The sequence below is a fragment of the Tsukamurella asaccharolytica genome (genome assembly GCF_007858435.1).
In the GTDB taxonomy this organism is placed as follows: Bacteria; Actinomycetota; Actinomycetes; order Mycobacteriales; family Mycobacteriaceae; genus Tsukamurella; species Tsukamurella asaccharolytica.
This window is the reverse complement of record NZ_VIGW01000001.1, coordinates 169,575-225,623: the sequence shown is the minus strand read 5'-3', so window position 1 is coordinate 225,623 and position 56,049 is coordinate 169,575. Positions and strand designations below refer to the sequence as shown.

The 56,049-nt window shown below is 71.5% G+C and carries 52 protein-coding genes, 2 pseudogenes and 2 riboswitches (2 of these 56 running past the window's edge); of the genes and pseudogenes, 25 read left to right on the top strand and 29 right to left on the bottom strand.

The annotated features are described in order from the left end of the window. Positions 1–195 (bottom strand): annotated as a pseudogene (locus FK529_RS01065) (nucleoside deaminase); it reaches 296 nt to the left of the window's first position. Positions 196–261: 66 nt separating this feature from the next. Between FK529_RS01065 and FK529_RS01060 the strand changes: the two are divergent. Continuing rightward, a complete protein-coding gene (locus FK529_RS01060; protein WP_146558755.1) occupies positions 262–1,086 on the top strand; it encodes a MerR family transcriptional regulator in 825 nt (274 codons plus the stop codon). 1 nt (position 1,087) lies between these two features. After that, positions 1,088–1,450, top strand: coding sequence for a VOC family protein (locus tag FK529_RS01055; protein WP_146558753.1), 363 nt, complete (start codon positions 1,088–1,090; stop codon positions 1,448–1,450). Positions 1,451–1,460: 10 nt separating this feature from the next. Here FK529_RS01055 and FK529_RS01050 read toward each other — a convergent pair whose 3' ends face one another. Next, positions 1,461–3,329, bottom strand: coding sequence for an ABC transporter ATP-binding protein (locus tag FK529_RS01050; RefSeq protein WP_146558751.1), 1,869 nt, complete (start codon positions 3,327–3,329; stop codon positions 1,461–1,463). A gap of 276 nt (positions 3,330–3,605) precedes the next feature. On the opposite strand from FK529_RS01050, the gene FK529_RS01045 reads away from it, so the two are divergent. The 5 genes from FK529_RS01045 to FK529_RS01025 are packed head-to-tail and all read left to right on the top strand — an operon-like array spanning position 3,606 to position 10,440. Beyond that, complete coding sequence (locus tag FK529_RS01045; RefSeq protein ID WP_146558749.1) at positions 3,606–4,526, top strand: SpoIID/LytB domain-containing protein; 921 nt, start codon at positions 3,606–3,608, stop codon at positions 4,524–4,526. A gap of 50 nt (positions 4,527–4,576) precedes the next feature. After that, positions 4,577–5,587 carry a glucose-6-phosphate dehydrogenase (coenzyme-F420) gene (fgd, locus tag FK529_RS01040; protein ID WP_146558747.1) on the top strand — a complete coding sequence of 337 codons (1,011 nt, stop codon included), beginning with the start codon at positions 4,577–4,579 and terminating at the stop codon, positions 5,585–5,587. A 22-nt stretch (positions 5,588–5,609) separates the two neighbouring features. After that, positions 5,610–7,721 carry a phosphate acetyltransferase gene (gene pta, locus FK529_RS01035; protein WP_146558745.1) on the top strand — a complete coding sequence of 704 codons (2,112 nt, stop codon included), beginning with the start codon at positions 5,610–5,612 and terminating at the stop codon, positions 7,719–7,721. Further along, positions 7,718–8,884: an acetate kinase gene (locus FK529_RS01030; RefSeq protein WP_146558743.1), complete on the top strand. Its 1,167-nt coding sequence runs from the start codon at positions 7,718–7,720 to the stop codon at positions 8,882–8,884. Before pta ends, FK529_RS01030 begins: the two co-directional genes overlap by 4 nt. Beyond that, on the top strand, positions 8,884–10,440 hold the full coding sequence (locus tag FK529_RS01025) for an adenylate/guanylate cyclase domain-containing protein (protein WP_146558740.1): 1,557 nt from the start codon (positions 8,884–8,886) through the stop codon (positions 10,438–10,440). Before FK529_RS01030 ends, FK529_RS01025 begins: the two co-directional genes overlap by 1 nt. 22 nt (positions 10,441–10,462) lie before the next feature. Here FK529_RS01025 and FK529_RS01020 read toward each other — a convergent pair whose 3' ends face one another. Then, positions 10,463–11,386, bottom strand: a complete 924-nt coding sequence (locus FK529_RS01020; protein ID WP_146558738.1) for an ABC transporter substrate-binding protein — start codon at positions 11,384–11,386, stop codon at positions 10,463–10,465. A 43-nt stretch (positions 11,387–11,429) separates the two neighbouring features. Here FK529_RS01020 and FK529_RS01015 point away from each other — a divergent pair, with 43 nt between their 5' ends. Genes FK529_RS01015 through FK529_RS01005 form a run of 3 tightly spaced genes read left to right on the top strand, consistent with a single transcriptional unit; the run spans position 11,430 to position 14,475 of the window. After that, entirely contained in the window at positions 11,430–12,533 is a 1,104-nt protein-coding gene (locus tag FK529_RS01015; RefSeq protein WP_205124342.1) for a FecCD family ABC transporter permease, read from the top strand. Continuing rightward, positions 12,530–13,621 carry a FecCD family ABC transporter permease gene (locus FK529_RS01010; protein ID WP_146558734.1) on the top strand — a complete coding sequence of 364 codons (1,092 nt, stop codon included), beginning with the start codon at positions 12,530–12,532 and terminating at the stop codon, positions 13,619–13,621. The genes FK529_RS01015 and FK529_RS01010 overlap by 4 nt, the downstream gene beginning before the upstream one ends. Next, on the top strand, positions 13,618–14,475 hold the full coding sequence (locus tag FK529_RS01005; RefSeq protein ID WP_231702863.1) for an ABC transporter ATP-binding protein: 858 nt from the start codon (positions 13,618–13,620) through the stop codon (positions 14,473–14,475). The genes FK529_RS01010 and FK529_RS01005 overlap by 4 nt, the downstream gene beginning before the upstream one ends. Before the next feature lie 142 nt (positions 14,476–14,617). Here FK529_RS01005 and FK529_RS01000 read toward each other — a convergent pair whose 3' ends face one another. From FK529_RS01000 to FK529_RS00990, 3 genes are read right to left on the bottom strand one after another with little or no spacing between them, the layout of a single operon-like run. Then, a complete protein-coding gene (locus tag FK529_RS01000) occupies positions 14,618–16,960 on the bottom strand; it encodes a serine/threonine-protein kinase (protein WP_146558732.1) in 2,343 nt (780 codons plus the stop codon). A 6-nt stretch (positions 16,961–16,966) separates the two neighbouring features. Further along, complete coding sequence (locus FK529_RS00995; RefSeq protein WP_146558730.1) at positions 16,967–17,947, bottom strand: glutamate ABC transporter substrate-binding protein; 981 nt, start codon at positions 17,945–17,947, stop codon at positions 16,967–16,969. Then, positions 17,944–19,281 (bottom strand): GlnX family signal transduction membrane protein, encoded by a 1,338-nt coding sequence (locus tag FK529_RS00990; protein ID WP_146558728.1) that lies wholly within the window; start codon positions 19,279–19,281, stop codon positions 17,944–17,946. Before FK529_RS00990 ends, FK529_RS00995 begins: the two co-directional genes overlap by 4 nt. A gap of 152 nt (positions 19,282–19,433) precedes the next feature. Between FK529_RS00990 and FK529_RS00985 the strand changes: the two genes are divergently transcribed. Continuing rightward, positions 19,434–19,904, top strand: coding sequence for an NUDIX hydrolase (locus tag FK529_RS00985; protein WP_146558726.1), 471 nt, complete (start codon positions 19,434–19,436; stop codon positions 19,902–19,904). A gap of 165 nt (positions 19,905–20,069) precedes the next feature. Here the strand turns inward: FK529_RS00985 and thiE are convergent, their stop codons facing one another. Then, complete coding sequence (thiE, locus tag FK529_RS00980; protein WP_146558724.1) at positions 20,070–20,735, bottom strand: thiamine phosphate synthase; 666 nt, start codon at positions 20,733–20,735, stop codon at positions 20,070–20,072. A gap of 33 nt (positions 20,736–20,768) precedes the next feature. Next, positions 20,769–20,881: riboswitch (TPP riboswitch) on the top strand. Here thiE and thiO point away from each other — a divergent pair. From thiO to FK529_RS00960, 4 genes are all read left to right on the top strand, one after another. Then, positions 20,878–21,915: a glycine oxidase ThiO gene (thiO, locus tag FK529_RS00975; protein ID WP_146558722.1), complete on the top strand. Its 1,038-nt coding sequence runs from the start codon at positions 20,878–20,880 to the stop codon at positions 21,913–21,915. Its footprint overlaps the riboswitch before it by 4 nt. Beyond that, positions 21,906–22,103, top strand: a complete 198-nt coding sequence (gene thiS, locus FK529_RS00970) for a sulfur carrier protein ThiS (RefSeq protein ID WP_146558720.1) — start codon at positions 21,906–21,908, stop codon at positions 22,101–22,103. The genes thiO and thiS overlap by 10 nt, the downstream gene beginning before the upstream one ends. Beyond that, entirely contained in the window at positions 22,096–22,896 is an 801-nt protein-coding gene (locus FK529_RS00965; protein ID WP_146558718.1) for a thiazole synthase, read from the top strand. Before thiS ends, FK529_RS00965 begins: the two co-directional genes overlap by 8 nt. 121 nt (positions 22,897–23,017) lie before the next feature. Continuing rightward, a complete protein-coding gene (locus tag FK529_RS00960; RefSeq protein WP_146558716.1) occupies positions 23,018–24,370 on the top strand; it encodes a TetR/AcrR family transcriptional regulator in 1,353 nt (450 codons plus the stop codon). Between the two features lie 4 nt (positions 24,371–24,374). Here FK529_RS00960 and FK529_RS00955 read toward each other — a convergent pair whose 3' ends face one another. From FK529_RS00955 to FK529_RS00940, 4 genes are all read right to left on the bottom strand, one after another. Further along, a complete protein-coding gene (locus FK529_RS00955; protein WP_146559487.1) occupies positions 24,375–25,721 on the bottom strand; it encodes an MFS transporter in 1,347 nt (448 codons plus the stop codon). A gap of 164 nt (positions 25,722–25,885) precedes the next feature. Further along, positions 25,886–26,731: a LuxR C-terminal-related transcriptional regulator gene (locus tag FK529_RS00950; protein WP_146558714.1), complete on the bottom strand. Its 846-nt coding sequence runs from the start codon at positions 26,729–26,731 to the stop codon at positions 25,886–25,888. Between the two features lie 82 nt (positions 26,732–26,813). Continuing rightward, entirely contained in the window at positions 26,814–27,716 is a 903-nt protein-coding gene (locus FK529_RS00945) for a serine hydrolase (RefSeq protein ID WP_146558712.1), read from the bottom strand. Next, positions 27,694–29,220, bottom strand: a complete 1,527-nt coding sequence (locus FK529_RS00940) for a serine/threonine-protein kinase (RefSeq protein WP_146558710.1) — start codon at positions 29,218–29,220, stop codon at positions 27,694–27,696. The genes FK529_RS00945 and FK529_RS00940 overlap by 23 nt, the downstream gene beginning before the upstream one ends. Positions 29,221–29,310: 90 nt before the next feature. Between FK529_RS00940 and FK529_RS00935 the strand changes: the two genes are divergently transcribed. The 3 genes from FK529_RS00935 (at position 29,311) to FK529_RS00925 (ending at position 32,291) form a co-directional block, all read left to right on the top strand. After that, positions 29,311–30,249 (top strand): ABC transporter ATP-binding protein, encoded by a 939-nt coding sequence (locus FK529_RS00935; protein ID WP_146558708.1) that lies wholly within the window; start codon positions 29,311–29,313, stop codon positions 30,247–30,249. Next, positions 30,246–31,004 (top strand): hypothetical protein, encoded by a 759-nt coding sequence (locus FK529_RS00930; protein WP_146558706.1) that lies wholly within the window; start codon positions 30,246–30,248, stop codon positions 31,002–31,004. The genes FK529_RS00935 and FK529_RS00930 overlap by 4 nt, the downstream gene beginning before the upstream one ends. Before the next feature lie 105 nt (positions 31,005–31,109). Next, positions 31,110–32,291: an AbrB family transcriptional regulator gene (locus FK529_RS00925; RefSeq protein ID WP_231702862.1), complete on the top strand. Its 1,182-nt coding sequence runs from the start codon at positions 31,110–31,112 to the stop codon at positions 32,289–32,291. Here FK529_RS00925 and thiD (FK529_RS00920) read toward each other — a convergent pair. The 3 genes from thiD (FK529_RS00920) to thiC form a co-directional block, all read right to left on the bottom strand. Beyond that, positions 32,257–33,099, bottom strand: a complete 843-nt coding sequence (gene thiD, locus FK529_RS00920; RefSeq protein ID WP_146558692.1) for a bifunctional hydroxymethylpyrimidine kinase/phosphomethylpyrimidine kinase — start codon at positions 33,097–33,099, stop codon at positions 32,257–32,259. The genes FK529_RS00925 and thiD (FK529_RS00920) overlap by 35 nt on opposite strands. Positions 33,100–33,190: 91 nt before the next feature. Then, complete coding sequence (gene thiD / locus FK529_RS00915; RefSeq protein ID WP_146558689.1) at positions 33,191–34,084, bottom strand: bifunctional hydroxymethylpyrimidine kinase/phosphomethylpyrimidine kinase; 894 nt, start codon at positions 34,082–34,084, stop codon at positions 33,191–33,193. Continuing rightward, on the bottom strand, positions 34,081–35,769 hold the full coding sequence (thiC, locus tag FK529_RS00910) for a phosphomethylpyrimidine synthase ThiC (protein WP_146558687.1): 1,689 nt from the start codon (positions 35,767–35,769) through the stop codon (positions 34,081–34,083). The genes thiD (FK529_RS00915) and thiC overlap by 4 nt, the downstream gene beginning before the upstream one ends. After that, positions 35,765–35,877: riboswitch (TPP riboswitch) on the bottom strand. It overlaps the preceding gene by 5 nt. Before the next feature lie 213 nt (positions 35,878–36,090). On the opposite strand from thiC, the gene FK529_RS00905 reads away from it, so the two are divergent. Continuing rightward, positions 36,091–36,432 (top strand): GNAT family N-acetyltransferase, encoded by a 342-nt coding sequence (locus tag FK529_RS00905; RefSeq protein ID WP_146558685.1) that lies wholly within the window; start codon positions 36,091–36,093, stop codon positions 36,430–36,432. A 73-nt stretch (positions 36,433–36,505) separates the two neighbouring features. Here FK529_RS00905 and FK529_RS00900 read toward each other — a convergent pair whose 3' ends face one another. The 3 genes and pseudogenes from FK529_RS00900 to FK529_RS00895 form a co-directional block, all read right to left on the bottom strand. After that, positions 36,506–36,994, bottom strand: a complete 489-nt coding sequence (locus tag FK529_RS00900; RefSeq protein WP_146558683.1) for a GNAT family N-acetyltransferase — start codon at positions 36,992–36,994, stop codon at positions 36,506–36,508. A 55-nt stretch (positions 36,995–37,049) separates the two neighbouring features. Next, positions 37,050–37,394: pseudogene (locus FK529_RS21065) on the bottom strand (GNAT family N-acetyltransferase, cg3035/Rv0428c family); the annotation flags it as partial. Position 37,395: 1 nt separating this feature from the next. After that, a complete protein-coding gene (locus FK529_RS00895) occupies positions 37,396–37,986 on the bottom strand; it encodes a peptide deformylase (protein WP_146558680.1) in 591 nt (196 codons plus the stop codon). A 170-nt stretch (positions 37,987–38,156) separates the two neighbouring features. On the opposite strand from FK529_RS00895, the gene napA reads away from it, so the two are divergent. From napA to FK529_RS00875, 4 genes are all read left to right on the top strand, one after another. Further along, complete coding sequence (gene napA, locus FK529_RS00890) at positions 38,157–38,483, top strand: nucleoid-associated protein NapA (RefSeq protein WP_146558678.1); 327 nt, start codon at positions 38,157–38,159, stop codon at positions 38,481–38,483. A 19-nt stretch (positions 38,484–38,502) separates the two neighbouring features. Next, positions 38,503–38,970 carry a LytR C-terminal domain-containing protein gene (locus FK529_RS00885; RefSeq protein ID WP_146558676.1) on the top strand — a complete coding sequence of 156 codons (468 nt, stop codon included), beginning with the start codon at positions 38,503–38,505 and terminating at the stop codon, positions 38,968–38,970. Between the two features lie 118 nt (positions 38,971–39,088). After that, positions 39,089–39,823, top strand: coding sequence for a superoxide dismutase[Cu-Zn] (sodC, locus tag FK529_RS00880; protein ID WP_146558674.1), 735 nt, complete (start codon positions 39,089–39,091; stop codon positions 39,821–39,823). A gap of 2 nt (positions 39,824–39,825) precedes the next feature. Then, on the top strand, positions 39,826–40,962 hold the full coding sequence (locus FK529_RS00875; protein WP_146559484.1) for a glutamate--cysteine ligase: 1,137 nt from the start codon (positions 39,826–39,828) through the stop codon (positions 40,960–40,962). A gap of 36 nt (positions 40,963–40,998) precedes the next feature. On the opposite strand, the gene mnhG is transcribed toward FK529_RS00875, so the two are convergent. The 6 genes from mnhG to FK529_RS00845 are packed head-to-tail and all read right to left on the bottom strand — an operon-like array spanning position 40,999 to position 47,523. Then, a complete protein-coding gene (gene mnhG / locus FK529_RS00870) occupies positions 40,999–41,331 on the bottom strand; it encodes a monovalent cation/H(+) antiporter subunit G (protein WP_146558672.1) in 333 nt (110 codons plus the stop codon). Next, complete coding sequence (locus FK529_RS00865) at positions 41,328–41,651, bottom strand: monovalent cation/H+ antiporter complex subunit F (protein ID WP_146558670.1); 324 nt, start codon at positions 41,649–41,651, stop codon at positions 41,328–41,330. The genes mnhG and FK529_RS00865 overlap by 4 nt, the downstream gene beginning before the upstream one ends. Continuing rightward, entirely contained in the window at positions 41,648–42,340 is a 693-nt protein-coding gene (locus FK529_RS00860) for a Na+/H+ antiporter subunit E (RefSeq protein ID WP_146558668.1), read from the bottom strand. Before FK529_RS00860 ends, FK529_RS00865 begins: the two co-directional genes overlap by 4 nt. Then, complete coding sequence (locus FK529_RS00855) at positions 42,333–44,060, bottom strand: Na+/H+ antiporter subunit D (RefSeq protein WP_146558666.1); 1,728 nt, start codon at positions 44,058–44,060, stop codon at positions 42,333–42,335. The genes FK529_RS00860 and FK529_RS00855 overlap by 8 nt, the downstream gene beginning before the upstream one ends. Beyond that, positions 44,057–44,638, bottom strand: a complete 582-nt coding sequence (locus FK529_RS00850; RefSeq protein ID WP_146558664.1) for a Na(+)/H(+) antiporter subunit C — start codon at positions 44,636–44,638, stop codon at positions 44,057–44,059. Before FK529_RS00850 ends, FK529_RS00855 begins: the two co-directional genes overlap by 4 nt. Further along, positions 44,635–47,523 carry a Na+/H+ antiporter subunit A gene (locus FK529_RS00845; RefSeq protein ID WP_146559483.1) on the bottom strand — a complete coding sequence of 963 codons (2,889 nt, stop codon included), beginning with the start codon at positions 47,521–47,523 and terminating at the stop codon, positions 44,635–44,637. Before FK529_RS00845 ends, FK529_RS00850 begins: the two co-directional genes overlap by 4 nt. Before the next feature lie 72 nt (positions 47,524–47,595). Between FK529_RS00845 and FK529_RS00840 the strand changes: the two genes are divergently transcribed. Then, entirely contained in the window at positions 47,596–48,054 is a 459-nt protein-coding gene (locus FK529_RS00840) for a hypothetical protein (RefSeq protein ID WP_146558662.1), read from the top strand. Here the strand turns inward: FK529_RS00840 and FK529_RS00835 are convergent. From FK529_RS00835 to FK529_RS00810, 6 genes are all read right to left on the bottom strand, one after another. Beyond that, on the bottom strand, positions 48,051–50,267 hold the full coding sequence (locus FK529_RS00835) for an AAA family ATPase (RefSeq protein ID WP_146558660.1): 2,217 nt from the start codon (positions 50,265–50,267) through the stop codon (positions 48,051–48,053). The two genes, FK529_RS00840 and FK529_RS00835, sit on opposite strands and share 4 nt — an antisense overlap. Before the next feature lie 74 nt (positions 50,268–50,341). Continuing rightward, entirely contained in the window at positions 50,342–51,196 is an 855-nt protein-coding gene (locus tag FK529_RS00830; protein WP_146559481.1) for a CDP-alcohol phosphatidyltransferase family protein, read from the bottom strand. A 38-nt stretch (positions 51,197–51,234) separates the two neighbouring features. Continuing rightward, positions 51,235–51,957 carry a phosphatidylserine decarboxylase gene (locus tag FK529_RS00825; RefSeq protein WP_146558658.1) on the bottom strand — a complete coding sequence of 241 codons (723 nt, stop codon included), beginning with the start codon at positions 51,955–51,957 and terminating at the stop codon, positions 51,235–51,237. Between the two features lie 55 nt (positions 51,958–52,012). Continuing rightward, a complete protein-coding gene (locus FK529_RS00820; RefSeq protein ID WP_146558656.1) occupies positions 52,013–52,324 on the bottom strand; it encodes a GlsB/YeaQ/YmgE family stress response membrane protein in 312 nt (103 codons plus the stop codon). Positions 52,325–52,336: 12 nt separating this feature from the next. Further along, on the bottom strand, positions 52,337–53,545 hold the full coding sequence (gene moeA, locus FK529_RS00815; protein ID WP_146558654.1) for a molybdopterin molybdotransferase MoeA: 1,209 nt from the start codon (positions 53,543–53,545) through the stop codon (positions 52,337–52,339). Next, the gene (locus tag FK529_RS00810) at positions 53,545–54,924 is read right to left on the bottom strand and encodes a M20/M25/M40 family metallo-hydrolase (RefSeq protein WP_146558652.1); all 1,380 of its coding nucleotides are present in this window, start codon (positions 54,922–54,924) and stop codon (positions 53,545–53,547) included. The genes moeA and FK529_RS00810 overlap by 1 nt, the downstream gene beginning before the upstream one ends. 127 nt (positions 54,925–55,051) lie before the next feature. Here FK529_RS00810 and FK529_RS00805 point away from each other — a divergent pair, with 127 nt between their 5' ends. Continuing rightward, positions 55,052–56,049, top strand: partial view of a DUF7373 family lipoprotein gene (locus tag FK529_RS00805; RefSeq protein ID WP_146558650.1) — the 5' portion only. Its footprint extends 133 nt past the window's final position; only the first 998 of its 1,131 coding nucleotides appear in the window; the start codon lies at positions 55,052–55,054; the stop codon falls past the right edge of the window.

Below are 56,049 nucleotides of genomic sequence, written 5' to 3'. Positions count from 1 at the left end.
AGCGGGCGAGCTCGAACTCGGGGTGCCGCGTTGCATCGCCCCCCGAGACCCGGTTGCGGTCCTCGAACACGATGGCGTCCTCGTGGACGAGCAGCGAGCCGAAGGGCTCGTCGGCGGCGTCAGGGCCTCGCGTGCGAGGTCGACGCAGCGGCGCAGGTACGGCAGATCGGAGGCGGTGGGGGTGGAGACGGTCATCACTCGACCGTAGCCCGCCGCGCCGGACTTGACCCTCCCCTCGGGGGGAGACCGCATACTCGACCCGTGACCGCACCGGGACTGATGTCGATCGGGATGTTCTCGCGCGCAACCCTGCTCTCCGTCAAGCAGCTGCGCCGCTACCACGAGCAGGGCGTCCTGGTGCCCGCCGCGATCGATCCCGCGACGGGGTACCGGCACTACGACGCGGCGCAGGTGCATGACGCCGCGGTGCTCACCCGGCTGCGCGACCTCGACCTGCCGCTGGCCGCCGTCGCTCGCGTGCTCGAGGCCCGCGACCCCGACGTGACCCGCGATATCCTCGCCGAGCACGAGGCGACGCTCCGCGAGCGCCGCGCCGGCCTTGAACGGGCCATCGTCGCGCTGCAGGATGTGACCGCCCCTGTCGCGCACACCCCCACCCACCTGCGCGAATTCGATCCGATCGACGTCCTGGAGATCGCCGGGACGGTCGAGCGCGCCGAACTCGCCGCGTTCCTCGACGCCGCCTACGCGGAGCTCGAGGCATGCGCGGCCGCCTCGGGCTTGACCGTGACCGGGCCCTCGCTCGCCGAGTACCCGTCGCAGGTGGCCGATGTCGAGCGGGTGGCCGCGCTGATCCCCGTCTCCGGCCCCGGCGCTGTCACTGGGCGGGTGCGCAACCGTCGGCTGGGCCGAGCCGTGTGCGCCGTCGCCGTGCACCACGGCTCGTACGAGCGGTTCGACGAGACCTACGGCCAGCTCGGCGCCTGGGTGGCCCGCAACGCGACCGATGCTCGCGGCGCGATCATCGAGCGCTATCTCGTGGACCCCTGCGCCGCCGCGAACCCCGCGGACCTGCGCACCGAGATCTGGTGGCCCGTCCAGGCCACCGCGACGAAGGAGAACTGACATGGCCCTCACACTGCAGATGATCAACCTCGACTGCGCCGACGTCGCCGGGCAGGCGAGCTTCTGGTCGAAGGCCCTCGGCGTCCCCGTCGACGACAACGACGGCAATGCCTTCATGCGCACCATCGGCTACGCGGATCCCGCGCTGCCGCGGATGATGTTCCTCGCGGTGCCCGAGGGGAAAACCGGGAAGAACCGCATGCACCTGGATCTGGTCGCGGACGATCGCGCGGCGGAGGTCGCCCGGCTGGCGGCCCTCGGCGCGACGACGGTGCGCGAGCACGACGAGTGGGGCATCCGGTGGACCGTGCTGCAGGACCCCGAGGGCAACGAGTTCTGCGTCGCCGAGGCCGCGGGGCACTGATCGGGGTGGATCAGGCGGCCTGGCCCGCGAACTGGGTGCGGTAGAGCTCGGCGTAGCGCCCGCTGCGCGCGAGCAGGGCCTCGTGCGTTCCGCGCTCGACGATGCGGCCCGCCTCCAGCACCAGTATCTGGTCCGCTGCGCGGATCGTCGACAGGCGGTGCGCGATCACCAGCGAGGTGCGGTCCGCCAGAGCCTCGCCCAGCGCGGCCTGTACCGCCGCCTCCGACGTCGAGTCCAGGTGGGCCGTCGCCTCGTCGAGGATGACCACAGAGGGTTGCGCGAGCAGCAGCCGCGCGATCGTGAGCCGCTGGCGTTCGCCGCCGGACAGCCGGTAGCCGCGCTCGCCGACCACCGTGTCCAGGCCGTCCGGTAGCTGCGCGACGAGGTCCTCGAGGCGGGCGCGGCGTAGCGCGTCGTGGATCTCGTCCTCGGTCGCGTCCGGGTTCGCGAGCAGCAGGTTCGCGCGGATGCTGTCGTGGAAGAGGTGACCGTCCTGCGTCACCAGGCCGACGGCGGAGTGCAGGCTCCGGGCGGTGATCTCGCGCAGGTCCACGCCGTTCAGGGTGATCGCGCCGGCGTCGGGGTCGTAGAGGCGGGTCGCGAGCTGCGCGATCGTCGACTTGCCTGCGCCGGAGCTGCCGACCAGCGCGACCATCGAGCCGGGCGCCGCAGTGAAGTCGATCCCGTGCAGCACCGTCTCGCCGCCGCGGGTGTCGAGCTGGGCGACCTCCTCCAGCGAGGCCAGGGAGACCTTCTCCGCCGAGGGGTACGCGAAGTCGACGCCGTCGAACCGCAGCTCCGTGGGGCCCTTGTCGATATCGCGCGCGTCCGGCGCATCGCGCACCATCGGCTCGAGGTCCAGCACCTCGAAGACCCGCTCGAAGGAGACCAGCGCCGTCATGACCTCGACGCGCGCATTCGCGAGCGCGGTGAGCGGCACGTACAGCCGCGTGAGCAGCAGCGCGAGGGCGACGACGGCGCCGGCCTGCAGGTCGCCTCGGATCGCGTAGAAGCCGCCGAGGCCGTAGACCAGGGCCAGCGCGAGCGAGCTCACCAGCGTCAGCATCGTCACGAAGGTCATCCGCCACATCGCCGTGCTCACGCCGATGTCGCGGACCGCCGCGGCGCGGGACGCGAAGGCGTGCGATTCGAGTTCGGGCCGGCCGTACAGCTTGACCAGGGTGGCGCCCGGCGCCGAGAAGCGCTCGGTCATCTGGTCGCTCATCGATGCGTTGTGCCGGGCGGCGCGGCGCGACATCCCGGCGATCCGCCGGCCCATGCTGCGCGACGGGATGATGAAGACCGGCAGCAGCACCAGCGCGAGCAGCGTGATCTGCCAGGAGATGCTGAGCATGACGCCGAGAGTCAGCGCGAGCGTCACGACGTTGGTCACGACCCCGGCGAGGGTGTCGGAGAAGGCGCGCTGCGCGCCGAGTACGTCGTTGTTGAGCCGGCTCACCAGCGCGCCCGTGCGGGTGCGGGTGAAGAAGGCCACCGGCATCGTCTGGACGTGGTCGAAGACCGCGGTGCGCAGCTGGTAGATGAGGCCCTCGCCGATGCGGGAGGAGAACCAGCGGGAGAGCAGGTCGACCCCGGCACCGAGGACGGCGATCGCCGCGATGAGGAGCGCGAGTTCGACGACAGCGCTCGTGGGACCGCCGCCGACGATCCGGTCGACCACCCTGCCCGCAAGGAGCGGCGTGGCGACCGCGAGCAATGCGGAGAAGACGGAGAGGGTGAGGAAGACGATGAGCCGCCGACGATGAGGTCGGACGAACGGGCCCATTCGCCGCAGCGTTTCGCTGGGACGGCGCGACGGTGCGTCGAGTGACCGGTTGGTCTGATACAGCGTGCTCCACGCGACCGATTCCATGCTCATGCATCGAATCCTAGGACCTGAACTTAGGTTCATGTCCAGCTCGTTCGCCCGGGGCGAATACCGGGGTCCGTCGGGATTCGGGGCCGGTTCGGGGGTGGTCACGGGCCGATGTCGCGGCGGTGACGGGTGGGAACTTCCTTCGCGTCGCGGAGAGTGTCTGGGCTCGCTGATGGCGCCGAGCGCTTGACAACCCTTGATCTTTACTTGAGTCTCAATAGTAACAACAGTCACGTCGGCCCCACGGGCGCGTGGCCGACGATCGAAGGAGACCCGAGGATGCCCGTGTGGATCGACGGCGGCCCCCGGCGGTCGCGCCGCAGCCGCGCCGCCCGTGCCGCCCTCATCGCGACGGTGCCCGTCGTGGCCGTCGGCGGCGTCTTGGCGGGAACGGGCGCGCCGCTCGAGACGTCGCTCGTCGACGCCCCTGGCGGCGCCCCCGGTGGCGTCGCGCCGGGTGCCGCGGGCGGACACGGCCGCGGCATGAGCCAGCTCGGCGCGCTCACCTACGCCAAGCAGGGGTGGGACGCGCAGCGCATCCTGAACTTCTACTACCCGGGAACCTCTCTCGGGACCGTGCACACGGGGCTCCCCGTGACGGTCCGCCTCAGCGAACGCAACCGCGTCGACGTGCTCGCGCCCGCCGGCGCCCTCGTCGGGGGCAAGCAGGTAGCGCCCGGCCAGGCCGTCAGCATCGACGGGATCACCGCGACGATCCGGCAGGGCTGCGGCGGGCAGGTCCTCGGCACCGTGGAGGCGCCGGACAGCACCGTCGGACCGCTGACGGCCGACCAGGGGGTCCCCAAGGACCAGGTCCTGCGCTTCTGCGGCGACAACGCCGGCTACCGGGGCAAGCTCGTGGCCCGCGGCGGCAACGTGCTCAACGTGGTCGGCATCGAGGACTACGTGCGGAGTGTGGTCCCCGTCGAGAACTCGCCCGGCTGGGCCGACCAGGGCGGCGTCGCGGCGCTGCAGGCGCAGGCGATCGCGGCGCGCTCCTACGTCCTGGTCCGCGGCGCCGAGCGCGGCGAGACCTTCGACGACACCCAGGCCTCCCAGGTGTACGGCGGGGTCGACAAGGAGGACCCGCGGACCGACGCCGTCATCGTCAGCACCTACGGCCTCGTGATGGCGAAGGACGGCCGCGTCTTCGAGACCGAGTACGGCGCCTCCCGCGCCGACGACCCGGCCTCCCGATAGGCGGTCGAGGGCCGAGACGGGGCTCGGCCGAACGCAGTAGTGTGAATCGCATGGCGAAATTGCAGCTGGGGTACAAGGCATCGGCGGAGCAGTTCGGGCCCCGCGAACTCGTGGAGATCGCGGTCGCGGCGGAGGCCGCGGGGATGGACTCGGTCGCCGTGAGCGACCACTTCCAGCCCTGGCGCGTGAACGGCGGCCACGCCCCGTTCTCCCTCGCCTGGATGGCCGCCGTCGGCGAGCGCACCGAGCGCGTGAAGATCGGCACCTCGGTGATGACGCCCACCTTCCGGTACAACCCCGCGGTGATCGCACAGGCCTTCGCGAGCATGGCGTGCATGTACCCGGGCCGCATCTTCCTCGGTGTCGGTACGGGCGAGGCGCTCAACGAGTACGCGACGGGTTTCCAGGGCGAGTGGCCCGAATTCAAGGAGCGCTTCGCTCGGCTGCGCGAGTCCGTGCGGCTCATCCGCGAGCTCTGGTCCGGCGAGATCACGAACTTCGAGGGTGACTATTACCACACGAAGGATGCCGTCCTCTTCGACATCCCGGAGCGGCCGGTGCCGGTGTACATCGCGGCCGGCGGCCCCGTCGTGGCCAAGTACGCGGGCCGCGTGGGCGACGGCATGATCTGCACTTCCGGCAAGGGTATGGAGCTCTACACCGACAAGCTGATCCCCGCCGCGAAGGAGGGCGCGAGCCTCGCGGGACGAGACTTCGACGCGCTCGACAAGACCATCGAGATCAAGATCAGCTACGACCCGGATCCTGATCTGGCGCTGGAGAACACGCGCTTCTGGGCGCCGCTGTCGCTGACCGCGGAGCAGAAGCACTCGGTGAACTCGAGCGCCGAGATGGAGCGCCTCGCCGACGAGTTGCCCATCGAGCAGGTCGCCAAGCGATGGATCGTGTCCTCCGATCCCGACGAAGCGGTCGCCGCCGTCAAGCAGTACGTCGACGCGGGCCTCAATCACCTCGTCTTCCACGCCCCCGGCCACGACCAGCGTCGGTTCCTGGACAACTTCCAGCGCGATCTCGAGCCGCGCCTGCGCGCGCTCGGCTGAGCCGGGCTGCGATAGTAGACATATGGCCGCGGACCGAGCACCGAAGACGACCAGCATCTACATCGCCTCCCCCGAGGGCGACACGGGAAAATCCACCATCGCGCTGGGCGCGATGAACCTCCTCACCTCCACCGGGTGGACGATCGGCGTGTTCCGGCCGATCCCCCGCTCGACGGGCGCGCAGCGCGACTACATCCTCGAGCTGCTCATCGAACAGGCCACCGCGGAACTCGATTACGAGGAATGCGTCGGCGTCACGTACGAGCAGGTGCGCGAGGACCCGGACGCCGCGATCGCCGAGATCGTGAACCGGTTCCACGCCGTCGCCGACAAGTGCGACTTCGTGCTGGTGCTCGGCTCCGATTACACGGACGTGACCACGCCGACGGAGCTGTCGTTCAACGCGCGCATCGCCGCGAACCTGGGGTCGTCGATCCTGCTGGCCGTGAAGGCGCTGGATCGCACGCCCGAGCAGGTGGTAGCCGTCGCCGAGCAGTCGATGGCGGAGATCCGGGCCAATCACGCCCACACGGCGTCGATCATCGCGAACCGGTGCGCGCCGGAGCAGCTCGATGCGGTGTGCGAAGCGCTCAAGGCCGACACCGGCCTGCCCGTCTGGGTGCTGCCCGAGGAGCCCGTGCTCACCGCGCCCACGATGGGCGAGCTGATGGAGGCCATGGAGGGCAAGCTGCTGTGGGGTGACCCGGAGCTGCTCTCGCGCGAGGCGATGTCCGTGCTGGTCGCGGGAATGACCGCCGAGCACAGCCTGGAGCGGGTCACCGAGGGCGTGGCCGTGATCGCCGCGGGGGACCGCTCGGAGGTGCTGCTCGCGATGGTCACCGCGCATCGCGCCGACGGCTTCCCGTCGCTGGCGGGGATCATCCTCAACGGCGGATACGCGCCGCATCCGATGACCGCCGCGCTGGTCGACGGCCTCAAGCCGAACCTGCCGATCATCTCCGTCGAACAGGGCACGTACGAGACAGCGCGGCTCGCGGCGAAGACCCGCGGCCGGGTCGGGCCCGGCTCCGAACGCAAGGTGGACATCGCGATCGCGCTCACTGAGAAGTACGTGGTCCCGGATGCGCTGCTCGAGGCGCTGCAGGTCTCCAATCCGGGCGTGGTCACGCCGCAGATGTTCGAGTACAACCTCATCGCCCGGGCCCGGTCCGACCGTAAGCGCATCGTGCTGCCGGAGGGCGACGACGACCGCATCCTCCGGGCCGCCGGCCGGCTGCTGCAGCGCGAGGTGGCGGATCTGACCATCCTCGGCCAGGAGTCGCGGGTCCGCGCCCGCGCCGCAGAGCTGGGCGTCGATCTCGGCGACACCGACGTGATCGATCCGAAGCGGGCGACGGATCTGGTCGAGAACTTCGCGCAGACCTACTACGAGCTGCGCAAGCACAAGGGCATGACGCTCGAGCGGGCCGCCGAGACCGTGGTGGACGTCAGCTACTTCGGCACGATGATGGTGCACCTCGGCATGGCCGACGGCATGGTCTCCGGTGCCGCGCACACCACCGCCCACACCATCCGGCCGTCCTTCGAGATCATCAAGACCAAGCCCGGCGTCTCGACGGTGTCGTCGATCTTCCTGATGTGCCTGGCGGACAAGGTCCTCGCCTACGGCGACTGCGCCGTGGTGCCCGATCCGACCGAGACGCAGCTGGCCGACATCGCGATCTCCTCGGCGCAGACCGCCGCCCAGTTCGGGATCGATCCTCGCGTCGCGATGCTCTCCTACTCGACCGGCGAATCCGGTACCGGCGCCGACGTCGACAAGGTGCGCGCCGCCACCGCGCTCGTCCGCGAGCGGTCGCCGGAACTGTTGGTGGAGGGCCCGATCCAGTACGACGCCGCCGTCGACCCCGGCGTCGCCGCGGCGAAGATGCCCGACTCCGCGGTGGCGGGCAATGCGACGGTGCTCGTCTTCCCCGACCTCAACACGGGCAACAACACCTACAAGGCCGTGCAGCGCTCCGCGGGCGCCGTCGCGATCGGCCCCGTGCTGCAGGGCCTCAACGCCCCGATCAACGACCTCTCGCGCGGCGCGCTGGTCGAGGACATCGTCAACACCGTCGCCATCACCGCGATCCAGGCGCAGGCCTTCGCGGCCGAGAGGAGCGCTCGATGAACGCCGTCGCGGGTACCGTCCTGGTCCTCAACTCCGGCTCGTCGTCGCTGAAGTACCAACTGCTGCACCCGGAGACGGGCGAGGTGGTGCACGGCGGCATCGTCGAGCGGATCGGCGAGACCGAGGTGCCGGACCACAAGGCCGCGCTCCGGCAGGTCTTCCAGGAGTTCGCCGGACGCGGGCTCGACCTCACCGACGGTGCCGGTACCCCGGCCGGGATCGCCGCGGTCGGCCACCGAGTCGTGCACGGCGGCCGCTCCTTCCACTCGCCCACGCTCATCGACGACCACGTGCTGGCCGAGATCCGTCGGCTCAGTTCGCTGGCGCCGCTGCACAACCCGGCCAACGCGCAGGGCATCGAGGTGGCGCGGGAACTGCTCCCCGTGGTGAAACAGGTGGCCGTCTTCGACACCGCCTTCTTCTTCGACCTTCCGCCCGCTGCCGCCACCTACGCGATCGACCGGGAGCTCGCCGCGGAGCACGCGTTGCGCCGCTACGGCTTCCACGGCACCTCGCACGAGTACGTCTCGCAGCAGGCTGCGGCGTTCCTCGGTCGGCCGACGAGCGAAGTGAACCAGATCGTGCTGCACCTGGGCAACGGTGCCTCCGCCTCGGCGGTCCGCGGCGGCCGCGCCGTCGACACCTCCATGGGCCTGACCCCGCTCGAGGGCCTCGTCATGGGCACCCGCAGCGGCGACATCGACCCCGGCCTGGTGCTGCACCTGGGGCGCTCGCTCGGCATGAGCATCGATCAGATCGACGACCTCCTCAACCGCCGCTCGGGCCTCAAAGGGCTCGCCGGCGAGAACGACTTCCGCGCGCTGGGGGCGCTCATCGAGCAGGGCGACGAGCACGCGCAGCTGGCCTACGACGTCTACATCCACCGCCTCCGCCGGTACATCGGCGCCTACCTCGTCGAACTCGGCGGTGCCGACGCCATCACGTTCACCGCCGGCGTCGGCGAGAACGCCGCGCAGGTCCGCGCCGATGCCCTCGCCGGACTGGAGCGGTTCGGCATCGTCGTCGACCCCGCGCGCAACACCGGCCGCATCACCGAGCCCACCCGGATCTCGCCCGACGGCGATCCCGCCACCACCGTCGCCGTGCTCGTGGTCCCGACCAACGAGGAGCTCGCGATCGCCCGCGAAGCAGCCGCACTCTGATGCCCCTCGGGCGCGTGACGGGCATCGAGGGCGACGAGACGGACTACGGCTCCCCGCTCCTCGGCACCCGCACCGACGGCGCCCGGCGACGCAGGACGCGCACCGTCGCGCTCATCGCGGCGAGCACCTCCACCGCGACGCTCCTCGGCGGCGGCTTCGCGGCCATGCTCATCGTGGTCGGCATCCCCGAGCCCACGGTGCAGCGACCCGAGCTGCACACCATCAACACCGTCGCGGTGCCGTCGTACATCGCGGCGGGCCTGGTCGTGGGGCACCTGTACACCTCGTGGCTGGTCTACCGCTCGCTGCGGTGGACCGGGGGTGACGACCCGCCGACGCAGCAGGAGGCCGCGGACGCGCTGGCCCTGCCGCGGCGCCTCCACCGGTTCGAGCTGATCGCCTGGCTGTGCGCCGCCGTCCTCTTCGGCTGGCTGTACGGCCGCGTCGACATGGATCTGGTGCCCAAGGTCTCGCTCGTCGTGCTCGGCGCCGGGCTGATGACCTCGGGCGTGGTGCGGGTGCTCACCGAGTTCAGCCTGCGGCCGGTCACGGCGATCGCGTTGCGGGTCACCCGCCCTGAGCCCCGGCACCAGAGCCTGCAGGGCCGGTCGCTGCGGCTGTGGATTCTCGGCTCGGGGCTGCCCTTCCTCGGCGTCATCACGGTTGCGTTGTTCGCGCTGTTCGAGCCCGCCGCCACCGTACGGGGCATCGCCGTGAGCATGTGCGCCCTCGCCGCCGGCGGGTTCTTCTCCGGAATGATCTTCAACCTGCTCTCCTCCTCGCGCGTCTCCGCCCCGGTGAAGAGCGTGACCACCGGCATGCGCCGAGTGTCCGAGGGCCGCTACGACACCGAGGTCGTGGTCTACGACGGGACCTCGCTGGGGGACCTGCAGTCCGGCTTCAACGCCATGGCCGCCGGACTGCGCGAACGCGAGCGGGTACGCGACCTGTACGCCCGGCAGGTGGGCGAGCAGGTCGCGCGCGCCACCATCGAGAGCGAACCCGAACTGGGCGGCGTCGAGCAGACCGTCGCGGTGATCTTCATCGACCTCGTCGGCTCCACGACGCTGGCCGCCGAACGACCCGCCGCCGAGGTCGTGCAGATCCTCAACCGGTTCTGCGGCGTCGTCGTCGCGGAGGTGAACAGCCGCGGCGGCCTGGTCAACAAGTTCGAGGGCGACGCGGTGCTCGCGATCTTCGGCGCGCCCGCCCCGCTGACCGATCCCGCCGGTGCCGCCCTCGCCGCGTCGCGGGCCATGATGCGCCGCCTGGCCCGCGAGGTGCCCGAGGTGCGTGCGGGCTGCGGCGTCACCTACGGCGTCGTCGTCGCCGGCTACGTGGGCGCGGCGGACCGCTTCGAGTACACCGTGATCGGCGATCCGGTCAATGAGGCCGCCCGGCTCTCGACCTACGCCAAGGCGGACCCGACGGTGCCGTGGGCCTCGGCCCCTGCCGTCGAGACGGCCGACCCGGGGGAGCGTGCGCGGTGGCGGCCCGGCCCCGTCGACGTCCTGCGCGGGCGGACGCAGGAGACGCGGATGTACGTCGCGAAGTGATGACCCGGCCCGACGGGCTTCGTCAGGAGAAGGCGGGGAGCCGCGGCGGCAGCTGCTGGAGCACCCACTCGATGGTCACCGGGTTCGGCATCGACATCGCATTGCCGAGGCTCCGGTCGATGGTGGTGACACGGTGCTCGCGGCTCACCGCGAGCGAGCGGAACGCGGTGTCCTCGTCGACCTTGCGGCCGTAATCGAGGTAGACGAGCGCGTCGAGGTTCAGGACGTCCACGCGCTCCGCGGGGATCTCGGCGAAGAACTTCCCGGCGGGGATCAGCGAGGACACCGACTCGGGCAGCGTGAAACCGAGCATGGTGAGCACCTGGCCGCGGCCGTCGCCGGTGGCGTAGGCGTAGAAACCCCCGTCGGACTTGGGCAGGACGGTGGCGGCCGTCTTCCCCCGGTACTGCGGGTGCTGCTCCTGCGTGCGGCGGATCGTTTCCTGCGTCGTGGTGATCAGGGCGTCGCCCTGTGCCGCGCGGCCGACGCCGCCGGCGATCGCGCGGACCTGGTCCTCCCACGGCACGCCCCACGCGGTGAACCGTGCGGGCCGCCGGATCACGGGCGCGATCGCCTCGAGACGCGAGTAGGTGGCGTCGTCGAAACCGGAGTTCACGGCGACGATCACGTCGGGCTTCGACGCGGCGACGGTCTCGATGGCCTCGGTGTCGAGCTCGGAGCCGGTGCCCAGCAGCATCTGCGGGTTCTTGCCCTGCAGCAGGGGCTTCGCCCACACGCCGACGGGCTCCGTGGCGTCCTGCGCCCACGGCGCGACGATCACGGGCACCACGCCGAGTGCGAGGAGTGTGTCCACATCACCCAGGCCCAGCGACGCCACCCGGGGCGCGTCCGGCGCCCCGCTCGTCGAGCTCGAATCGGAGCCCGACCCGCAGGCCGCGAGCGTGAGCGAGAGCAGAACCGCGAGTATCACCGAGACCCGACGCATGCCGCCCCTTCCCTAGAATGAAGGGCAGCCTATCATTAGGTTTGTGACCCTATCTGCGACTGAGGAGGCCCCCGCCGGGGGCACTCCGCCCGCGCGGCCGGAATCGACCTCCGGCGCTGCCCGGCGCAGGCGCCGCCTGTTCGGGCTGGTGCTGCTGCTCGTGCTGCTGGTGGTGACCGGGATCGCCTCGCTCGCGATCGGCTCGCGGAGCCTCGCGCCCTCGCTGGTGTGGGACGGCCTGTGGCACCGGTACACGACCGGGCCGAACCCGGCGGACCCCGACCTCAATCAGGCCGCGATCATCATCCAGACGCTACGGGTGCCCCGGACCCTGCTGGCACTCATCGCCGGCGCGGCGCTCGCGCTGGCCGGCGCGCTGATCCAGGGCCACACCCGCAATCCCGTCGCCGACCCGGGCTTCCTCGGCCTGACCCAGGGCGCCGCGTTCGCCGTGGTGTGCGCGACCTTCCTTGGCGGCCTCACGCAGCCGATCCAGTACGTCTGGTTCGCCTTCCTCGGCACCGCACTCACCGCGATCCTCGTCTTCGGGCTCTCGAGCATCGGTCGGGGCGCCGGGTCCCCCCTGACCCTGGTGCTCGCCGGCATGGGGGTCGCGATGTTCCTCAGCTCGATGACCTCGGCGATCGCGCTCAGCGACAACGCCTCGCTCGACACTCTGCGGTTCTGGAACGCCGGCGCCGTGGTCGGCCGCGGCTACGACGTGATCGGGGTGGTCGTACCGTTCATCGCCGTCGGCATGCTGCTCGCGCTCGCCAACGGGCCGGCCGTGAACCTGCTCAACATGGGCGACGACGTCGCCAAGGGGCTCGGCCTGAACGTCGGCCTCGCGCGCACCGTCGGCATCGCATCCGTGACGCTGTTGGTCGGCGGAGCCACCGCGGCCTGCGGCAGCATCGCCTTCCTCGGCCTGATGGTGCCGCACATCGTGCGGTACTTCACCGGGCCCGACTACCGCTGGCTGCTGCCGTACTCGGCGCTCATGGGGGCCTGGCTGCTGCTCGCCACCGACATCGTGGGCCGCGTGGTCGCCCGTCCCGGCGAGCTCGAGGTCGGCATCGTCGTGGCGCTCGTCGGCGCGCCCTTCTTCGTGGCTCTCGTCTGGTGGCGGAAGGCGGTCAGGGTATGAGCTCCACCCTCGAGCAGGTCGACGAGCAGAAGAAGCCGCCGATCCGGCCCGGCCTGCGGTTCGGGAACGTCGTCTCCTTCGTGTGGCGGCCCTGGCCCGTGGCCGTCACCCTGCTCCTCGCGCTGGTCGCGTTCGTCGCCTTCTGCGCGAGCATCCGCCTGGGCGCCTTCCCGATGACTTTCGGACAGGTCCTGCAGGCCCTCGCCGGCACAGGGGACTCGACGACGCACTTCATCGTCATGGAGCTGCGCATGCCGCGGGCGCTCGTCGGGCTCGCCGTCGGCGCCGTGCTGGGAATGTCGGGCGCCATCGTCCAGTCGATCGCCCGTAACCCCCTGGCCAGCCCCGACATCCTCGGCGTCACCGCAGGGGCGGGCGTGGCCGCGGTCTTCCTGGTCACCTCGACCAGCACACTGGCCGCGACGCTCAACACCGATGTCGGGCTCCCCGTGGTCGCGGTCACCGGCGGCCTCGTCACCGGCGGGCTGGTCTATCTCCTCGCCGTCCGCGGCGGGGTCGACGGCATGCGGCTGATCCTCGTGGGCATCGCCATCACCTTCCTCATGCGCGCGCTCGTCGACTGGATGCTGGTGCGGGCCGACATCCGCGACGTGGCCCGCGCGCAGACCTGGCTCGTCGGCTCGCTCGAGAGCCGCGATTGGTCGGACGTGTGGACCGTGCTCGGCCTCGGCGTCCCCGCCGCGCTCCTCGCGCTCGCCGCGGCGTTCCCGCTGCGCGCCGTCCAGCTCGGCGACGACGTGGCCCTCGGCCTCGGTGTCCGCCTGGGGCCGAACCGCGCGGTGCTGCTCATCGCGTCGGTCCTGCTCGCGGCCGCCGGCGTCGCCGCCGCCGGACCGATCGGCTTCATCGCCTTCGTCTCGCCGCAGCTCGCGATGCGCCTCACCCGGCTGCCCACCCCGCCGCTGATCCCGTCGGCGCTCATGGGTGCGGCGCTGCTCTCCTGCGCCGACCTCGCCGCCCGCACGATGTTCTCCGTCGCCCTGCCCGTGGGCATCATCACCGCCGCCGTCGGCGGCCCGTTCCTCGTCTATCTCCTCGTCCGCCAGAACCTCAAGGGGGCCAAGTGACCACGACTGACGCTGTGCAGAACGAGCCGCACCGCGGCGCGACGACGGCACCGTCGCGCCTGGGAGCCCGCAGGGTCACCTCCGGCTACGGGCAGGTGAAGGTGCTCGACGACCTGGACCTCGACATCCCGTCCGGCGTGGTCACCACGATCATCGGCCCCAACGGCTGCGGCAAGTCGACGCTGCTGCGCACCCTGGCCCGGCTGATCAAGCCCTCGTCGGGTCACGTCGTGCTCGACGGCACCGACATCGCCAAGCTCAAGTCGAAGCAGATCGCCACCACCATGGGGCTGCTGCCGCAGAGCCCCCTCGCCCCCGAGGGGCTCACCGTCGGAGACCTCGTCGCCCGCGGCCGGCACCCGCACCAGTCGTGGCTGCGGCAGTGGAGCTCCGACGACGCCGAGGTCGTCGACGCCGCGCTCGAGCAGACCGGCGTCCGTGACCTCGCCGACCGCGCCGTCGACTCCCTCTCCGGTGGCCAGCGACAGCGGGTGTGGATCTCCATGACCCTCGCCCAGGGCACCGACCTGCTACTCCTCGACGAGCCCACCACCTACCTCGACCTCTCGCACGCGCTCGACGTCCTCGACCTCGTGGACGAGCTGAGTAGTCAAGGGCGGACCGTCGTGATGGTGCTGCACGACCTGAACCTCGCCATCCGGTACAGCGATCACATCATCGCCATGAAGGACGGCGCCGTGGTCGCCCAGGGCGCGCCCGCGGATGTCATCAGCGAGGAGATGCTCCGCGAGACCTTCGGGCTCCGTTCCAGGGTCATCGACGATCCGGTCGCCCCCGGCCGGCCGTGCATCATCCCGATCGGCGCGCGCCGCACCGGCGATCCCGCGTCGTAACCGGGGGCGCCGTCGCCGTCGCGCGCGGTCGGGCGCCGTCCCTAGCGGGACGTACATCGCCCTCGCGCGCCGTGCACTCCCTACGTCCATGGACCTAGGGAGGTGGCCGCCCCGATAGGGAGCGCGCACCGGGGGTGGTCGCTCAGAACAGGGTGCGCGGGCGGATGGCGTTCGCGAGGTCGACCAGCGCGTGGCGCTGCCGCTTGCGTTCGGCGAGTACGGCGATGTCGCGCAGCGCCTTCTCCGTGGCTCGCCGCAGGCCCCGCTCGGTGAGCGCGTGGTCGAGCAACGTGCGCGTACCGTCGAGGCGACCGTGCTGATTGCGGTGCTGCACCCAGCCGAGCGCCACCCCGAGCACCAGCGCGCGCAGCTGCAGCCGCCGGAACTCGGACTTGGGCAGGGTGCGCACCCGCCGCGCAGCCTCGTGCAGTTGCGCCTCCGTGACGTCCGCCAAGTCGCGGCCGTGCACCAGCGCGACCACGGACGAACACAACGCGTTGTGGTAGTGCCGGCTCGTCGACGGCACCTGGTCGAGGATCTCGACGGTGCCGACGACGTCGCCGGCGGCGCGGCGCATCCGGGCGGCGCCGAAGGCCGCGGAGATGATTCCGCGATCGGTGCGCCACACGCTCTCGTATCGGCACCGGGCGCGGTCCAGCCAGCCCTCGGGATCGGATTCGCCCGAGGCATAACAGAATTCGGCGGCCACCGCGGCGGCGAGCTTGGGTGCGGCCTCGCCGGGGGCCTGATCGGTCACCGTCTCGAAGTAGTCGTAGGCGGCGGCGTAGTCGCCCTGCATGAGCGCCGTCTCCGCCCGGTACCAGGTGACCTGCCAACGGTGCGGCTCACGCGAGGCCAGCGAGTCGAGCAACGTCGTGGCCGCGTCGACCTCGCCCAGTTCGAGATGCGCGCGGGCCTCCGCGAGATCGATCTCGACGGTGCCCGCCATCGCCTCGCGCAGCTCGGCGAGCGAGTCGAGGATCTGGGTGGGATCGCTGCGCATCGACAGTGCGAGCACGCCGGCGGCGGGATCGGACGGGTTGGCGATCGGGATCGGCAACGCCGCCAGGACCTCCGGCGGGCGCAGCCGGTCGTCGTGCACCTCGGGATCCGGGGCTACGGCGCGCAGCATCAGCTCGACGCCGAACGTGGAGCGCTGCGGCGTGAAGACGACCGACAGCCCGGGCCGCGGCTCGCCCGACTTGGTGGAGAGGCACTCCCGGAGCACGCCGAGCAGTTGATCGGTGAGCTCCGCCGCCGAGCTGAAGCGCTCCTCCGGATCTTCCGCCGTGGCCTTCACCAGCAGCCGGTACAGCGAGTTGTACTTCGCGAGGGTGTCGTCCTCGGTGGGAGAGGGCAGGCCGTCGACGTACCGGCCCCCTTCCATCGGCACGTTGGCGACCAGGACCGCCAGCGTGCGGCCCACGGTGTACACGTCCGAGGCCACCGACGGACCGGTCTTGCCGATCTCCGGAGCCTGGAACCCGGGTGTGCCGTAGATGTATCCGTAACCGCCGAGCGGGGCGACGGCGCCCAGGTCGATGAGTTTGACGTCCTCCTCGCTGATCATGATGTTGTCGGGCTTGAGGTCGTTGTAAGCCAGACCCAGGCTGTGCAGGTAGCCGAGGGCCGGGAGCACCTCGAGGATGTAGGCGATCGCCTGCTCGACCTCCACCTTGGCGCCGGTATCGCCGGCCGCGGCGGCCTCACTGAGGATGTCCTTGACCGTCTTGCCCGGCACGTACTCCATGACGATGTACCCGATCTGGGTGCCGTCCGGATCCGGGTGCTCGACGAAGTTGTAGATCTTGACGATGGACGGGTGCGTCATCTCGGCGAGGAACCGTCGCTCCGAGACGGCGACGGCCTGCGCCTGGGCGTCGCCCGAGTTGAGCAGGCCCTTGAGCACGACGGGCCGGTCGACCACGTTGAGGTCGGTGGCCAGGTAGATCCAACCCATGCCGCCGTGCGCGATCGCGCCCTTGATCTCGTACTGGTCGGCCACGATGTCGCCGGGCTTGAGCGCGGGCTCGAAGGAGAAGCGGGCGGCGCAGTGCGGGCAGGTGCCGAACAGCGCGCCGGGCTCGCCGTCGTGCGCGCGACCGACGGGCTTGCGGCAGTTCCAGCAGTACCGCTTGCCCTCCGCGATGATCGGATTGGTGCGGATCGCCTCCGATGGGTCGACCTCGGTGATCCGCGGTATCTCGACGAGGCCGCCGCCCACGCGTCGGCGCGCCGCGACGCGGGTCGTCGACGCGGTCCGGACGGGGCCGTTGCCGAACCGCGGGGTCGCCTCGGTCGCCACGGCCGGGGCGGGCGGGGGCACCGTCGTCACCTGCGTGCCGACGGGCGGCGGCGGCTCGGTGTCATCGAACAGGTCGACCATCGGGGCGCCGACGGTGCCCTGCTCCTCGTCCTCGTCCTCGTCGTCGAAGGAGACGACCTGGGCCTGCGTATGCTCGGCCCGGTCGACGTCGTCAGTCATCGTGCATCACCCCTCGTACCTCGCCGATGGCGCCGACCAGACCTGACCGAGCGACGACGCGAACCACTGGTTGTACAGACGCATCCACGTCCCGTCGAAGGCCATGCGCAGGAGCACCCCGTTGATGAAACGCACGAGGTCGGTCCGGTTCTTCCCCACGCCGACCGCGTAGTACTCGAGGCCCATGGACGGGCCGGTGATGGTGAGGTTCGGATCCTGGGCCTCGAGTCCGGCGAGGATGGCGTCGTCGGTGGAGATCGCCTCGACCTGCGCCTGCTGCAGCATCACCAGGCAGTCCGACCACGAGTCCGACGCCACGACGGTGGCGCTGGGTACGAGCCGCCGCACCCGGTCGAGCGAGGTGGTGCCGCGTACCTCGCACACTCGACGGCTGGAGAGATCGCCGACGGTGTTGATCGGCGCCCCGCGCGGCGCGAGGATGCGCTGCTGCGCGATGAAGTAGGTCGCCGAGAAGGCGACGGACTTCGCCCGCTCGCAGGTCGCCGACATCGTCTTGACGACCACGTCGACGGTGCCTTCCTCGAGGGCCTTCTGACGATCGGCGGTGGAGAGGATCCGGAAGTGGATGCGGTCGGGATCGCCGAAGATCGCGGCGGCGATCTGATGCGCGATATCGGCGTCGAAGCCCTTGATCTCGCCCGTCAGAGGGTCGCGGAAGGAGAGCAGGTTGGAGCCGATGTCGATACCCACCACCAGGCGACCGCGGTCGTGGATGTCGGCCATCGTCGTGCCCGGCATCATCTGGCCCGGTGCAGGCAGGTCCGACGGGAACGGTGTGGCGGTGCACATCGACACCTCGGGTGGGATCGGGGTGTCGGTGGGGACGACGGCAGCCGATCCGGGGACCGGCTGGCGGACGGCGGTGACTGCATCGCCGGGTGCCTCGGGCGCGGAGACCACGCAGCCGGTCGACGCCAGCGCGACGGCGAGCGAGAGGGCGATCACAGACAGGATCCGTCGCGTCATCGGTACTCCCTGACTCGGGGGTAGAAGCCGGCCGCGACGCCGACAGCGGCGAGCACGCACAACAGGAAAGCACCCGGACCGGAGAAGGCGATCGCGAAGCGGGCGGTGTTGACGTTGTCGCGGTAGAGCGTGCGGGCCCGGTCGATGGCCGTGGTGAGGTGCCCGTCGAGCGAGCGGTAGGCGACCGCCGCGGAACCGGGGTCGGTGCCGATGGCCACCCGCGTCGCGCCGAGGTAGTCGCCGGTGGCCTCGCGCGCGACGATCTGCTGGTGTGCGGTGACCCAACGCCGCGCGTCGGCCCGCGCCGCGCCGACGGCGGCGGTGATCTGCGGGTCGGATTCGCCGATCGTTTTCAGCTCCTCCTCGGCGGCCAGCAGGGTGTCGGCGAACGCCGACGCCGGCACGCCGCGACCGGCGCCGCGCTGGACCAGCGCCATCGTCTCCATCGAGCGGGCCTTCTGCGTCAGCGTGCGGGCCTGTGAGAGCGCGTCGACCGCCGCCGTGCCGCGCTGCTCGGCCCGCAGCGAGTAGGTCGACGAGGTGAGGCCGGCCACCACGACCCAGGTCATGGCGACGGCGAGCGCGGCGGCGGCCACGACGAGGCCGCGGTTGATCCGTCGCTGCGTGCGGCGTGCAAGGTACCGGTGGGTCAGGAGAACCGACGCGAGGGCGATGCCGAGCACGCCGTAGATCGCCCACGGCGGCGACGCGAACTTCCCGTGCGTGCGGCGCAGGTCCTCCGTCTCCTCGCGGTAGAAACCCTCCGCGGCGGGGAGCATCGTGTCCTGCATCAGGGTCGACGCGGTGGCGAGGTAGGCGGCGGCGACCGAGTTGTCGAGCCGCTTGTTCGTCCGTGCCGTCTCGACCAAGCCGGTGTACACCGGCAGGTTCATAGCGATCGTGTCGAGGTTGGCGTGGGCGGGACTGTCGTCGGAGGGCAGGCTCGTGGCGGAGGTGATGAGGGCCTTGCCGGCGGTGGCGAGGGCGACGCTGTAGCTGCTTTGAATCTCGTCCGCCGGCAGCCCGCCCGCGACGAAAGCGGCGTTCGCGGACTCGTTCGCCGCGGAGAGCGAACTGTAGAGCACCTGCGCTGCGTGCGCCCGCGGCTCGTAATCCGAGAGGTTCTGCTCCAGCACCTCGGTCCGCGAGAGCTGGGCCGCGGAGGTGAACCAGCCGGCGAAGAGACCCATCGTGATGAGGACGAGAGCCATCGAGACGAGCTTGCCCGGGCTGGAGGTGAAGAAGTCCCGCAGCTCTGCGAGAACGGAGGATTCCGGGAAGGATCGGAGGCGTAGAGACGGCAGCTGCCGGTTCTTCGACGCCTGGGCTGTCACCGTCTGCTCCCTCCCTGCGTTGCACCCTTCGGCCGGGGGCGGGCCACCGCGGACTTCGTTCCATCGACCCTATCGTGCGGGCACGTCCCGCAGACGCGATGACGCGCAGAGTCGCCTCTCCGGCCGGCCGCCGTTCGGCTACGGTGGGTGTCGTGTTGGGTGACGGGAACGGCTGGGTCCGCGACCCGGACGGTTCTCGGTTCTGGGGTCGGTTCGGCGCCGCGGGTCTGTTGGCTCTGTCGCCGGACGAGAGCCGGGTGTTACTTCAGCACCGCGCGTGGTGGAGCCACCAGGGCGGCACGTGGTCGCTGCCCGGCGGCGCACGGGATTCGCACGAGTCCGCCGCGGACGCCGCCCTCCGCGAGGCCTTCGAGGAGACGGGTCTTCCGCCGACGTCGCTCGAGGTGCTCACGGAGGTGGTCACCGCCCGCTCGGAGGTCGGCTGGACCTACACGACGGTGCTCGCCCGCCTCGTCGAGCCGCGCGAGCTGGTGCCCAACGAGGAGTCCACCGCGCTGGAGTGGGTCGCGCTCGATGCGGTGCTCGAGCGCAAGCTGCACCCCGCCTTCGCCACCGCCTGGCCGGACCTGCAGGTGCAGGTGCGCGCCCTCGCGAGCGATTAGGAGTCGCGTGGGCAGGGTGGCGGTGCCGCGGTAGGTCGACGGTGGCGCGACGTTCTGCAGGTTGCGGCGGGCCGCACGCGGCGTGTCGTCGCCGGAACCTGCAGAAGGTTCGGGCAGTGCTGTCATGGGGCGGCGGGAGGCGATGTCACGGACGTTCGGCGGCGATCAGCCGAGGGCGGCCTTGAGGGCGCGGGCGGCGGCTTCGGGATCGTCGGCGGCGGTGATGGCCCGGACCACCACGATCGCGGTGGCGCCGGCGGCCGTCACCTCGGGCACGCGGGGCAGGTCGATGCCGCCGATGGCGAACCACTTCCGCGCGGGCGCCGCGGCGGCGGTCTCCCGGACCAGCGGCAGGCCCGGGGCGGGCCGGCCGGGTTTCGTCGGCGTGGGCCAGCACGGGCCGGTGCAGAAGTAGTCGACGCCCTCCTCCACGGCGGCCGCGCGGGCCTGGGCACCGTCGTGCGTGGACCGTCCGATCACGACATCCGGCCCGACGTTGGCGCGCGCCATCGGCACGGGCAGATCGTCCTGCCCCAGGTGCAGGACGTCGGCGCGGACGGCGTGGGCGATGTCGGCGCGATCGTTCACCGCGACCAGCGCGCCGTGCTCGTGCGCGATCTCCCGCAGCCGCGTCACGAGCTCGATCTCCTGCGCCGCCTCGAGCGCCCCGAACTGCCGCTCGCCGGCCGAGCCCTTGTCCCGCAACTGCACGATGTCGACGCCGCCGCGCAGCGCCGCCGCCACGAACTCGGCGAGGTCGCCGCGCTCGCGCCGGGCGTCGGTGCACAGGTACAGGGAGGCGGAGGCGAGCCGCTCGCGGGGGGAGATCATGGCCCCAGCGTAGGCCCGGCGGCGTAGGGTGGGGCACGTACACACGGGAGCTCCCGCCGCGGGGCTGAGAGTGGGGCACGTCGCGCCCCTGACCGTCAGACCTGATCCGGGTAATGCCGGCGAAGGAAGGAGCTTATTCGTCGTGACGAAGACCGCGACCGTCGTGGGCGGAGGCACCGTCGGCCTCACCGTCGCCTGGAACCTGGCTCGGCGCGGGAGCGCCGTCGAAGTCGTCGACCCGCGGCCCGGATCGGGCGCCTCATGGGTGGCCGGCGGCATGCTCGGCCCGTACTCCGAGGCCTGGCCGGGCGAGGAGGAGCTGTACCGGCTGGGCGTCGAGTCGCTCGGGCTGTGGGAGGGCTTCGCCCGCGACCTCCAGCCCTTCGCCGACGGTCCGCTGATCACCGCCCGCGGCACCGTCCACCTCGCCGTCGACGAGGGCGACGCCGCCGAGTTGGAGACGATCGCCGCCGCGGTCGGCGACACCGCGCTCTTCGGTCCGATGCGGCCGTCCGCGGCGGCCCGCGCGGTTCCCGGTGCGGCGCCGCGCATCCGGGCCGCGGCGTCGGCGCCGGCGGAGATCGCCGTCGACAACAGGCTGCTGCACCGCGCGCTCCGCGCCGCGTGCGCGGCGGCGGGGGTAGCCTTCCGTGCCGAGGCGGTCGGCGGCGCCGCGGGACTCGCCGACCTTCCGGGTGACGCCGTGATCGTCTGCGCCGGGTCCGATTCCGGCGCGCTCGTGCCCGAGCTGGGGGTGCGCCCCGTCAAAGGCGAGGTGGTGCGCCTGCGGCGCGGGCCCACCTGCCTGCCGCCCCCCGCGGCGACGGTGCGCGCCCGGGTCCGTGGGCGTCAGGTGTACGTCGTCCCGCGCTCCGATGGCGTGGTCGTGGGCGCCACCCAGTACGAGAACGATCGCGACCTGGGCGTGCGGATCGGCCCCGTCGTGGAGCTGCTGGACGACGCCTTCGCCGTGCTGCCCTTCCTCCGCGAGTACGACCTCGTCGAGGTCACCGCGGGTCTGCGGCCCACGACGGCCGGCAACGTGCCGGTGATCGCGCCGCTCGGAGGTCGCGTCTTCGCGGCGACGGGGCACGGGCGGAACGGGCTGCTGCTCGCGCCGGTGACGGGCGTGCGAGCGGCCGATATGGTTCTTCAGCAGGAGGTACAGGCATGGAGCTGACGGTGAACGGCGACGACCGGGAAGTGCTCGACGGGACGTCGGCGCTCACGCTGCTCGAACAGCTCGGGCTGCCGGACAAGGGCGTGGCGATCGCGGTGAACGGCGCCGTCCACCCGCGCTCGCGGTGGGACGAGGCGCTGCCCGCGTACGCCGACGTCGAGGTGCTGACGGCGGTCCAGGGTGGCTGAGCGCGATCCGCTGATCATCGCGGGTCGGGAGTTCGGCTCGCGGCTCATCACGGGCACCGGCGGCAGCGCCAACCTCGAGCACCTCCGGGCCGCGCTCGTGGCGTCCGGCACCGAGCTGACCACCGTCTCGCTGCGCCGCACCAGCCTCGCCGAGGGCGGCGGCGTCCTCGAGACGATCCGTGAGCTGGGCATCATGCCGCTGCCCAACACCGCCGGCTGCCTCGGCGCCGCGGAAGCGGTGCTCACCGCGCAGCTCGCCCGCGAGGCGCTGCAGACGGACTGGGTCAAGCTCGAGGTGATCGGTGACGAGCGGACGCTGCTGCCCGATGCGGTCGCCCTCGTGGAGGCCGCGGAGGAGCTGGTGGCCGACGGTTTCACCGTGCTGCCCTACACGAACGACGACCCGATCCTCGCCCGGCGCCTCGCCGACGTGGGCTGCGCCGCCGTGATGCCCGCCGGTTCGCCCATCGGCACCGGGCTGGGCATCCTCAACCCGCACAACATCGAGATGATCGTGGCGCAGAGTCCGGTTCCGGTGATCCTGGACGCCGGGATCGGAACCGCGAGCGATGCGGCGCGCGCGATGGAACTCGGCTGCGATGCCGTGCTTCTCGCCTCGGCGGTGACCCGCGCCGCGGACCCGGAGGCGATGGCCACCGCGATGCGCCTCGCGGTCGAGGCGGGCCGCCTCGCCCGCGGCGCGGGCCGGATCCCGCGGCGCAGCTGGGCCGTTCCCTCCTCCCCGATGGACGGTCGCATAGCACGCGCGACGGGAGCCCGGGACCGGGCGTGACCCGACCGCGGGGCGATCGCCTTGGATCGCCTCGCCGCCGACCGGGCAGGTCGACCCTGGAATTTGCCATCGCAGAATGTCGGGTCGGGCGGTTGTCCGAGACGCGATAAGATCGTCAACCATGTCGGTACCGGAGTCGGGCGTCGCGGAGGCCCCGAGGCCTCGCCGCGGCCGTCCGCCCTCCGTCGGGCTCGCCGAGCGCCGCCGCGAGCAGCTCACCGACGCCGCTTTCACAGTCTTCGCCGGCCAGGGCTACGAGCAGGCCTCCGTCGCCGACATCGCCCGGCGCGCCGGCATGGGGCAGGGCACGCTGTACCGGTACGTCGAGGGCAAGCGGGAGCTGCTCGACCTCGTCTTCGACCGGTGCGTCGACGAACTGGCGACCGCGATCGCCCCCGACAGCGTCGTCGACGCGGCCGGAAGCGGCGATCTGGCGGGCACCGAGCAGATGGTGGAGAACGTCGCCGCGCGCCTGTTCGCCCTCGCCGACTCGCGGCCCGACATCCTCAAGGTGGTGATGGTCCAGTCCGGCACCGTCGACGAGGAGCTCCGGTTCCGCATCCAGGGCCTCTACCGCACCTTCGACTCGATGATGGGGCGCGCGCTCGGCCACGCCCGCGAGCGGGGCTGGATCGTGACCCGGACCGAGCGGCCGGAGGAGGAGGCCGTGCAGCTCGGCCGCCTGCTGCCCGCGCTCGGCGTCCCCGGCCTCGTGATGGGCCTGACGGGCGGCGACGATCCCGAACGGCGGCAGTCCTACGTGCGCGCGGCCGTCCGGATGTCGGCGAGCGGCGTCCTGTCCGACGGTGCCCGCGCCGCTCTGCCGGACTTCGCTCCGGCGCACGAGGAGATCCCCGACCCGGCCGCCGCGCCGGCCCCCGCGGCCGGCCGATCCGGCGAGCTGCTCGACGCGGCGATCGCGGAGTTCGTGGAGAAGGGCTACGCCGCCGTCGGCGTCCGCGAGATCACCGAACGCGCCGGGGTCAGCCACGGCACCTTCTACAACTACTTCGACAGCAAGCGGCACATGCTCGCGGTGCTCCTCGAGCGCAATCGCGAGGCGATCCTCGGCCGGCTCGACGCCGCGGTCGCCGCGCTGCCCGCGGAGGTCTCCGCCGCGGAGCTGCGCGCCGCGATCCAGAGCCTGAACACCGACGTCCTGCGGGACATCGCGGATCGCCGGGAGGAGTTTCGGTTCCTCGTGCTCGAGGTGCCCGGCGTCGACGTCGAGGCCATCGAGACCTACCTGGGGGTGTATTACGAGGCGACCGCCCGGTTCGCGGTGATCCTCGGCAACGCCCGCGACGCGGGGCTGCTCGACGAGAGCTTCGATTCCGGCGACATCGCGCAGGTGTGGATGGGGTACCTGCTGGGTACGCTCGCGGCGATGGTCAACGACGTCGACGTGACGAACCCCGCCGAGAGCGCTCGCGTGATCACGAATCTGCTTCTCGGCGGGGCACGTACGCCGTGATCGGCTAGACGGCGGCGAGGTCCTCGTCGGGCTTCGATCCGTTCCGGTCCTGCGCGGACTCGACGATGTCGAGGTCCTTCGTCTCGGCCATCAGGTAGCAGCACAGCACGCTCACCGCGGACAGCCCGGCCAGCATGAATCCGACCCACAGCTGGTTGCCGTCGGCGACCCACTTCGCGGCGATCAGCGGCGGGATCGCGCCGCCGAGGATGCCGGCGAGGTTGTAGCCCAAGCCCGCACCGGTGTAGCGGTAGCGCTCGTGGAACATCTCGGGGAGCGCGGCGCCCGCGGGGCCGTAGGCGATGCCGAAGATGATCAGCGTGCCGATCAGCCCGACCGCGTACATCGGCAGGCTCTTGGTGTCGAGGATCGGGAACAGCACCAGCGACCACGCCACGGCGAGGGCGCACGAGGTCATGATGACCTTCCGGCGGCCGATCCGGTCGGAGTAGATCGCCGAGGCGGCGATCGCGAGTCCGAAGCAGACGGCGCCCACCATGCCCATCCCGAGCACCGTGGAGCGTGGGAAGCCCAGGTTCTTGGTGGCGTAGTTCGTGAGGAACGCGGTGCCCATGTAGAACAGCGAGAACAGCGAAGCCAGCGCTCCGGCGGCGATCAGGATCTCCTTCCACTGGAACCGGATCGCGTCCAGGAAGGGGAGCCGGGTGCGGTTGATCTCGCTCAGCGCGCGCTTGCGGACCTCGGTGAAGACGGGGGTTTCCTCGACCGTCAGTCGCACCCACAGGCCGACGAGCACGAGCACCGCCGAGAGCAGGAAGGGCACACGCCAGCCGATGGTCATGAAGGCGCTGTCTGCGTCGTTGGTGTCGCCGGCGGCGATCGTGAACAGCAGGAACGTGCCGCTGGAGAGGAAGAACGCGAACGACGGGCCCAGCTGCGGGAACATCGCGTACAGGCCGCGCTTGCCCTTCGGCGCGTACTCGGCGGTGAGCAGCGTGGCGCCCGCCCACTCGCCGCCCACGGCGAAGCCCTGGAGGAAGCGCATCAGCACCAGGAGGACCGGCGCGAGCGTGCCGATGCCGTTCGGGAACAGCCCGAAGACACCGCTCTCACTGCCCGGGAGCAGGCCGATCGTCACCGTCGCCGCGCCCATGATCAGCAGCGTCCACACCAGCGTGCGCTTGCGGCCGATCCGATCGCCGAAGTGGCCGAACAGGATCGCGCCCACGGGCCGGGCGAAGAAGGCGACCGCGAAGGTGGCGAACGAGGCCAGCGTCGCGACGCCGGGGCTCATGTTCGAGAAGAAGATGGTGGGAAACACCAGGGCGGCAGCGGTGCCGTAGATGAAGAAGTCGTAGAACTCGATCGTGGTTCCGATCGAGCTGGCCATCGCCACCCGGCGGAGCCGGGCTTTCGGGACGACGGGAAGTTCGGGTGCGCTCACAGGGGCTCCTCGGGGTCGGTGGACCCCCCGAACGGTAGTGACCGCGATCACACCGCCGGTACCCCCGAAATGGGGTAGTCGCGACGATCCCCGGTACGACGGGCCCGGTGCTACGGAAGGAGGCCGAGGCTGCGCGCCCGTGTGACCGCCTCGAACCGGGTGCGGGTGCCGAGCTTCTGTCCGGCGCTGCGCAGGTAGGCCTTCACGGTCTCGGCGCTGATCGAAAGGCGCTGCGCGACCTCGGCGTTCGTGCAGCCCAGCGCCACGTGGGCGAGGGCGTCCAGCTCGCGCGCGGTGAGCGGGCGGTCGGGGCTGGCGGCACCGTCGGACGGGCGGCCGAGGTCGGTGATGCGGCCGCACGCCCACTCCAGGCGGGAGCGGAGGGCGCCGTCGGTGATCTCCCCGGCGAGGGCGCGGAGCTCGGAGAAGACCTCCCGCAGGAGTTCCCGGTCGACACCGCCGAGGGCGGAGCGCTCCGTGGCCGCGGCCTCCGCGAACTGCATCCGACGCTCCACCTCCTCGCGCACGCGCAGCTCGTAGGCGAGGTCGCGGACCGTGTGCGCCACGGCGCCGAGGATCGTGTCGCTCAACGTGGTCTGGCGGCGGTCCGCGGCGTAGAAGACCGCGCGAACGACGCCGTTCACTGCGAGCGGGACGGCGACCATCGAGTGCAGGCCCTCGGCCTGCACGTGCGCCTGATAGTGCTGCGTGATGCCCGCGGTGCCGTAGTCGGCCACGGCGCTGGGCCGCCCCGTGCGCAGGACGTGCCCGCCCAGCCCGGCGCCGCGCGCGACCGGCAGGCCGTTCAGCGCCGGTGTGCGCAGGCCGACGCCGCCGCTCAGGATCACGTGGTCGTCATCGACCATGCCGACGAAGGCGACCGGAAGTTCCGTGCGCGTACGAATGGTTCGGAGGGCGGACCGCATGGCGTCGGCGTCGATCGTGCGAGCGGTCATCGGCGTCTCCGGGCGATCAGAGGGGAGATTTATCATCGCATGACCGATTCCCGGGTGTGACGGGAACCACAATGGGCGTGGCTCAGCAGGTGCCCGCGGGGAGGGCGTCGAGCTGCGCGCTGACCGTCGCCGCGAGCCGCGTGAGCGCGGACGTGCCCGACGCGAACGCGCCGTCGGCGGGCCGCACGGAGAGCATCAGGCCCGTGAAGCCGTGCTTGGCCCGCACGACGGCCAGCTGCCGGACCACGTAGGCGCCGTCGGTACCCGGCCCCCACCCGCCCTTGACGCCCACCGACTGCGCGCCGCGCAGGCCGTACGCGCCCCACCGCTGGTTCGCGTCGACCTCCCGCATCAGCTCGGCGGCCTCCCGGCCCGACCGTGAGCAGGGGAGGCTAGCCGCGAAGGTCGCCGCCGGTCCGTCGTTCCATCGGGTCTGGCCGAACGCGGAGTACTCGGGGCGCACCTTGCGGGACTGGACGACCGTCTCCGCGTCGCCGCCCGTTCGCAGCACCTGCTGCACAGCGCCGGCCGCCTGCTCAGGCGGGCCGAGTGACGACCAGATGGCCTCGGCGGCGTCGTTGTCGGAGCGGGTGATTGCGGACCGCATGGCGGCGGTGACCGCCGGTTCGGCCGTCCCTGTACGCTCGAGCGCCGCCATGACCAGAGGCACCTTCGACGTCGACCACGCGGGGAGCCCCGTCGCGTCCCCCGCGACCACGACGCGCCCTCCGCCCGCGACGGCGATACCGGCCTGACCGGGGATCTCCGCGATCGCGCGGTTCAGCGCCGCCTGGAGCGGATCGGCGGGCCCGGCCGGGGCCCCGGAGGTCGGGCCGCCGGAGGCACTGGCGACCGGTGCCGACGAGCCCGGCGCGGGCACCGCGGACGAGGATGCGGCCCTGCCGGCGTCGCCGGCCGTGCAGGCGGTGGTGCTCAGCAGTGCGGCGAGGACCGCGGCGGCCCTAGTAGATGTAGACGATCGCATTGTTCCCTCCCCGGCACGTGACGATGTTCGTCGTGCCGGTGCACGCCATCGCGATCGCACCGAGGTCCGGCGCACGAGGGCTCACGGCCGACACCGGCCCCGACTGCGGGGCGGTGTGCGCCGCCCGGTACGCCGCGGCGATCGCGGTGGCGAACTCGCAGGAAGTGTAGGGCTCGCCGGGCACGCCGCTGCCCCGGTCGGCGGCGACGGTGCCGAAGACCCCGCCGGTGCTCCCCTCGCAGACGGCGGTGTTCGGCGGCTGGGCGGCCTTCGTCACTGACGGTGTGGTCGACGGTGCCGAGTCCGTCGGGGTGGCCGCGGACGCGGGCAGAGGGGTGGTCGTGGTCACGGCGACCGGCGCCGACGATCCGCCACCTCTGAGCAGCACGACGGCGGCGACGAGCGCGGCGACGAGCAGCACCGCGACGAGCGCGAGAACGGGGACCACCGCCCGATGGCGCGGCGGCGGGGCGGTCGCACCGGCACCGGCACCGGCGGCGGGCGGATAGGCGGCCGGCGGCGCGTAGCTCGGGGTGACGTACTGCGGTCGCCCGCTCGAGGACGGCCCGCCGTGCGGGGAGGAGATCTGCGTGGGTGGTGCGGGCGGAGGCGATGCCGGGCGCGGAGCCGACGGCACCGTCGTCGTGGTTCCCCAGCTCTGGGGCGTGCCCTGGAGGGCGGCGGCCGCGGCCCGGGCGAACGATCCGCAGGTCGCGTACCGATCCTCCGGTCGCTTGGCCATGCCCTTGGCGATCACGGCGTCGAGCGCGGCGGGTGCGCGGAAGGGCGCGTCCGCCGACGGTCGCGGCGGCGCCGAGAGGAGGTGGTGGCGCATCATCTCCGAGATCGCGCTCGCGGTGAAGGGTGGCCGCCCGACGAGCAGCTCGTACAGGACGCAGGCCAGCGAGTAGACGTCGCCGGCCGGGGTGGCACCGCCACCGTCGAAGCGCTCGGGTGCGGCGTACGCCTGGGACCCGACGAACAGGCCGGCGGAGGTGCGGCGCTCCGCGTCGCCGTCCACCACCAGGCCGAAGTCGAGCAGGTACGCGAATCCTGACGGGGTCACCTGGACGTTCGCCGGCTTGACGTCCCGGTGCACGAGGCCCTGCAGATGTGCAGAATCGAGGGCGGAGCCGACCTGCGTCACCAGGTCGACGGCCCGCTCGGGCGGCAACGGCCCCGCCGCGACGAGTTCGGCGAGATTGCTGCCCTCGACGAGTCGCATGTCCAGGTAGAGAGTGCCCTCGATCTCGCCGTAGTCGTGGATCGGGATGACGTGGGGATCGGAGAGCCGTGCCGCCGTCTGCGACTCGTGCGTGAATCGCTCGCGGAATCCGGGGTCCTGCGCGACGCCCGCGTGCAGCAGTTTCAGCGCGACGTCGCGCCCCTTGACCGTGTCGCGTGCGAGGTAGACCTCGCCCATTCCACCGCGGCCTAGCAGCCGCACCAGCCGGTACGGTCCGAAGACCGTCCCCGTTCGGTCGTTCGTCGAGTCCCCACCCATGGATCGCCCCTCCGCGTCTCCGGTTCGGGCCGAGTCTATGGCCGAGCGCGCACGACGGCGATCCGGCCGAGGAATTGCTAGCGTGCAGCCATGATCGAAGTCGCGGGCTTGACCAAGACCTACGGCGCCGTGCAAGCGGTGAACGACCTGTCCTTCGCGGTGCGGCCCGGTCGCGTCACCGGGTTCCTGGGCCCGAACGGCGCAGGCAAGTCCACCACGATGCGCTGCATCCTCGGGCTCGATCGGCCGACCGCCGGTCGCGCGACGATCGGCGGCAGCGACTACCGCGCCATCGACCGGCCGATGACGAAGGTCGGCGCGCTACTCGACGCGAAGTGGGTGCACCCCAACCGGACGGCGAGGGACCACCTGCGCTGGCTCGCGGTGGCGAGCGGCATCCCCGGGGGGCGCGTCGACGAGTGTCTTGCGGCGGTCGGCCTCACGGACGCGGCGCGGAAGAAGGTCGGCGGCTTCTCCCTCGGCATGGCGCAGCGACTCGGCATCGCCGGTGCCCTGCTGGGAGATCCTGGCGTTCTGCTCTTCGACGAGCCGGTCAACGGGCTCGATCCCGAGGGCATCGTCTGGGTGCGCACCTTCATGAAATCGCTGGCCGCGCAGGGGCGCACGGTATTCGTCTCCAGTCACCTGCTCGCCGAGATGGCGCTCACCGCCGACGACGTGGTGATCGTCGGTCGTGGGCACCTCGTGTGGAACGGCGCCATGGCCGACTTCATCGAGCAGAACTCCGAGCGCACCGTGCGGGTGCGCAGCCCCCGCGACCGCGAGCTCGCCGGCGCGCTCACCTCGCGGGGGCTGGCGGTCGCCGCGGCGGAGGAGGCCGCCCCCGGCGGGGGAGGGCGGACCGTGCTGACCGTCCGCGGCGCCACGAGCGACGCGATCGGCGAGATCGCCGCCGCAGAGGGACTGCCGCTGGCCGAGTTGGCACCCCAGAGCGGTTCGCTGGAACAGGTGTTCATGCGTCTCACGGGCGGAGCGGTGGAGTACCGCGGGACGGGAGGCATCGGATGATCGTCCGCGCCGTACAGGCCGAGTTCGTCAAGCTCGCGACGGTCCGCGCCACGAAGTGGCTGCTCATCGGATCGTCCGCGGCGGCCCTGGGGATCACCCTGATCGTGGCCCTCGTCGTCCGCAACATCGGCGAGACCATCGACGACCCCGGGGTAGTGGCCCTCGCGCCACTCTCGGGCTTCGCCGCCCTTCCCGGCATCGCCATCATGTTCGCGGGCGTGATCGGCGTGCTCTCCGTCACCACTGAGATCCGCTACAACACCCTGCGGTCCACCTTCCTGGCCGTGCCGAACCGCTGGATCGCCCTCCTGGCAAAGACGGCGGTAGTGGCCGTCGTGTGCGCCGTGACCTACACCGTGGCGATGGTCGTGGCGGTGGTGCTGTTCGGGGTTATCGTGGACGGCTCCCCGGGCGAGGTGCTGCGCTCGGGCGCGGGATCGTTCCTCGCCTTCCCGGTCGGGACGGCCTTCGCCGCCGTCCTGGGGGTGGCGGTGGGCTGCGCGCTGCGCAACGGCGCGGGCGCCATCACCCTGCTGCTGGGCTACCTGTTCGTGATCGACAACGTGATCACGACGATCCCGCAGACCCGGGAGGCGGGACCGTACCTGCCCCTGTCGAACCTCCAGAACTTCATGGGCGTCCTCTTCGACGACGACTTCCCGTGGGGTGCGCCGGTGTCCTTCGTCTACCTGGTCGTCGTGATCGGAGCGCTCTGGGTCTGCGGCGTTGCGCTCATCGCCCGACGTGACGCGTGACTCACCGGGAGGAGGCAATGGCGCAGGTCACGCCCTATGTAAGCATCGCGTGAACGTTCACCCACGGCCCTGGCAGGCGATCGTTCGCGGTGCTACACAGGGGGTGTGAGTGTCGACAGTGCCGCACCGCCGACCGTCCCGGAATCCCCCGTGCGCGAACCCGCACCGGGCCTTCTCCGCCGGGCCGTCGCGCACCGCGGGCTGCGGTACCTGGCGGTACTGGTCGGCGCGTGGCTCCTCGCCGAGGGGATGGCGAGGCTCGGTGTTCCCGCGCCCGCATTGCTCGCGGCGCTCGTGCTCGGTGCGGTGCTGCGCATCGCGATCGGACGAGAAGTCACCGTCCCCACGGAGGTCAGCAGGTGGACCCAGGCGTTCATCGGCGTCATGCTGGGCGGCTACCTGAACTTGGAGGCGATGCGGACCATCGGCCCGGTTCTCGCGCCCTTCCTCGTGATCTCCGTGCTCACCGTGCTGCTGTCCCTGGCCACCGCCTGGGTGCTGAGCAGATGGGTCTCCGGGCTCGACCAGCGCACGGCGACGCTCGGCCTCATGGCCGGTGGTTCTTCGGCGGTGGTCACCCTCTGTGACGAGCTCGGAGCCCGCAAGGACGTCGTCGGCGTCATGCAGTATTCGCGCGTACTGCTCGTGAGCCTCACCGCGCCGTTCGTCATGGTCGGCCTGGCAGGCGGCGCGACGGCGTCCTCGCAGTCCTGGTTACTCGACCTGCAGTTCGTGGGTCGCGGGGACCAGGTGGCGGGCCTGTCGACGGCGTTCGTCTTCGCGCTCGCGGGGATGTGGCTGGGTCGCAAGCTGCGTCTGCCCGGCGGCGGACTGATCGGGCCGATGCTCCTGGCCGCCGTGATCGGCGGTTCGGAGCTGACCCGCGGCTTCGCGCCGCAAGGCGCCTTCAAGGAACTGCTGCTCATCGTGGTCGGGCTCGAGGTGGGGCTGATGTTCGATCGCCGGCTGCTCCGTCGGCTCGCGAACCTGCTGCCGGCCATCGCGGGCGCCATCGTCGTGCTGTGTGGTCTCGTCGCCGCCTTGGCGGGCGTCGCGGCCTGGATGACCGGGGTGCCGATGGCCGACGCCTACCTCGCGACCACCCCCGGCGGCATCAACGCGGTCGTCGCCAGCGCGACGGGCAGCCCGGATGCCGACATGGCGTTGATCGCGACCGTCCAGAGCCTGCGGCTCGTCTTCGTCGTGCTCGCGCTGCCGCTGGTCGTCGCCGTGTTGAATCGCTGGTCGGGCCTCAGGAAGGCGCGCGCAGGCGCCACGACGCGTTGACGGGGCCGTGGCCGGCGCCGACCGGGTAGGCCGCCGCCAGGGAACGGGTGACCCACTCCTTGCCGTAGGCCACCGCTTCGGGGACCGCGTAGCCGTGCGCCATCGCGCAGACGGCGGCCGCGCCGAGGGTGTCACCCGCGCCGTGATCGTGCCGGGTGTTCAGGCGCGGGGCCTCGAACTCGAGGAAGTCGGCACCGTCGTACAGCACGTCCGTGCTGGTGGAGGCCGTACGGAGGTGGCCGCCCTTGATCAGTGCCCAGCGCGGGCCGAGGGCGTGGAGGGCCCGCGCGGCGTCGCGCTGGGTGACCTCGTCGACGACGTCGATGCCGGTGATGAGCCGCACCTCGTCGAGGTTCGGCGTGACGAGGTGGGCGAGGGGGAAGAGCCGGCGCACCAGCGTCTCCAGGGCCTCGGGGCTGAGCAGTGGGTCGCCGTGCTGCGAGGCGCAGACCGGATCGACGAGGAAGGGGATGCGCGCGCCGATGCCCAGTTCCTCCGCGGTGTCCGCGATCGCGTCGATGATGCCCGCCGTGGCGAGCATGCCGGTCTTGGCCGCCCCGATCCCGATGTCCTCCACCACCGCCCGGATCTGACCCGCGACCGTCGCGGGCGGGATCGGGTGGAAACCGGTGACGCCGAGACTGTTCTGCACCGTGACCGCCGTGACGGCGCTGGTGCCGTGCACGCCGGCCAGGGCGAAGGTCCGCAGGTCGGACTGGAGCCCCGCCGCCCCGCCCGAATCGGACCCGGCGATCGTCATCACCCGCACCGGCGTCTCGCCGTTCGCGGGCAGGGGGAGGAACCGCATGGGCCGAGGATACGGCCACGTCGGCCCCGCCACTCCGATTGAACGATGTTCTGGAGAATTCGACCTGCGCTTATGCTCTCCAAAACATCGTTCAATTGCGGGTGGTGACCGCCCAGAGGGGGTTGACGGGGCCGTGGCCGGCGCCGAGGGGGTAGGCCCACCGCAGGCCCTCGGTGACCCAGGCCTTGGCGAACTCGACGGCCGCGGGCACCGTCGCGCCGTGCGCGAGGGCCGCGGTGGTCGCCGCGGCGAGGGTGTCGCCCGCGCCGTGGTCGTGCCCCGTCGGGACGCGCGGCGCGGTGAACTCGACGTACTCGGCGCCGTCGGTGAGCAGGTCCGGGCTCTCCGGTGAATCCCGCAGGTGACCGCCCTTGACCAGCGCCCACCGCGCCCCGAGCGCCAGCAGCGCCTCGGCGGCCTCCCGCTGCGAGGAGGCGTCGACGACCTCGATCCCGGTGATCAGCCGGACCTCATCGAGGTTGGGGGTGACCAGCGTGGCGCGAGGGATGAGCACGGTGCGCAGCGCATCCAAGGCCTCGGTCGCGAGGAGCGGATCGCCGTGCATCGACGCGGCCACCGGGTCCACGACGAGCGGCACCGCGTGGCCGTTGCCGATGTCCTCCGCGTCCGCGGCGGCTGCCACGGCCTCGATGATCTCCGTGGAGGCCAGCATCCCGGTCTTGGCCGCCTCGACGCCGATGTCGCCGGCGACGGAACGGATCTGGGCCGCGACGATCGCGGGTTCGACGCCGCGGAAGTCCTGCACGCCGACGCTGTTCTGCACCGTGACCGCGGTGATCGCCACGCAGGCGTGTAGCCCGAGCACGGCGAAAGTGCGCAGGTCGGCCTGGATACCTGCGCCGCCACCGGAATCCGAGCCGGCAATGGTCAGCACGCGGCGCGGGGCCGTGCCCTGCGGGGCGGTCGGCAGGCGCGACGGTGCGCCGACCGCCACCGTCGCCCGGTCGGTCGCCCCGTCCGTCATGTGCGGGAAGTCTCCAGCGGGATGTACACGCGCCCACCGGCGTCGGCGAACTCCTTCGACTTCGCCGCCATGTCCGCCGCGAGCTTGGCGTCGATGTCCTCCTGGGTCACCAGGTTGTGTTCCTGCGCGTAGGCGCGCACGTCGGCACTGATCCGCATGGAGCAGAACTTCGGGCCGCACATGGAGCAGAAGTGCGCGGTCTTGGCCGGCTCGGCGGGCAGTGTCTCGTCGTGGAACTCGCGCGCCGTGTCGGGGTCGAGCGACAGATTGAACTGGTCGATCCAGCGGAACTCGAAGCGCGCCTTGGACAACTCGTCGTCGCGGGACTGGGCGCCGGGGTGCCCCTTCGCGAGGTCGGCGGCGTGCGCCGCGATCTTGTAGGTGATCACGCCGGTCTTGACGTCGTCCCGGTTGGGCAGGCCGAGGTGCTCCTTGGGGGTGACGTAGCAGAGCATCGCGGTGCCCGCCTGCGCGATGATCGCCGCCCCGATCGCTGAGGTGATGTGGTCGTACGCCGGCGCGATGTCGGTCGCGAGCGGTCCGAGCGTGTAGAACGGGGCCTCCTCGCACAGCTCCTCCTCGAGCCGGACGTTCTCCACGATCTTGTGCATCGGCACGTGGCCCGGGCCCTCGATCATCACCTGTACGCCATAGGACTTCGCGATCTTCGTCAGCTCGCCGAGGGTGCGGAGCTCGGCGAACTGGGCGTCGTCGTTGGCGTCGGCGATGGAGCCCGGGCGCAGGCCGTCGCCGAGGGAGAAGGTCACGTCGTACTCGCGGAGGATCTCGCACAGCTCCCGGAAGTGCGTGTACAGGAAGGACTCCTCGTGGTGCGCGAGGCACCACGCCGCCATGATCGAGCCGCCGCGGCTGACGATGCCGGTGACCCGGTTCGCGGCGAGCGGCACGTAGCGCAGCAGCACCCCCGCGTGCACGGTCATGTAGTCGACGCCCTGCTCGCACTGCTCGATCACGGTGTCCCGGAAGATCTCCCAGGTGAGCTTCGTCGGGTCGCCCTTGACCTTCTCCAGCGCCTGGTAGATCGGCACGGTGCCCACGGGGACCGGCGCGTTGCGCATGATCCACTCGCGCGTCTCGTGGATGTCCTTGCCGGTGGACAGGTCCATGATGGTATCGCCGCCCCAGCGGGTGGCCCACACCATCTTCTCGACCTCCTCGGCGATGGAGCTGGTGACCGCGGAGTTGCCGATGTTCGCGTTGATCTTCACCGCGAATGCCTTGCCGATGATGGCCGGCTCGAGCTCGGGGTGCTTGCGGTTCGCCGGGATCACGGCGCGGCCGGCGGCCACCTCCTCGCGAACCTTCTCCGGGTCGAAGCCCTCGCGGGCGGCGACGAAGCGCATCTCGTCGGTGATGATTCCCGCACGGGCCCAGGCGAGTTGGGTGCTGGCGCCATCGACGGGGGCCGGCTTGGTCCAGGCGTCGCGGGCCTTCGGCAGGCCCTCGGCGAGGTCGTGCAGCTGATCCTCGGCGGTGTACTGCGTGTACGGGCCGGAGGTGTCGTAGACGTCGTGGTGATCGCCGTTGGTGAGGGCGATGCGGCGGAACGGCACGTGCAGGTCGGCGGCGCCGTCGGCGCCCGGGAGGGTGCGGTACTGCTTCTCGGAACCCTCGATCGGGCCGACGGTGACGGTGGAGACAGGGCTGGACGACGAAACAGGCATGTGGGACTCCTCTTCCCTACGCCGGCATTACCCGGACAGGTTCGTACGGTCGACGCCAGCGCTAGACGTCCTCTCAGCTCACTGCGGTGAGCTCCCGTGTGGTGCGTTACCGAGGGTAGCGCACGCCGAGCGGAGTCTCAGGCGATCCGCACGCCTCGGGGCGGCTTCGCCGCGCGAACCCGCCCGACGTGGAGAAGGTGGCGACCCCTGTCGGGTTCACGGTCGACAAATGTGACAGATGTGAAAACGCCGTCCGTCAGTGCGCCGACTTGTCGGGGTTCGGGCGTACGGTGGAGTGATCCGAATCACATGGAGGTGTTCATGGCTGACAAGGTCGAGGTTCCGCCGCCCACGCTGGAACTGGGGGAGTCGTTGCGTCTCTTCGACAATCCGGTGCGGGACCGGTACGAACTCTGGTCGGGGGACGAGCTCATCGGAGTGGAGGGGTACGAGGTCACCGAGCACGGCGACGTGATCCTGCTGCACACCGTGGTCATGGAGAAGTTCGGCAAGCAGGGCTTCGCCCGCGCGCTGGTCTCCGGCGTCCTGGACGACCTCCGTTCGCGGGGGCGTCGCGTGATCCCCGTGTGCACCTACGTGCGCTCGTTCATCTCCCGGTTCCCGCAGTACCAGGACGTCGTCGACTCGGCGGCGCGCACCTAGCGGTCCGGCCGGCGCGGCGCCCGCACCATCTCCGAGCGCCGGAGCTCGGCGCCAGCCCGACCCCACACGGGCGTCAGGGTGTGCCATCGGGCTCCGTCCAGAAGCCGTAGGTGTGGTGATCGGTGAAGCCGAGTGATCGGTAGAGAGACTGAGCCGCGTCGTTGTCGCGGGTGACCTCGAGGTAGATCCGGGCCGCACCGAGGCCCGCGGCCTCGGCGATCGCATGCCGCACGAGCATGTGCGCCAGGCCGCGCCGTCGATACGAAGGGGCGACGGTGACGGCCGCGAGTCCGCCCCAGAGCCGGCCGCCGGCGTCCGCGGTCACGGTGGCCCGCGCTGCGGCGACGGTGCTGTCACCGTCGCGTATCGAGACGAAGCGCGATGCGCCGTCCACGGACCGGATGAGCTGCTCCGACACGCCGGTCACCGCGAGCCACTGCGTGTCCGGCGCCAACGCCACCCGCGCGCCCGGCGCGACGGCACCCAGGGAAACGGGAGCGGTCAGGGTATCGGTGAGCGTGTCCAGCGGCGCCGGACTGACCGCGGGTCGCGGGCCCGACATCCAGCCTCAACGGGAGTCCCCGCTGGGCGAACCATTCCCTGACCGCGGGCAGGTCCGCTGCCGAGGCGTCGGGATGCAGGGCCGCGGCACTGCTGGCGCGATTGCCACGCAGTCCCGGGGCCGCTCGGCAGAGCCAGCCGTCGATCCACTCGCGCTCCACCGACCACCACGACCGGGCCCGCGCGAGGTCCAACGACCGGATCTCGCTCGCCCGGACCGGCCGGGGCGGCACCGTCTTCGCCCGGACGATCTCGTCGCGGGGAATCGCGTGCTCGGCGCCGTCGCGGTCGGCGCGGACGATCAGCGGGTCACCGTCGGACAGTAGCGTTCCGAGGACGTCCGCGGCCTGCCCGGACGGCAGCAGGCGCCGGATCACCACCCGGTCGCCGGGGGCGGGCACGTCAGTGGCCGAAGGGGTCTTCGACGGTGCCCGGCACCCACGTCAGCCCCGGCACGTTCCAGCCCTGCTTCTTGATGAACTTCTTCGCCTGCCGCGCGTACCGGCCGGTGAGGACGTCCGTGTAGAGGAAGCCGTCGAGGTGGCCGGTCTCGTGCTGGAGCATCCGCGCGAAGAAGCCGGTGCCCTCGATCTCGACCTTCTCGCCGTTGCGGTCGGTGCCGACGACCTTGGCCCAGTCGGCGCGGCCCGTCGGGAAGGACTCGCCGGGGACGGAGAGGCAGCCCTCCCAGTCGTCGTCGGGGTCCGGCATCGTCTCGGGGATCTCCGAGGTGGTGAGCACGGGGTTGATCACCTCGCCGCGCCGGCGCTCGCGGGTCTCCTCGTCGGGGCAGTCGTAGACGAACAGCCGCAGGGCGCGGCCCACCTGGTTGCCCGCGAGGCCGACGCCGTTGGCGACGTCCATGGTCTCGTACATGTCGTCGAGCAGCGCCACGATCTCGGCCGACGGTTTGCCGTCCGCATCCAGCTCGACGGGCGTCGTGGGGGAGTGCAGCACGGGGTCGCCGACGATGACGATGGGGAGGACGGACATGGCGTACACGGTAGTAGGGCGCGCTGCGGGGTGCACCGGCGCACCGGGCGTGCCCGGCCCGGGGGCGCGAGAGGTGCGCGACACGCGCCCGGAGCCCCGTGGCGCCGCCGCCGGCCGTGGTTAGATTGACGCGAACTACAGAAGTGTGATTTCGAATGCGAGGGGAACGCATGGAGGGCGCCGGTGCGGCCGCGCAGAAGACGGTCCGAGCTGATGCGCACCCCGTCGACGAGCGCGGCGAGGACGGCCTGACCAGGCGCGAGCACGACATCCTGGCCTTCGAGCGCCAGTGGTGGAAGTACGCCGGCGCCAAGGAGGACGCGATCAAGGAGCTGTTCGGGCTCTCCGCGACCCGGTACTACCAGGTACTCAATGCGCTGGTCGACACGCCCGAGGCGCTGGCCGCCGACCCCATGCTCGTCAAGCGCCTGCGGCGGGTCCGGGCCAGCCGGCAAAAGGCCCGCGCCGCCCGCAAGCTCGGCTTCGAGATCACGTGATCCGATACAGTCGGGTGTCGTGAGCACTCAGAACACCCGCGCCGTCCCGATCCGGACCATCATCATGATCCTGATCTCGGCGGCGATCATCCTGGCGGCCGTCGGGGTCCACGGGCTCCTGACCCGCAACGACGATCCCCAGGCGGCGCTCAACGCGCAGGAGGCCAAGATCAAGGCCGCCTCGACCGAGACCGCGCAGCCCGCCGCCGCCACGCCGGCGGTGTGCCTGATCTCCGTCGCGAAGGCCCCGGTCGCCGAGACGCGGGACACCCTGAAGAAGGCCGGATTCACCGTGCAGGGCGAGAACGCGGCGGACTGGCCGAACCGCCCCGCCGCGCCGCGAGCGACCACCGTGTACTTCGAGGGGGGCGGCGAGGACGCCGCCAAGACGATCTCCACGGCGCTCCCCGGCTCGGCGACCGCCGCGCGGCCCGCAGGGCTCGAGGCGTGCGCGGGCGCGCTCGCCGTCGCCGTTGTCAGAAAGTAGCCCGCGACGGGTGGAGCGGGGTCCTGTCCCTCGCCGCGAGAGCGGCCCCGATATGATTTCGGGCAACACCAGCCCCAGGGCGGCCCGGCACCGGTAGCCGTCGCAAAAGGAGTCATCGATGACGAAGCGTCAGTTCCTCGCCCCGATCGCGATCCTTCCGGTGGCGGCTATCGCCCTGGCCGGCTGTACCCCCAACGCGAAGCCCTCCGACGCCCCCGGCACGACGCCCGCGGTCGTCACCGGCGCCACGGTGCCCGCCCAGGGCCCGGTTCGCAGCCTGGATCCCAACTCCCACGGCGAGGAGGCCAAGCCGGGCGCGAGCACCCCGTCGGCCGGCGCCGCCGAGGCCTCCCTCGTCAAGCCCGACGGCAGCAGCGCCGGCAAGGCGACCTTCTCCGAGAAGGACGGCGTCGTGGTGGTCGACGTCCGCGTCACCGGCCTGCCGGCCGGTTTCCATGCCATGCACATCCACGAGGTGGGCAAGTGCGAGCCGAACTCGGTCGCCAGGAACGGTGCCCCCGGTTCCGCTGCCAACTTCGGCTCCGCCGGCGGCCACTGGCAGAAGCCCGGCGCCTCCGGCCATCCCATGACGGGTGACCTGGTCTCGGTTTACGTCAACGCGAACGGCACCGGCCAGACCGTGACCAGCACCGGCGCCTTCACCCTCGCGGACATCAAGCGGAACGCCGACGGCAATGCGCTCATGATCCATGCCGGTCCCGACAACTTCGGCAACATCCCGTCGGCGCGCTACACCAACATCGTTCCGGGGCAGCCCGTGCCGGACGAGACCACCCTCAACACCGGCGACGCCGGCGGCCGCATCGCGTGCGGCGTGATCAAGGTCGGTTAGCCATCGAGAACGTCGCCTTCGAGGCGTCGCCGCGGCCGACGATCGGCGTCGAGTGGGAGTTCGCCCTCGTCGACCGGGAGACCGCGGATCTGGTCAGCAGGGCCGGGGAATTGTTCGACGGGGTGCGGTCCACGCACCCCGATCTCGCAACGCAGGTGCACTCCGAGATGCTGCGCAACACCGTCGAGGTGGTGACCGGCGTCTGCGAGAACACCGCGGAGGCGATGGCCGATCTGGCGACGGTGATCCGTGGCGTGCGCGCTGCGGCTGATCCGATGGGCGTCGACCTGTTCGGCGCGGGCACGCATCCGTTCGCGCAGTGGAGCGCGCAGCAGCTGACTGACAATCCGCGCTACGACGAGCTCATCGCCCGTACCCAGTGGTGGGGCCGGCAGATGCTCATCTGGGGCGTGCACGTGCACGTCGGCGTGAACCGCCGCGACAAGGTGCTGCCGATCATCTCGGCGCTGCTCAACCACTACCCGCACCTGCTGGCGCTCTCCGCCAGCTCCCCGATGTGGGGCGGCCACGACACCGGGTACGCGAGCACCCGGGCCATGATGTTCCAGCAGCTGCCCACCGCGGGCCTACCCTTCCAGTTCGAGCAGTGGAGCGAGTTCGAGCGCTTCGTGCACGACCAGAAGACGACGGGGATCATCGACCACCTCAACGAGATCCGCTGGGACATCCGCCCCGCGTGCCACCTCGGCACCATCGAGGTGCGGATCTGCGACGGGATGTCGAGCTTCGCGGAGCTGGAGGCCGTCGTCGCCCTGATCCACTGCCTCGTCGTGTGGCTGGACGAACGTCTGGACGCGGGGGAGACCCTGCCGACGCTGCCGCCGTGGCACGTCCAGGAGAACAAGTGGCGCGCCGCGCGGTACGGCCTCGACGCCATCATCATCCAGGACGCCGACAACAACGAGCGGCTGGTCACCGACGACCTCGACGACCTGCTCGAGCAGCTGGCGCCCGTCGCGCGGCGTCTCGGATGCTCCCGTGAGCTGGACGCGGTCGCCGCGATCCCGCAGCGCGGCGCCTCGTACCAGCGGCAGCGCGCCATCGCCGACGGGGTGTGCAGCACCGACGCCTACCGCGACGTCGTGCGGTCGGTCACGCACGAGCTCGTTCTGCCGTAGCCGGCGCTACCGCCCGTCCGCCGGCGCGGCCGAGCCCTAGTCGCGGCTGCCGGTCTCCATCTGTTCGGGGTCGATCGTGCTGTCGCGCAGCCGCTGCTCCTGGTACGCCACGCGGCCCACGCGGTGCGCCACTGCCGGTGCGGTGATCATCGTGAACAATCCCACGAGGACGAGCATCCACACGTCGACGGAATCCGTCATCCGTACGATGGCGCCGGCCAGGAGCAGGAGCATGCCCAGGGTCTGCGGCTTCGTCGCCGCGTGCATCCGGGTGAGCGTGTCCGGGAAGCGGATGATGCCGATCGCCGCGGTCAACGCGAAGACGGCGCCCGTGAGGAACAGGACCGAGGAGACGATGTCGACGATCATCGGGTACCTCCGGGTCGCGGTGCGATGTCCGGCGTCTCGTCCGGGGCGGACGGAGCCGTTCCGGCGTCGTCGGGCACCCGGAACCGGACCACTGAGATCGAGCCGACGAAGCCGACCAGCGAGAGTGCGACGATCGCCGGGATGACCGACGAGTTGCGGCTGTAGGCGGCCCAGACGGCGAGACCGCCGATCGCGATGGCGATGAGGGCGTCGACCGCGACGACCCGATCGAGCGTGTTCGGGCCGCGCAGAAGCCGGTACGCCGTGAGGAACGCGGCGGTCACGAGGATCACGCCGGTGATGACGAAGACGACGGTCATGCCTCCCCCTCCTCGGGCCGCCGGGCATCGCGGTAGGCGATCTCGGGGGCCGCAATCCTGCGGGCATCGCCGGCCGGGCCGCGCGAGTCCGGCGTGACGTGGTGATACGCGTCGTCGTCGATACCGTGCAGTGGGCTCGCGTGCCACTCGTTGTCCCTCTCGAAGGCGCTGATGAAGAGGCGCTCGAGGCGGGCGGTGCTGCGGTAGAACTGGCGCACCGACTTCTCGCTGCTCACATCCACGACGTGCACGTACAGCAAGCGCCGCTTGGTATCGATGTCCAGCACCATCGTGCCCGGAATCAGGTTCATCATGTCGACCAAGAGTGTGAGCACCAGGTCGGACTTGATCGCGACCTTCGCCCGCAGCACCGCGCTCAGCGGCATCGTGCCGGGCCGGATCGCGAGCCAGGCCACCTCGGCCGACGAGCGGAACATCTCCACGAAGAACACCCCGCCCAGCTTGAGCAGCGCGCCGAGGTGGACGCGGCCCTCGACGGGCACCGGAGGCATCGGGAGCAGCAGCAGGATCGCCAGGCCCACGAGTAGTCCGCCCGCGATATTGCCCCAGGTCACATCGCCCCACAGCATCACCCACACCGCGTCGAGCCACAGCAGCTGGCCCAGCTTGACCAGCACGGCGCGGCCGTCGCGCAGGTCAGGCAGTACCCGTGACACGAGCTTAGCCATGCGCGCCTCCCTGAGGGTTCTGCGGTTCGACGGTGCCCGGGCCGTTCCCCTGCGCCCCGGTCATCGGCGTGTACGCCTGCCAACCGCCGCTGCCGTCGGGCGTTTTCAGTTTCGCCACGCCCCCCGGGCCCAGCACCGCCTCGATGTAGTCGGCGCGCCCGATCAGCTGGGCGGCGGCGCGATCGGTGACGGTGAACATCGGTCCCGCGAGAACCGCCAGGAGTAGGCCGACTCCGAGGAGTCCTGCGGTGGGCGCGACCATGCTCACCGGCATTCGGCCCGGATCCTCGCGATCCGCGAACTCGATGACGTCGGCGTCGTCGAGCAGAGCCTCCGGGTGGGCGACGGCGAGCTGCCCCTCGGGTGCGTCCGACCGCGTGCGCCAGAAGGCCTTGGTCCAGACGCGGATGACCGCGTACAGGGTCAGCAGGCTCGTGACCACGCTTCCGCCGACCAGCACCCAGGCCACCACCGAGCCCTGCTGCACACCGGCCTCGATCAGCCCCACCTTGCCGATGAAGCCCGAGAACGGCGGGATGCCGCCCAGGTTCAGCGCGGGGAGGAAGAACAGGATCGCCAGCACGGGGCTGGCCGCTGCGAGGCCGCCGAGGCGGCGCAGGGACGCGGCGCCCGCCTGCCGTTCGATGAGTCCCACCACCAGGAACAGCGTCGTCTGAACGAGGATGTGGTGCACCACGTAGTAGATCGTCGAGCTGAGGCCCAGCGGCGACGACAGGCCGACGCCGAAGATCATGTAGCCGATGTGGCTGACCAGCGTGAACGACAGGAGCCGCTTGATGTCGGTCTGCGCGATCGCGCCGAGGATCCCCACGATCATCGTGAGCAGGCCGGCGATCATGAGCACGTCGTCGAGCGCTCCGCCCGGGAAGAGCAGGGTGTGCACGCGGATGATCGCGTAGACGCCCACCTTCGTCAGCAGGCCCGCGAAGACGGCCGTCACCGGTGCCGGCGCCGTCGGATAGGAGTCGGGCAACCAGGTGGACAGCGGGAAGATCGCCGCCTTGATCCCGAACGCCACGAGCAGCACGGCGAACAGGGTGGTCCGCGTACCCGTGGGCAGATCCTGCAACTTGATCGCCATGTCCGCCAGGTTCAGCGTGCCGGTCGCGAAGTAGGCGTAGGCGATGCCCAGAAGGAAGACCACCGACGAGACCATCGAGACCATGGCGTAGGAGACGCCGGCCCGGACGCGGTCGGCGCTGCCGCCCACGGTCAGGAGCACGAAGCTCGCGGCGAGCAGCATCTCGAACGAGACGAACAGGTTGAACAGGTCGCCCGCGAGGAAGGCATTGCAGACGCCCGCCGCGAGGATGAGGTAGGTCGGGTAGAAGATCGAGACGGGCTGCTGCTCGTCCCCGTCGCGGATGCCCTGGCCGACCGAGTACACGAGGACGCCCAGGAGCACGATCGCGGAGACCAGCACCATCAGCGCGGCGAGCTGGTCCGCGACGAGCGTGATCCCCAACGGCGAGCCCGCGCCGTCCCGGTCGCCCCAGCCGCCGACGTGCAGCGCGACGGTGCCGTGGCGGTCGGTGTAGTAGAGCATCATCGCCGACACCACGACGATCGCGGTCAGCGAGAGGAGGGAGATCAGTCGCTGGAGCCGCGGGTGCCGGCCCGTGACCATGGTGATCGCGGCCGCCACGATCGGCAGCACCGTCGGCAAGGGGATGAGGGCCAGCATCAATGCTTCGGTCATCGCTGGTCCTCCTCGTCCGCCGGCGGCAACTGCTTCTGGCGGATGACGTTCGGCAGCGGGAGAGCGCCCGTGTCGATCACATCGACCCGTGCCCTGAGCAGGTCCTCGGCGGTGAGCGGCTCACCGTCGGGTCCGTAGGCGTCGCCCAGGGCGGACGGCGCGCCCGTGATCGGATCGTCCGAGGCGTCGTAGTCGGGATCCTCCGCCGCGATGTCGACGTCGCGCTCGAGCACCTTCGTGTCCTCGGGGTCGTCGTCGACCTCGTCGTCGGTGTTGATGGTGAAGGACCGGTAGGCCAGCGCGAGGATGAATGCCGCCATGCCCATCGTGATGACGATGGCGGTGAGGATCATCGCCTGCGCCAGCGGATCCGCCTCCGTAAGCCGGCCCTCCGAGAAGTAACCGACGATGGGCGGATTGCCGGGCGGTGAGGACAACGCGAGCAGCAGAAGATTGACCGCGTTGCTGAACAGGATGATGCCCATCAGCATGCGGGTGAGGCTGCGGTCGAGCAGCAAGTAGACGCCGGTGGCGACCATCACGGCGATCGCGGCGAAGAGCCCGATGTCGACGATCATCGTGCACCGCCCGCCGATTGGACGGGCAGGGGCGAGGTCATGTCGGCGGGGGATCCCTCCAGGTCGAGTCGTGCTCCGAGGCTGCGCAGGACGTCGAGGACCAGGCCCACGACGATCAGGTACACGCCGGCGTCGAAGATCAGCGCGGTCACCACCTTGACGTCGCCGAAGACCGGCAGGGTCAGCTCGAAGGCCACCGACGACATGGCCGGCGCACCCAGGAGCAGCGAGACGATGGAGCCGCTCGCCGCCAGCAACAGGCCCGTGCCGAGGATGCGGCCGGCGTCGAGCGGGAGCGCCTCGCCGATCTCGTACCGGCCACCGGCGAGGTAGCGCAGAACCAGGGCCAGGCCGGCGGTGAGGCCGCCCGCGAAGCCGCCGCCGGGCGCGTTGTGCCCGGAGAAGAAGAAGAACACCGAGACCACCATGACCGTCGGGAAGGCCAAGCGGGTGGTGATCTCGAGGACGAGCGAGCGGTGGCGCGGATCGCGCAGAGCGGTCCCGCGCAGCCAGGTCGTCCCCGGAGCCGCGGCCGCCGCCTCGGCGCTGACGCGCGGCGCGGATCCGAAGCGGCGGTTGCGGAACACCAGGGACGCCACGCCGGTCGCCGCGACGAGCAGCACCGAGATCTCGCCCAGGGTGTCCCAGGCGCGGATGTCGACGAGGAGCACGTTGACCGTGTTGTGTCCGTAGCCGAACTCGTAGGCCTGGCCGGGCAGGCGGTCCGCGACCGGCTCCGCGACCCGCGCGGAGCGGGCGGCGATCGCCACCACGACGACCATGACCGCGACGCCCACGCCGAGCAGGGCCCGCGCGACGCGAGAGGGCCGGTTACCGGTGATCGGCGCCTCGGCGGGGAGCTTGCGCAGTACGAGCACGAAGATCACCAGCGTCAGCGTCTCGACCAGGAACTGCGTGAGCGCGAGATCGGGGGCGCCGTAGATCGCGAAGATGACGCCGCTGCCATAACCCGTCACGCCGACCACGAGCACCGTTGCGAGGCGGTTGCGCAGGACGACCGCGGTCAGTGCCGCGGCGCACATCAGGGTTGCGATGGCGAGGAAGACGGGCGAGGCTTCGACCCGCATGTCGGGGCGGTCGCGGGTACCGAAGACCAGGACGAGGACCGGCAGGAGCACCAGCGTCAGCAGGATGGTGCCCTGGGTCAGCGGGAGCGAGCCGCGTTGCGTGCTCTGCGTCATACGCAGGGAGAGCACATCGGCGCCGCGCAGAGTGGCGTCGTAGAGCCGATCGGCGTTGCCCAGGAGGACGCTGTTGCGGCGGCGCAGTCGGGAGAACGGGCTGCGGGGCTGGGCGATGACGACGCCCGCCGCGATGATGAGGACCGTCAACAGCAGGGGAAGGGTGAAGCCGTGCCACAGAGCGAGGTAGTAGGGGTCGGCCGCGGGAGGGAAGGATTGGTCGGGGTACTCCGCGAGCACGGGGTCGAGCCGGGACGAGAAGACGCCGCAGAGGAGACCGAGCACGGCGAGCAACGCGGGCCCGGCGACGAAGAGCGGGCTGATCGAGTGGATGCTCTCGACGGCGCGCGTCGGGCCGGACCGTCCTTTACGGCCGAAGGCGCCCCACAGGAACCGGATGCTGTACGCCACCGTCAGCGCGGACCCCACGCAGAGGCCGATGAGCAGCAGGACGGGCAGCGGGGCCGGTAGCGAGGCGTGCAGCATCGTCTCGAGCGCCGCCTCCTTCCCCACGAAGCCGTACAGCGGTGGGATCCCGGCCATCGACGCAGCGGCCAGCGCGGCGATCACCGCGAGCACCTTCTGCCGATCGCCGAGGTACGCCAGTCGGCGGATGTCCCGGGTGCCCGTGGCGTGGTCGATGATGCCGACGACCATGAACAGCGTCGCTTTGAACAGCGCGTGGGCGGTGAGCATCGTGATGCCCGCGAGCGCGACGTTCCGCTCGCCGGTGCCGACGAGCACCATCAGCATGCCGAGCTGGCTGACCGTGCCGAAGGCGAGAATCAACTTGAGATCGAACTCGCGCAGGGCACGCCAGCCGGCGAGGATCATCGTCAGGATCCCCAGGCCCAGCACGATGACGCGCCAGGACGTGAGGTGCGCGAACGCCGGCGCGAGCAGCGCGACGAGGAAGATGCCGGCCTTGACCATCGCGGCGGCGTGCAGATAGCCGGAGACGGGCGTCGGGGCGGCCATGGCGCCGGGCAGCCAGAAGTGGAAGGGCACGATCGCCGACTTGCTGATCGCGCCGACGAGGATCAGTACCACGCCGGTCTCCACGGCGATCGAGATCGTCGACGGGTCGGCCACGGCACGGGCGATCACCTCGGAGAAGAGGTAGGTGCCGTAGTACTCGCCCAGAATGATGATGCCGACCAGCATCGCCAGGCCGCCGAGGGTGGTCACCAGCAGTGCCTGGGTGGCAGCGCGGCGGCTGCTCGCGCGCTCGGCGTAGTAGGCGACGAGCAGGAAGCTCAGCACCGAGGTGAGCTCCCAGAAGACGTACATCACCAGCATGTTGTCGCTGACCACGAGTCCGAACATGACCGCCATGAAGGCGACCAGCTCGGCGGCGAAGGTGGGCAACTTGCGGGTGTTGGAGACACCGGTGAAGTAGCCGGCGCAGTAGACCAGGATCACGGCGCCGATGCCGAGGACCAGTACGGACATCACCGCGGCGAGCGGGGTGAGCCGCAGGTCGACGTTCATGTTCAGCGCGGGGACCCACTGCACGCTCTCCGTGCGGTCGGGTTCGCCCGACACCGGCCAGTGGACGATGACCCAGACCAGCGCGGCGGTGGGCACTGCGGCGAGACCGAGGAATCCGCGTGCGCCGAATCGGCCGACCACGACAGGGGCGGCTAAGGTCGCCAATGACAAACAGGCGAGGATGACAAGCAAGGGCACTCCGTCCTATGTGTGAGCGGGGTGTCGTTCTTTTGAGATTCTACCGGTAGGCATTTCGGGAGCTGCATGGACCAGTCGAAGGATCGACCGACCACATTGCGTGCGCGGATCGTGCGCCGTGCACGCATCACTTTCGGCGCGTTGGCCGTGGGGGCGCTCGTGCTTTTCGGGGCCACGGCGTGCGGCGACGACGCCGCCGAGGACGCGCCGGCGGCGACCGTCACCCTGCCCGCGTCCTTCCCCAAGGCCGACGTGCCCATCGTCGACGGCAACCTCATCGACGCGGGGGAGCGGGCGCAGGGCGGCGTCACCGTCTACAACGCGACGGTGCAGGCCGGCGACGGCGGGTACGACGCCGCGAAGCGCAAGCTCACCGATGCCGGCTACATCGCGCTGGGCGCGGGCGCCCCCGACGCCGGGACCCAGTCCGCCCAGTTCTCCGGCAAGGGCTACGTCGTCACCGTGAGCTCCGTCCAGGCCGGCGCGGTGCCCAACGCCGTCTTCTACTCGATCAGCAAGGGCTAGGTCGTCCCCGCCCGACGGTCCGCGTAGGCCTGCAGCTCCGCGACCTGCACGGGGTCCAGCGACGGCCGCACGGCCAGCCGCGCGGCCTCGACGTCGGCGGCGGTCACGGTGGCGGCGTCCAGGTCGCGCCGCATGGCGGTCAGCGCCGCCTCGCGCAGCAGTGCGCTGCAGTCGGCGGCCGAGTAGCCGTCCAGCTGCTCGGCCAGCGCCGGCAGATCCACATCGTCGGCGAGCGGGATCGACCGCGAGCTGGTCTTCAGGATCTCCGCGCGCGCTTCGGCGTCCGGCGGCGGCACGAAGATCAGCCGCTCCAGCCGGCCGGGCCGCAGAAGCGCCGGATCCACGAGGTCGGGTCGGTTCGTCGCGCCCAGGACCACCACGTCGCGCAGGGGTTCGGCGCCGTCGAGCTCGGTGAGCAGCGCGGCCACCACCTTGTCGCCCACCCCCGAGTCCGACGACTGCCCGCGCCGCGGCGCCAGCGCGTCCACCTCGTCGAGGAAGATCAGCGAGGGGGCGCTGCCCCGCGCTCGCGCGAACAGGTCGCGGACGGCCTTCTCGGACTCGCCGACCCACTTGTTCATCAGTTCCGCGCCCTTGACCGCGTGCACCGACAGCTGGCCCGACGCCGCGAGCGCGCGGACCACGAAGGTCTTGCCGCAGCCGGGCGGTCCGTAGAGCAGCACGCCGCGCGGCGGCTCCACGCCGAGCCGCGCGAAGGTGTCCGGGTGGCGCAGCGGCCAGAGCACCGTCTCGGTGAGGGCCTGCTTGGTCTCGACCATGTCGCCCACGTCGTCGAGCGTGATCGACCCCACCGCGACCTCCTCGGTCGCCGAGCGCGACACCGGCCGGATCACGCCGAGCGCACCGAGCAGGTCGGGCTGCGTGATGGCGACCCGCTCGTCCGTGCCGACCACTCGGGCCGCCGCGCGCAGTGCGCCCTCCCGGCACAGCGCCGCGAGGTCCGCGGCCACGAAGCCGGGTGCCCGCAGCGCGACCTCGTGCAGGTCCAGGTCGACGGTCGGCGCCTCCCGCAGCAGCAGGTCCAGCAGCTGCTCGCGCTGCTTCGCGTCCGGCAGGTCGATGGTGACCGTCCGCTCGGCCAGGTCGGGCTCGCGCAGCCTCGAGTCCAGTTCGCCGGGCGCCGAGGTGGTCGAGAGCAGGGCGACCCGCGGCGTCGCGACGGCCCGGCGCAGCTCGTCGAGGATCATCGTCGAGACGGGCTCGCGGGTCGCGGGCAGCAGCGCCTCGACGTCGCGGACCAGCAGCGCGGCGCCCGAACCGTTGACCGCCTCACGGACGCGCGCGACCGCGGAGCGCACTCGTTCCAGCCGCGCCTGCGGCTCCAGCGCGCCGGTCAGCGCACCGTCGAGCTCGACGAGCGGCCGCGGCGCCACGACGGACCGCGCGACCGTCGCCTTGCCGCCGCCCGTCGGGCCGGTGATCAGCACGCCGAGCCGGGCGGGCGCGCCGAGCTTCTCCAGCAGCTCCGGCTCGTCGAGCGCGAGGGAGAGCCATTCGGTGAGCCGACGGACAGCGCCGTCGGCGCCGACCAGGTCGGCGACCGGCCGCACCGCCGGCGTCTCGACGTCGGGCACCTCGTCGAGGAGGGTCACCTCGACCTCCGGAGCGGGGGAGGAGGCGGCCGGCGCGGGGGAACCGTCGTCGGCCCAGAGCACGGCGGAGTTCGGCTGTACCGACACCGGCCCCGGTGACGGCTCCACCCCGACCACCGTGAGCAGCTCGTTCGTCCACGAGACCCCCACGAGCCGCGACAGCTGCGCCGTCGCGTCCGCCGTGGACGTGCCCGGTCCGAGGTCGCGCGGCAGCAGCGAGACGCTGTCGCCGGACATCATCACCTTGCCGAGCAGCGCCTGCCGCAGTGCGGCACCGTCGAGCGCGGTGCGGGTCAGCGCGCTGCCGCGCAGCAGCACCCGCTTGGCGCCGTAGACGGTGGCGGGAGCGATCACGACGGTCGCGTCCTCGCGGAGGCCGCAGTTGGTGATGGTCAGCTCGTCGAGCAGGGCGACGCCCGGCGGGCTGCCCGGCGGCGCCGTCGCGACGACCGCGGCGGTGCGGCGCGCGCCGAGGAGCTCGATCCCGTCCCACTCGCGCAGGCCCAGCGCCGCGAGCGCCTCGGGGTGGATGCGGACGATGCCCCGTCGCGCCTCGAGGGCCGAGGTCTGCAGGCGGACGGTGAGCGAGAGGTTCGACACCCGGTCCACACTAGTTCGCCGCGCCGCTCGGTGGCGGGATCAGCGGGAGGGACCACGGGGCGGGGCCGCCGCGCTCAGTCCTCGCGGGTGGGGCGGCGCAGGCCCAGGCGGGCGGCGGAGCGCCGGCCACCCCGGCCCGCGGTCGCCGCGCGACGGTGCGGCCGTACCGCTCGGCGCTGATCGCGCCGCATCCGCCGACGCTCCGCGGGCTTGTTGTCCCAGGCCTCGGGCCGGGCGACGACCCAGCGCTTGGACCGCCACGCGAACGGGATGTGCAGCAGGTAGAGCGCGATCACCAGCAGCAGCGCGATGTACGGGTAGGTGACGGTCAGCGCCGCGAGGCCCGCGACCACCACGAGCACAGCCGCGGCCTTCGCCGGCTGCACGGTCATGGTCTTGAAGCTGGAGGTGGGGATGCGGGAGACGGTCAGAGCGGCGATGAAGAGCGTCCACGCCGCGACCATCGGGGTGCTGACCCACCAGCCGTCGCCCCACTCCTGCTGGGCGGCCAGCGGGGCGAGGACGAGTATGGCGCCGGCGGGCGCGGGCACGCCGACGAAGAAGTCCTTGGTGTACGCGGGCGCCGTCGGGTCGGCGGCGAGGGTGTTGAACCGCGCCAGCCGCAGCACCATCGCCACCACGTAGAGCAGCGCGACGATCCAGCCCGCGGGCGAGCCGGGGAAGCACACGAAGTACAGGATCAGCGCGGGGGTGACGCCGAAGTTGATGGCGTCCGCCAGGGAGTCCAACTCGGCGCCGATGCGGGTGGACGCGCCCAGGAGCCGCGCGACGCGACCGTCGAGGCCGTCCAGGATCGCCGCGATCACGACCAGCATGATCGCCACGTCCACCTTGCCGTCCGCCGCGAACCGCACGCCCGTCAGGCCCGCGCAGAGCGCGGCGACCGTCAGCATCGACGGCAGGATCATGACGCCGACGGGGCGGGGCGACGCGGTGGACGACTCGTTCACGACAGGCGCGCGATCATGGTCTCGGCGGCCACCGCACGCTGGCCGCTGTAGACGGTCAGCTCGGTGCCGGCGGGGAAGTACGTGTCGACGCGGGAGCCGAACCGGATGATGCCGTAGGTCTCACCCAGCTCGAGGGTGTCGCCGGGCGCGCAATCGGTGCGGATGCGCCGCGCGACGAGACCGGCGATCTGCACGACGCCGACCGGTCCGTACTCGGTGGCGAGGCGCACCGAGGTCCGCTCGTTCCGGTCGCTGGCCTCGGGGAGGTCGGCGGGGACGAACTTCCCGGCGGTGTGCACCACGGAGTCGACGACGCCGGCGAGCGGGGCGCGCTGCACGTGCGCGTCGAACACCGACAGGAAGATCGATACCCGGGGCAGGGGCGCCTCACCGAGGCCCAGCTCGAGGGGCGGAACGTGCTCGTCGACGAGGGTCACCTCGCCGTCGGCGGGGGCCACCGCGACGCCCTCGGCGGTGGGGACCACGCGGGCGGGGTGTCGGAAGAATCCGGCGCACGCGACGGCGGTGATCAGGGCGGGAACCCGGATCCAGCTCCTCCGGTAGCCCACCGCTGCAACTCCGAGGGAACCCGCGATGAACGGGGTCCCCGCGGGGTGCAGCGGCGGGACGGTGTGCCGGATCAGCTCGGCGATGTGCTCGATGCCGGAGGTGTGCTCGGTCAGGTGCCCGTCGACCGGCGTACGAGGTCGGCGTGCCACCCGACATCCTCTCTATTCGCGTTCATGTCGGGGGACATTCTGTCACCCGACGGAGCTATCCCCTGCGGCCGGTGACCAGCTTCACGATGAACAGCAGGATGCATGCCCCGGCGAGCGCGGTGAAGAACGTGAACCAGTAGCCGCCGCCGGCGACGTCGACGCCGATCAGTCGCAGCAGGAAGCCGCCGAGCACACCGCCGACGATGCCGACGACGATGTTGAGGAGGATGCCCTGCTGGGCGTCGGTGCCCATGATCTTGCTGGCGATCCACCCGGCGATGCCGCCGATGATGATCCAGCCGATCCATCCGACGGATTGGACTCCGGCTGCTGCGAGAAGGGCCGTGTCTGCGTACTGCGCGATCATGTTGTCTCCTCGTTAGGGGTCGAGGGCGATCACGTCCACCGGTGCCCCCGCAGCCAGCTTCTCGACCTTTGCAGGAACATCCATCAGACAATTCGCCCGTGACAGCCATCGTAGGTAGTGCGAGCCCGGTCCACCGACAACTGAGACAGAATCGGTACCGTCGGTCTCAGTACGTAGGAATCCGCGCAGGTACTGGCGTTTCCCGGGAATCGATTCGACGGCCTCGGCGAGTCGCGCGGACCGTCGTGGGCGGCCGGGCAGGCCCATCGCGGCGCGCAGCGCGGGTCGCAGGAAGACCTCGAAGGAGACGAGAGCGCTGACGGGGTTGCCCGGGAAGGTCACGAAGGGGACCCGCAATCCGTCGTCGAATCCGACGGTGCCGCACCCCTGCGGCATGCCGGGCTGCATGGCGACCTTGACGAACTCGACGCCGCGGTCCGCGAGGGCGTCCTTGACCACTTCGTACGCGCCCGCGCTCACCCCGCCGCTGGTCACGACGAGGTCGATCCCGCCGGCCGCGACGCGCTCGGCGAGGCGTGCCAGGAAGGCGTCGGCGTCGTCCGCCACGAACCGCACGATCTCCGCGGTGGCGCCTGCCTCGCGGATCGCGGCCGCGAGCATGGGGGCGTTCGACTCGTAGATCTGCCCGGGCCGCAGCGGCGTGCCGGGTTCCACCAGCTCGGAGCCGGTGGACAGGACGGCGACGTGCAAGGGGGCGAGCACGGGAACCGTCGTCAGGCCCAGCGCCGCCGCGAACCCGACCAGCGCGGGCCGCACGGTCTCGCCGCCGCGCAGCGCGGTGTCGCCGGCCACGATGTCGCTGCCCGCGGCGCGGAAGTACCGGCCTGGTTCGGGCGCCTCGTCGATGCGGACCCGCTCGACCCCGCCGTCGGTCCGCTCGACGGGCACGATCGCGTCGGCGCCGTCGGGCACGGGGGCGCCGGTCATGATGCGGCACGCGGCCCCGGGCGCCAGCGCGGGCACGTCGGTGCGGCCGGCGGGAACATCGAAGGCGACGGGCAGCACGGCGCCGGCGGGGGCCTCGGACGCGCGCACTGCGTACCCATCCATCGCGGAGTTGGTGAAGGGCGGCAGCGAGAGCGGCGCGGGCACGTCGCGTGCCAGGACGAGGCCGAGTGCGTCCGCCACCGGCACGTCGACGGCCCGCGGTCCGGGGACCAGCGCGGCGATCGCGGCGCGGTGCTCGTCGACGGACCGCATCAGGCGGGCGCCCCGGCGAGGCGGGTGAGTAGCAGCGCCTCGGCCAGGGCGGTGCGCCGCAGTTCGGCGGGGTCGACGGACTCGTTGGGCGCGTGGATCCGGCACTGCGGCTCCTCGACGCCGAGCAGCGCGATCTCCGCGTTCGGCGCGGCCTTGCGCAGTTGCGTGCACAGCGGGATCGAGCCGCCCTGGCCGCTGAAGGCGACCTCGGCGCCGTCGTACGCCTCGGTCAGGGCCTCGCGGAGCACCGTGTAGGCGGGGCCGGTCGTCTCGGCGGCGAAGGGCTCGCCCACGGACTCGACGATCGCGTCCACGTGTGCGCCCCACGGCGCGTGGTTGGTCAGGTGCGCGACGAGCAACCGGCCCGCGTGATGCGGGTCGATGCCGGGCGGGACCCGCAGGTTCAGAAGGGCCGCCGCGCGGGGCTGGATGGCCGCGGCCGCGGTGGCCGTCGCGGGCGCGTCGAGGCCGATGACGGTGACGGCGGGCCGTGCCCACAGCTGGTCGGCGATGGCGCCGGAGCCGAGGATCGCGGCGTCGTCGTAGATCGCGGCGTCGGCGGCGAACTGGGCCGGCTCGTAGGGCTCGCCGTCCCATCGCGCGGAGTTGTCGAGCCCGTCGATCGTGGTGTTGCCGAAGCCGTCGCGCAGCGTCGCGAGCAGCGCGATGAGCGCGGCGAGGGCATCGGGCGCGGCGCCGCCGAAGGCGCCGGAGTGCAGGTCGGAGGTGCCGGTGCTGAGCTCGACGCGCACGGTCGCGACGCCCCGCAGCGAGGTGGTCAGCGTCGGCCGGCCGACGGCCACGTTGCCGGTGTCGCCGATGACGATGAGGTCGGCCTGCGCCAGCTCGGGCCGCTCGGCGACGAGGTCCTCGAGGCCCGCGCCGCCGCCCTCCTCGGAGCCCTCGATGATGATCCGCACGCCGACGGGGAACGAGCCGTCCTCGCCGCGGACGGCCCGCAGCGCCGTGAGGTGCGCGACGAGGTTGCCCTTGCAGTCGGCGGACCCGCGGCCGTACCACCGGTCGGCGCCGTCGGGGCCGGGACGGGTGGTGAGGGTGAACGGGTCGGAGTCCCAGGCCTCCCGTGGTCCGGGCGGCTGCACGTCGTGGTGGCTGTAGAGCAGCACGGTCGGGGCGCCCTGCGGAGCCGGGGTGTGCCCGACGATCGCGATCGACCCGTCGGAGGTCGTGACCTGCTCGATGTTCCCGATGCCCGCCTCGGCGAAGGCCTTCGCCACCCACGCCGCCGACGCCGCGTTGGGCTCGGCCCCGAACTCGGGGGAGTCGTGCACCGACGGGTGCGCGACCAGTTCCGCCAGGTCGGACTTGGCCTTGTCCATCAGCTTCTCGACGGTGTCCCGCAGGTTGTGCTCGGTCATCGGCTCACCTTAGCGCGGCACAAGTGCGCGACAGGTCGCTCGTGGTTCACTTATGCGAACCCTTGGAGGAGGAATCCATGCTGCGTAAGTCGCTGTGCACGGTGGGGGCCGCAGTGCTCCTCGCGGGATGCTCGACGACGGTGCCCGGCACGCCGGTGGCGGATCCGTCGGGTGCGCCCAAGCCGGAGACCGGGTCGTTCGCCACCGCGCCGCGAACCATCGGCCCGACGACCCAGGCGACGGGGAGGCGCTCGAGGGCTACCGGATGGCGGAGACCGTGCCCTACCTCTACGAGGTCGACCCGGCGTTGCACTTCCGCGGCAACGTGATCACCGGCTCCCGCGAGACGATCAAGCGGGGTGTGACGAACCTCTTCGGCCAGGCCGCCGCGGACGCGGTGGGGAACAAGCCTGAGGTCTGGGTATCGGTGGGCACAAGTGATACGGCGCAGGGCACGAAGTACGACGCCAACCGGAAGCAGAGGGCCGAGACCGTCGCTCTCCTGCGGATGGCGAGCCCCGCCGACGCGGCCTCGGTCGTCGGCCCGGCCCTCCGCGCGCCCTCGAAGGACTCGTCCGGCAAGGACGACCCGGCCAAGGTGGAGACGAAGATCCCCGGGTACGGCGCCGCCGTCGCCTACACGCAGACCTTCCCGTCCGCCGGCACGGCGACGGTGGCCTTCGTGGCCTACAAGCAGTTCGTCATCGGCGTCTTCGGGGACTTCTCCGTAGACCAGATCCGCACGTACTTCGACCGGCAGACGAAGGCGCTCGAAGGCTTCCGGCCGACGCCGATCGACAAGGTGAGCACGCTCCAGCGCGACGCCGAGGGCGTCGCCAAACTGACCCTCGCGCCGGAGAAGAGCACCGGCGGCTACGCGGTCCCCGCGCGGTCCGCCGTGCTGCGGCAGACCGACGTCTCGCGGTCGGTGAAGACTTTCGCCGATGCGGGCGTCGATGTCGTGGGCTCCGGTGGCAGCACCGTCTACCGGGCGAAGGACGCGAAGGGAGCGCGGCACATCGTGGACGAGTTCGCCGACGAGAACCGCAAGGCCTTCACGAAGGTCGAGGAGCAGGCGGTCACGGGCGTGCCCGGCGCGACCTGCCTGACCTATCCCATCTACGA

Coding starts and splice junctions, on each gene's coding strand:
- FK529_RS01055 (WP_146558753.1), top strand. CDS start 1,088: ATGGCCCTCACACTGCAGATGATCAACCTCGACTGCGCCGACGTCGCC.
- FK529_RS01050 (WP_146558751.1), bottom strand. CDS start 3,329: ATGAGCATGGAATCGGTCGCGTGGAGCACGCTGTATCAGACCAACCGG.
- FK529_RS01045 (WP_146558749.1), top strand. CDS start 3,606: ATGCCCGTGTGGATCGACGGCGGCCCCCGGCGGTCGCGCCGCAGCCGC.
- fgd (WP_146558747.1), top strand. CDS start 4,577: ATGGCGAAATTGCAGCTGGGGTACAAGGCATCGGCGGAGCAGTTCGGG.
- pta (WP_146558745.1), top strand. CDS start 5,610: ATGGCCGCGGACCGAGCACCGAAGACGACCAGCATCTACATCGCCTCC.
- FK529_RS01030 (WP_146558743.1), top strand. CDS start 7,718: ATGAACGCCGTCGCGGGTACCGTCCTGGTCCTCAACTCCGGCTCGTCG.
- FK529_RS01025 (WP_146558740.1), top strand. CDS start 8,884: ATGCCCCTCGGGCGCGTGACGGGCATCGAGGGCGACGAGACGGACTAC.
- FK529_RS01020 (WP_146558738.1), bottom strand. CDS start 11,386: ATGCGTCGGGTCTCGGTGATACTCGCGGTTCTGCTCTCGCTCACGCTC.
- FK529_RS01010 (WP_146558734.1), top strand. CDS start 12,530: ATGAGCTCCACCCTCGAGCAGGTCGACGAGCAGAAGAAGCCGCCGATC.
- FK529_RS01000 (WP_146558732.1), bottom strand. CDS start 16,960: ATGACTGACGACGTCGACCGGGCCGAGCATACGCAGGCCCAGGTCGTC.
- FK529_RS00995 (WP_146558730.1), bottom strand. CDS start 17,947: ATGACGCGACGGATCCTGTCTGTGATCGCCCTCTCGCTCGCCGTCGCG.
- thiE (WP_146558724.1), bottom strand. CDS start 20,735: ATGATCTCCCCCCGCGAGCGGCTCGCCTCCGCCTCCCTGTACCTGTGC.
- thiS (WP_146558720.1), top strand. CDS start 21,906: ATGGAGCTGACGGTGAACGGCGACGACCGGGAAGTGCTCGACGGGACG.
- FK529_RS00960 (WP_146558716.1), top strand. CDS start 23,018: ATGTCGGTACCGGAGTCGGGCGTCGCGGAGGCCCCGAGGCCTCGCCGC.
- FK529_RS00955 (WP_146559487.1), bottom strand. CDS start 25,721: ATGGCCAGCTCGATCGGAACCACGATCGAGTTCTACGACTTCTTCATC.
- FK529_RS00950 (WP_146558714.1), bottom strand. CDS start 26,731: ATGACCGCTCGCACGATCGACGCCGACGCCATGCGGTCCGCCCTCCGA.
- FK529_RS00945 (WP_146558712.1), bottom strand. CDS start 27,716: ATGCGATCGTCTACATCTACTAGGGCCGCCGCGGTCCTCGCCGCACTG.
- FK529_RS00940 (WP_146558710.1), bottom strand. CDS start 29,220: ATGGGTGGGGACTCGACGAACGACCGAACGGGGACGGTCTTCGGACCG.
- FK529_RS00935 (WP_146558708.1), top strand. CDS start 29,311: ATGATCGAAGTCGCGGGCTTGACCAAGACCTACGGCGCCGTGCAAGCG.
- FK529_RS00930 (WP_146558706.1), top strand. CDS start 30,246: ATGATCGTCCGCGCCGTACAGGCCGAGTTCGTCAAGCTCGCGACGGTC.
- thiD (WP_146558692.1), bottom strand. CDS start 33,099: ATGCGGTTCCTCCCCCTGCCCGCGAACGGCGAGACGCCGGTGCGGGTG.
- thiD (WP_146558689.1), bottom strand. CDS start 34,084: ATGACGGACGGGGCGACCGACCGGGCGACGGTGGCGGTCGGCGCACCG.
- thiC (WP_146558687.1), bottom strand. CDS start 35,769: ATGCCTGTTTCGTCGTCCAGCCCTGTCTCCACCGTCACCGTCGGCCCG.
- FK529_RS00905 (WP_146558685.1), top strand. CDS start 36,091: ATGGCTGACAAGGTCGAGGTTCCGCCGCCCACGCTGGAACTGGGGGAG.
- FK529_RS00900 (WP_146558683.1), bottom strand. CDS start 36,994: ATGTCGGGCCCGCGACCCGCGGTCAGTCCGGCGCCGCTGGACACGCTC.
- FK529_RS00895 (WP_146558680.1), bottom strand. CDS start 37,986: ATGTCCGTCCTCCCCATCGTCATCGTCGGCGACCCCGTGCTGCACTCC.
- napA (WP_146558678.1), top strand. CDS start 38,157: ATGGAGGGCGCCGGTGCGGCCGCGCAGAAGACGGTCCGAGCTGATGCG.
- sodC (WP_146558674.1), top strand. CDS start 39,089: ATGACGAAGCGTCAGTTCCTCGCCCCGATCGCGATCCTTCCGGTGGCG.
- mnhG (WP_146558672.1), bottom strand. CDS start 41,331: ATGATCGTCGACATCGTCTCCTCGGTCCTGTTCCTCACGGGCGCCGTC.
- FK529_RS00865 (WP_146558670.1), bottom strand. CDS start 41,651: ATGACCGTCGTCTTCGTCATCACCGGCGTGATCCTCGTGACCGCCGCG.
- FK529_RS00860 (WP_146558668.1), bottom strand. CDS start 42,340: ATGGCTAAGCTCGTGTCACGGGTACTGCCTGACCTGCGCGACGGCCGC.
- FK529_RS00855 (WP_146558666.1), bottom strand. CDS start 44,060: ATGACCGAAGCATTGATGCTGGCCCTCATCCCCTTGCCGACGGTGCTG.
- FK529_RS00850 (WP_146558664.1), bottom strand. CDS start 44,638: ATGATCGTCGACATCGGGCTCTTCGCCGCGATCGCCGTGATGGTCGCC.
- FK529_RS00840 (WP_146558662.1), top strand. CDS start 47,596: ATGGACCAGTCGAAGGATCGACCGACCACATTGCGTGCGCGGATCGTG.
- FK529_RS00830 (WP_146559481.1), bottom strand. CDS start 51,196: ATGATCCTGCCGTCGATGCTGACGGTCGCCGCGCTCTGCGCGGGCCTG.
- FK529_RS00820 (WP_146558656.1), bottom strand. CDS start 52,324: ATGATCGCGCAGTACGCAGACACGGCCCTTCTCGCAGCAGCCGGAGTC.
- moeA (WP_146558654.1), bottom strand. CDS start 53,545: ATGCGGTCCGTCGACGAGCACCGCGCCGCGATCGCCGCGCTGGTCCCC.
- FK529_RS00810 (WP_146558652.1), bottom strand. CDS start 54,924: ATGACCGAGCACAACCTGCGGGACACCGTCGAGAAGCTGATGGACAAG.